This is a genomic window from Lishizhenia tianjinensis (genome assembly GCF_900116425.1).
GTDB classification, from domain to species: Bacteria; Bacteroidota; Bacteroidia; order Flavobacteriales_D; family Crocinitomicaceae; genus Lishizhenia; species Lishizhenia tianjinensis.
Genome location: NZ_FPAS01000001.1, coordinates 1,414,442 through 1,472,112, shown reverse-complemented (window position 1 = coordinate 1,472,112; position 57,671 = coordinate 1,414,442). Strand labels below are relative to the sequence as shown.

Genomic DNA, 57,671 nt, shown 5'->3' with positions numbered 1-57,671 from the left:
GAATAACCAAGGAAAAAACGTACTTCATTGGGTTTTAACTCACCCGTATCCAAAAGGTGAAGAAGCTTGCTGTAAGATCCACCTATGTAGATGTTGGGGATAACTTCGCGACTATCTTCCAATAAATCAGGTCTACTATGGATGAAATAGATGTTATCTGTTTCTACCGGACCACCTATACCAATTTTAGTTTCTATATCTGGGAAGTTTTTGGCCACATCTCTGAGGTCTAAATCGATGAAATTATTCAAAACAAAACCAAAGCTGCCTTCTTCATTGTGTTCACACAATAGGATAACTGAACGACCAAAATAATCATCGTCTAGAAAGGGTTCTGAAATCAGAATTTTACCTTTTGAAGGTTGCGCGGTATTTGTAAAGCTTAAATCCAAAGTCTGCGTTATATGTATTAAATATAAGCATAGTTTTAAAAGAAGTGTAATGCGAGCCGAAGAATTATTTCTCCTTAAAGGAAAGAGGGTGGTCTTGTGAAATTTAACTTCGCGTCTTTGAATAAGTTAGACTTTGCATTGAAGGTTAAGGTAAAACTTTGGCCCGTACCAGAAGGTATCCATCTGAAAGCTAAAATCCAACAGTGCATGTCTCTGTTCAAAGATAAAACGGTACGCTGAAGGGTTTTGTTGCTGATGTCGTAATTGGCATTTACACCAACTTTCCAACGTTTGGTTAAACTAAAATCTGCCGTTAAGTTTATGGTGTGCATTTGTCTAAATCTGTTGGCAACAAATGCAGCTGAGTCAGTATTAATATTACTTTCAAATCTATAGCCCATGTTCAATTTCCAGGGGATGTCATAGTTTAGAATTTCCTCAGGGTGTAAACGGTAGTACTCGTAATCTGCGTTCCAAGAATTGCCCTCTGAGAACTTGGTGTTTTCAATTTTTTCCAAACTTTCTTTACTCGCTAAGGTAAAGGTGAAGCTGGTTTCACTTCGGGTAAGGTTTAATAATCCTTGACCTTCTCTCCAGGCAAGAACACTTTGTCCGTCTCCAAATTCATTTATGGCATAAGGTGAGAAGGTGTTGTTGTTTACAATCGCTAAAAACTTAAAAGGTTTAACCCTCAGGTTTACATTAACGGGACTCCAGTTTAAAGAGTCTTTTAGAAAGTCGTAGTTCCCCGAAACACTGAAGGCTTCAATGATACGGAATTTCACATCTTCATCAATAGTATCATTTGTAACCCTCTTTTTGAATTCAAAAGCATTGTTAAAGCTATAGCTAAGTAAGGCTGTTTCTCTCGAGTATCCTTCTCTGTAAATACTATTTTGATAAGGTGAGTAGTTCAACACAACAGTATCTTGCGTATTGGTGATGTAGGTTCTGGTAACTGTACTACTTAAATCTGGGGTATAAGAAAAGTTGAAGGAAGGGGTAAGAACATGTCTCATTTTCATTTTGTTCTTGCCAATAAATCGGTAATATGAGTAAAGTGAAGTAGTTAAACTAGAGGTGAAACTTAAATCTTGAGAATAACCTCCATACTCATTGCTTTCTCTTTCTATAATGCTATCACCCGTAAAATCATAAACCTGGTCTATACCCTGGAGGTTTATTCTAGAATTGTAATTGATGGATGGCGTTAAGGTGAATCTGCTATTGAGTAAAGGTATGGCAGTGGTTACTTTTAAAGAGTTCTTAACTCCATTTCTCAGGTTGGCCGCCATGTTTGTGTAATCTCTTGTTTGTATTAAAGAATCGGCAAACACTGTATTGTTTCTAGCCTCAAGGTTATAGGTTACACCTATCTTTTCATAAAATCTTTCAGGTCCAATAGGATTTGTTCTCAGAAATTTGAAGGGGAAGAAACGGTTAACATTCAAGGTATAAACCGGTAAGTCCATGTCAATGTTTCTTGAGCTTTTATTTTGTTTCATTGCCAGTTTTAACCCCATAGTAACGGGTTTTGAAGGGAACTTTCTGGTAATGTTAATACTCGAGTTTAAGGTACTTTTTAAGAAGTCTGGATTGTCGGTTTGCGTACTAAGTGTAGGGTCGTTACTCGATTGAAAGTTTACATCTGAACTGAAATTCCAATAGGGGTTAGCGTTGTTTTTTTGGCGGTGCTGCCATTTGATTACGCTGTTGTTTTGTAAGGTGCTGTCGTTAGGAAAAGGTCTATTGATTTGAATGAAACTCAATTCTAAAGATCCATTGTATTTGTACCTGTCGTTATACTGCGTGTAATTTTTAAAGCCAAAGGTTCCACTGGTGTAGGCAGAGGCGTATAAACTCGTTTGAATTTTATCGGAAGCTTTGATAGGGAAGAAGTAACCCAAATCTTGAAAGCCCATTCCCAAGTTCGCGTTTTGAAAGGCCAATTGCGGAAAAATGATTCCTGTTTGTTCTCTTTCTTGTGTGGGAAGAAAAATAAAGGGTAATCCTAAAGGTGTAGGTACACCGGCTATCCAAAGGTTTAAAGGTCCGCTAACGATGCGTTTGTTGGGAACCATAACTGCCTTAGAAAGTTGGAAATGGTAATGGGGTTCGTCTAAATCACAGGTGGTAAACTTTCCTTCTACAAAGTGCAATTCGCCATTGGTTTGACGCTTGGCCCTTTCCATGTGAAGATAGTTCTCTTCTTGTTTAACTTTAAGTTCTTGTATGTATGCTTTTTCTGTTTCGAAATTGTATTTCAGAGTGGCTGCTCTTACTTCTTCACTACCATCACTAAAAACGGGAATTCCCACTCTGTTGCTGTCTTTGTCTAGGGTGTAGGTAGCAAGCACAGTGCGGTGCTCCATGTCCATTTCTATATAGTCGGCCGTGAGTGATATGCCTTCATATTCAACCTTGGCCTCACCGTATAGTGCAGAAATACCTGTTTTAATATCGGTAAGTATACTGTCTCTACAAGAATAAATAATGGGAGCCTCTAAGGTGTTGTCTACTTTAACAATCCTTTCTTGACCAAATGAAAAGCTTGGAGCCGAATAGATTATACCCAGAATTATTAACAATCTAACGACGAAAAACTGAACTATGGTACGTGATTTGAGCAAGTGTTCTTAGTAAATTTGTAATATCCGAGTTATAACGGATACAAAACTAAAAAATTACCTTAGGTGATGCGCAACTTTTTTTCATCCATATTCATATTTTTCACATTATTAACAGCTCTATTCACCTTTGCTCAGGAGGAGGTAGTATTACCAGATGGAGTAAGAACCATCGTTATTGATCCCGGTCACGGAGGTCACGATCCAGGTTGTCATGGAGAGCATTCGAAAGAAAAAGATATTGCATTAGCAATAGGATTGAAACTTGGGGAATATATTGGGGCGAAATATCCTGAAATTAAAATTATCTACACGCGTAAAACAGATGTTTTTGTATCCTTAGATGATAGAGCAAAATTGGCCAACGACAACAATGCAGATCTTTTCATTTGTATACACGCCAATGCAGCAAGTCCGGCAGCTAAAGGAGTAGAAACCTACGTCTTAGGTTTACACAGAACAGAAAGTCAACAGAAAATAGCCGAACGAGAAAATAGTACTATTTACTTGGAGGAGGACAATGGAGAAAAATACAAAGATTTTGATTTGAGTCCGGATGCCATTATAGCCCGTAATTTGCAGTTGAGTGTGTTTTTACAACAGAGTATAAGTTTTGCTGCAAAGATTCAAGCGCAATTTAAAAATCTAGGGAGATACGATAGAGGTGTAAAACAAGCTGGGTTTTTGGTGTTGTACAAAACAACTATGCCGAGTGTGTTGATAGAAACAGGATTTTTAACCCACAAGGAAGAGGAGAAATTTTTGGCCAACCCTATCAATCAACAGAAAATGGCCAATAGTATTTTCAAAGCTTTTCAAGAGTATAAAAGTGAGATTGAGGGAGTGAATACCCTTATCGTTGATGCGAAAGAAATAGCCGATTTACCGGATAGCGTTTTAATACCTGTGGATACTATTCCAGTACAAGAAATGGTAGAGGAAGAGTTGGAACCAACCGCGCAAATTGACCTCAAGGATAAATATGTTTTTAAAGTACAAATCGAAACTTCAACTACGAAGGTTGCCTTAAATGATCCTAGGTTTAAAGGTTTAACTGTGGAGGAGTATTTCCAGAACAAACTATTTAAATACACGGTTGGTAACTATGTGATGGACATAGATGCAGCCCTGGCTTTACGCAAAGAAATGATTTCGAAAGGTTATACTTCAGCTTTTGTGGTAGCCTTTAAAAATGGTAAGCGCGTATCTATTACCGCGGCACGCGCAGCGCTTTAGTATTCAATTAAATATTCTACAGTGTCGAATGGGGGAGTGATTAAACTGTCGAACACAACCAAACTAATTTCTGGTACCCAATAAATGAATTTATAGTATTCATTTCCATCGTTGGCACAATATAAATTAGTGTCTATATTGGTACCATTAAAGTAACGTTGACCTAAACCACAGCAATCTTCGCAATTCGTTTTTGCTTCGTAAATTTCAAGTTTCAACTGATCGGTTTCTTCACTTGCACCTGTATTTTTAATTTTAAACTTGACGTAAGATTTAGCCGAAGTTGAGTAATCGAATACGTTGTCACTTTCTACCGTTAATTCAGGAAAACAGATGGTTTCGTCAATCAGGTAGTAATTGTCTTTTTCAGCGGTAAACTGAAATTCTTGATCGCGTTTTCTTAAAAAGGTAAAACTATAATTTCCAGTTTCATCTAAAGTAGTTTCTCCTATGATGCGTAAGTCTCCTGAATTGGCATCCAGGGCTTTAAAAGTAACTTTAGCTCCTTCTAAACCTTGGTTAAAGCTTTCGTCGTATACAGTTCCTTTTACGGTGAATTCTAAAGGGTCTTTTTTACAGGCAATAAAAATGGGAAGAGCAAGTCCGAGTAGGGCAAAGTAAAGTAACGCTTTTTTCATAGTATTAAAAATACAGAAAAACTTGGTAACGCGATGGTGAATTATTTTACCTGTAGCCTTTTTCGAATGAAAGCTGTCATTTCCTCAATGTTTGTATAAGGTATCCAACTAGCGTCTTTGTATCTTTTAAACCATGTGATTTGTCGTTTGGCATAGCGCCTAGTATTGCGCTTAATCAGTTCAACACATTCTTCTAGGCTTGTTTTTCCATCTAGATAATCAAATACCTCTTTGTATCCAACAGTATTTAAACTTTGAAGGTGTCTAAGGTGGGCAACACTTTTAACTTCTTCCAACAAGCCTTCCTGTAGCATAATATCAACGCGCTGATTTATTCTAGAATAAAGGGCTTCTCTTTCATGGTCCAAAAGGAAGATGTATGGCGTAAAATTTCTTGGCTTTTGAGTGTGCTTTCTTAGTTCTGAAAATTTTTGTCCAGAGCAAGCAATAGCTTCTAAGGCTCTGATTACTCTGTGACTATTTCCCTTGTCAACTTCCTGATAATACTCCGGGTCTTTTGCTGCTAGTTCAGCCAACAAAACATCTAAACCTTGGGCTTCCTGAAGTTGTATGTAGTGTTCCTTTACCTTGTTATCTTTGGGGATGTTATCTATACCGTAAAGGATGGCATCTATAAAAAGTCCAGACCCACCTGTAAGGATGAGTGTATCGTGCTCTTGAAATAACTTTTCAATTAAGGGGATGGCTTCTTCTTCAAAGGCGCCGGATGATAATGGATTTTGTAAAGAATGGCTATCTATAAAATAATGGGGAACGCCTTCTTGCTCTTCAGGAGAGGGTTTAGCAGTACCTATAGCTACTTCTTTGTAGAATTGGCGACTGTCTGCAGAAAGGATAGGACACTTGAGTTGTTTGGCTAATGCAACGGATAAACCTGTTTTACCACTGGCCGTTGGCCCACCAATTACAACTAAGCTTTTCATAACGTATTGAATAAAAATGAGAAAGGAGCAAAACTAGCGTTTTACTCCTTTCAATCTAACCTACCTTTTACAACTAAACCTGAGACAAAATTAATGAAGTTTTTGAGTTGACAAAACAATTGTGTAAAAAAATTCAGAAAACTTTAGTTAGTTGACATTTATTCATGATGAGCGGTAAGTGAGCACTAAAATATTTTGATCGCCTAAAATGATGAATTGATTATATTTGTTGCCTAAACAAAACGAACACTATGTTATTAAAAGATAAGGTTGTCATCATTACTGGTGCGTCAAGAGGAATAGGTAAGGCAATTGCACAGAAATGTGTTGAAGAAGGAGCTAAAGTAGCTTTCACTTACTTGTCTTCTGAAGAAAAAGCAAAAGCGTTAGAGGCTGAATTGACTCAAAATGGAGGAGAAGTAAAAGGATTTAAATCTAATGCTAGTGACTTTGAAGCAGCGCAAAAGTTAGTAGATGATGTAATGGAAGCTTTTGGACAAGTTGATGTGTTGATTAACAATGCAGGTATCACTAGAGATACGTTGTTGATGAGAATGACAGAAGAGCAGTGGGATGAAGTAATGAATACCAACTTGAAATCTGCATTTAACTTAACGAAAGCAGTTCAACGTCCTATGTTAAAAGCGAGAAAAGGATCTATCATTAACATGTCATCTGTAGTAGGTGTTTCAGGTAATGCAGGTCAAGCAAATTACGCAGCTTCTAAAGCAGGTATGATAGGATTTACTAAGAGTGTTGCACAAGAATTAGGTTCTAGAAACATTAGATGTAATGCAATTGCTCCAGGATTTATTGAAACAGAAATGACAGCAGCTTTAGATGAGAAAGTTGTACAAGAATGGAGAAACTCTATTCCTTTGAAAAGAGGTGGATCTCCAGAAGATGTTGCAAATGCAACCGTTTTCTTAGCTTCAGATATGTCAGCATACATTACAGGACAAACACTTCACGTTTGTGGAGGTATGTTAATGTAAGCCCCAATAAGATACAAAAGAAAAGTCCCGACAACTCGTCGGGACTTTTTTATTTTCTATTGATTGATTGCATCAACTTTTGAGGGAGTTGGTAGAGTAGTACCAGTCCAAACAAGAAAGACATTACCCAAAGTACGATCATGTTAATCTGATAGGTACTGTACTTTTTATGGAACATGTATTTGTAGGCCGTATAAAAATGCGCATTAAAAATTCCGTTATCCGGCGTTTGGTATACCAAATTGTGTTTGGGAATTATTTCATGCTCAGCAATAACGTATTGATTCAATTCTTTTTTATTACACATTAAATCTTCCAAAGCTTCATTGGCATAAGTCTTTTCAGCAAGATCAAACAGAGCTGGAGTTAAACTTTGCTTGTATTCCTCAATGGCAGATTTCGTGTGAGATAGCTCCTTGGCGTAATAAGCCTCCAAAGTATTGATGAATTGTCTGATGTTATTAAAAGTAGAGCTCGTTTGAAGAATTTTTGCTTCAAGGTCAGTTATACAATTCTCGCATTTAAAGTTCTCAGGGTTGAACAATGCTTCTTCCTTCGCAATTTCATTGATGAGAATTTTTGTGGCTTCATCAACAAATTCAGTTTTTATGGAAGCATCTTTATACTTCTCTAAAATGTTTAATTGCGATTCCATTTCTGGAAGAAGGAAGTCAATTTTCCAGTTGTAATCTGATTCTAATTTCTTCAGCGGATAAATTTCTCTTTCGAAGAGGTTGTCTTTGTACTGACTCACAGCAAGGGCTTCGTAGGCCCAGCGTGCTGCAATGAAGTTTCCTATCCAAGGCACAGATTTTTGCTCGGCGAAATTAGGGTTGAGTTTGTCGTACTTTACAATAACACCAGAAAACAAAAGTTGAGGTATAATCACTATAGGGATCACGATGTAGATAACCTTGGCACTGTTGAAACTTGCAGAAATAATCAAGCCCAACATACAGGCGAAAAAAGAGGTGGTAAAAAGCACGCCAAAATACTCCCAAAACATGCCGTCTATGTTTAATATCGTATTTCCTACAAGTACAAACAGGGCTGATTGAAGGGTAGAGATAATGCCCATAATAATGATTTTAGAGCAGAGGTAACTTCCCCAACTTAAATTCATGAAGGCTTCTCTTCTCAGAATTTTCTTGTCCTTTATTATTTCTTCCGCCGCGACTGTGAGTCCTAAGAACAGACTAATAATCACAGCTATGAAAATATATTGTGGTATGTTTTGGTTGTAAAAAAAGCTGTATCCACTTGCATTTACTTTATAAAAACGAACAAAGTAAGCAATGATGGCCGCTAGTACAGGCGCTTCCAATAAAGTGATCAAAACATATTGTAGGTTTGACCATTTGGTGCGTATATCCCTTTGGAAATAAACCAAAAGTTGCTTAAACACAGATGGAATGTCAGACTTCGCTTTAATGGGCGGAAGCTTCTTTTCCTTGACCTGTTTGTTTTTGCGTTTTTTATTGAATTTCTCTTCCCATTCTTTCGGACTGGTTTTACGTTGATCGGTAAAATTTCCCAATTCATCTACTACCTTCGCTTCAATAATATTGAAAAGTTGCTCAGGGTTTACATTACCGCAAGTGGGACATTCTCTCTCCTTATGATTAACGTGATTAGTTAAACTCTTAAAGTGAACAATGGCATCCACAGGATCTCCGTAAAAAATAGAATATCCTCCATCGTCTAAAATCAAGAGTCTATCAAACATTCTAAAAATTTCAGAAGAGGGTTGGTGAATGACAGCGAAGATTAATTTCCCTTTCAAAGCCAGTTCCTTCAATAAATCCATGATGCGTTCAGAATCTCTAGAAGAAAGTCCTGAAGTCGGTTCATCTACAAACAAGATTGCCGGTTCTCTAATGAGCTCCATGGCGATGTTTAATCGCTTACGTTGTCCACCAGAAATAGACTTTTTTAAGGGACTTCCTACTTTTAAGTTTTTGGCTTCCAGTAAACCTATGGTTTGAAGAAGGTCAATTACTTTTTCATGGAGTTCTTGAGGAGAGAGTTGTTTAAAGCTGAGTTGTGCACTAAAATATAAGTTATCGTAAACACTAAGTTCTTCAAAAAGTAAATCGTCTTGAGAGATGTTTCCGATTAAACCTACCGTTTCCTCTTTTTGGGTGTGTACGTTAATCCCATTTAATTCAACTCTACCTTCAGTGGGTTTGGTAGAACCATTTAATATATTGAGAAGGGTTGTTTTACCAGACCCAGAACTTCCCATGATGGCAACCAGGTTACCGTTGCTTTCAGAGAAACTCACGTTGTGCAAGCCTATTCTTCCATTGGGGAATACATGATTAATGTGGGTAGCCTTAAAATTAAAGGCGTCATTATCAGTTCCTTTGTTAAAGAAAGAACTTACATCACTGTAATAGAGGTTGGGTGATTTTAATGACTTAAAATTAGATCCTTGAGTAAGTATGTGTACTTTATCATTGGGCACCACTTGGGCATTGATGGTAAATTCATCTTTACCGAAATACCTTAAGAAGTACATTTTTACCGTTTCCAAATACAGAACAGCAATTTCATTTTCAAGGTTTTTAACTATAAATTGCTTGGAGGCTTTAATCTCATCATTGTATTCATTTCTAATGAGTAAGATTTTCTCGTGATCTATAGCTTTGGTAGAGAAGATAAATTTGGTAATGACTTTATACTTCTCTTCTGCAATATTAAAAGATTCGGCAACTGTTTCTAAAAATTCTATTTCTTGTTGACTGATTTCTAGACTAGTATTGATGAATTCTATTATTCTCACCAATACTACAAAACGTTGCTTTTGATTTAATTCTTGATTGATTTCAGAACAAATGCGCAATAATTTTACGGAGTTCCCTGCAGTTCTTTTACGCTTTCCGTTCTTCTTATTTACTCTACCATTGTGAATGTAGAGATGGTTGTCAAATTTTAACAGGTACTCTTGTACAAGTTCACTGTTAAGTTCTTGTTCTAAGAACTGTTTTACAATTTTTCTACCCTTGGATGAGGTAATTAAATTCTCAAGGTCTTCATCTTCCGATTTCGAGATAATCGCGAAGAGCTGCATGAGTGCATTTAATACCTTTTCATTCATGGTCTACTTCTGAAAACCTATATACATAATTGCACAGCCAGAAACTTTTTTATCCAAATCCAATTCAGTTTCTATCCTGACATTAATTGTTGATGCTATTTTAAAATCCCAAAAAGGAGCGTTGCGCTGATCTTTATTGGTGAAGAGAATGTTGTCGTTTTCATCGTAAATAGTGAAAATTACAAAATCATCAACGGTACCTGCCGATGCTGCCACTCTGTATACTGAGTTTCCATAAAACGTCGTTTTAAACTCTGCTTTCTCTCTATCTAGGTAAGCGATATAGGCCTGACCGTCACTGATAAAACTTCTACCGTTTTCATCATTTGTAAGGTAAGATTCTACCACTGTCTGTACTGAATCACAGTCTTGAGCTTTTACAGCGTAAGTCAACAAGACAAGTGAAAATAAGACGAAAATTTTATGCATAATGTTGTGCAATTATTCAATAATGAAAGTACGTAAAGCGTTGAATTCAGACATCAATTCTTCAAAGATATTGTGGTCCATCTCCAACTCCGTTCTACTATTGATTGTTGTTAATTTTTTCTCTTTGTCAGTTGTTGAAGGTATGTAGGTGTAGCTACGTTTTACTTTAGCGTAAGATCTTCGTAACTTTTTAAATTTCTCAATTAAGTCTTTATTAATGTCCTCTTCATTGTATTTATCAAGAAGGGTAATAAAGGTTTCAACTGTTAAACTTTGTTCTGCAATTCTATCAATTAAGTTTTGATTGTTTTGCATGTTGTGTAAGTTGCTGGTAATGTACATAGATTCTACCCAACCACCAACTAAAATTAACGCACTTAAATTTTTATCTTCCGTACGTTTAATTTCATAATCTATTTTACTAAAGGCCTCGCTCAACAAAACAACCATCGTGTCTTCGTTGGTTGCGTTATTTTGGTAACGGTTAAAAAACTGCTCTCCAAAAGAGTGGTTAAGACCTAAATCTTCTGATAAACCTTGAATAGCCGTTAAATACTTTAAGGCATCATTGTTTTTTTTGTACAGGGCCGTAATTCCTAAGTCGGCACCATACACACCAAGGTTGAGGGCCTTCTTTTGATTGGTAACGTATTTTTCAGCCTCTGAATAACTACTTAATAAAGTAAAGTCGTATTTATAATTTAAACTTTTAAGTAAAATTGCTGTTTGAACAGGGGAAGGAATAGAGAACAATTGACCATCAAAGGTTGTATTGAAAGCTCTGTTCGGATCTTTCAAATAGGGGTCTATTTCTTGTATTTCCTGAGGAGGGTTTTCTGTAGTTTCTTCACTACAAGCAACTAAGCTTAACGAAATACCTAATAGCAATAGAAAGTTAAATTTAAAATTCATTATTATTCTTAGAATGAGTTAGGCTAAAATAAGAAAAAATACCATAAAAGGGAGTTGAACCGCAAAAGACTTACTTCTGCATTTTTAATTCTATGCTCCTTGTTTTGCCGCCTTTTTTGTTTCTTTGTGAAAAATAGAATTTTATGTTTTCAAGACCGAGAAGAAATAGAAAATCTGCTGCCATTCGCAACATGATACAAGAAACGCATTTAGGAGTTGAACACCTTATTTACCCTTTGTTTTTAGTAGATGGTAAAAACATAAAAGATGAAGTAGCCTCTATGCCTGGTAACTACAGATGGAGTTTAGATTTACTGCTAAAGGAAATTGAGGAATGTGTAAACCTAGGGGTAGTCAGCTTTGATTTATTTCCGGCAGTAGACGAGGCCTTGAAAGATAAAAAAGCATCTTACAGTTATGCGGATGAGAATTTCTATTTACACGCCATACGCAAAATCAAAGAAACGTTTCCAGAGATTATGTTAATGTCTGACGTAGCAATGGACCCTTATTCTTCTGACGGACACGATGGTGTAGTAAGAGATGGAAAGATTTTGAATGATGTGACTCTTCCCATTTTATCGAGAATGGCCTTGGCACAAGCACAGGCGGGTGTGGATATCATAGGACCATCAGATATGATGGATGGTCGTGTAGCTGAAATTCGCCAAACCTTGGATGAAAATAATTTTGAAGATGTTTCTATTATGTCTTACACGGCAAAATATGCCAGTGCATTTTACGGACCTTTTAGAGATGCGTTAGATTCTGCTCCAAAATCGGGAGATAAAAAGACCTATCAAATGAACCCTGCAAATAAACGTGAGGCTTTGATAGAGGCAGATTTAGATCAAGCAGAAGGGGCCGATATGTTAATGGTAAAACCAGCTTTGGCTTATTTAGATGTAATTCACTTGTTGAATGAAAACTATGATTTGCCCATTACAGCTTACAATGTTTCTGGAGAATGTGCTATGTTGTATGCTGCAGCGCAAAACGGGTGGCTCGATTACAACCAAGCCATGCCCGAAATGTTATTGAGTATGCGAAGAGCAGGTGCAAGTGCTATCTTGACTTACTTCGCGAAAGATTTTGCAAAATTGCTTAAAGCTTAACTTCTTTTTTATTGGCGGGAAGCTGAAACAGAGCTTCACTTCGCTTTAAAAATTGAAGATTAGATAATGAGGCCTCTCCAAGTTTTTGGGTGAGGCCTTTTTCTTTGCGCCATCCGTAAAATTCCCAACGTGTAGAAATAGGTATGCCATCAACCAGTTGGTAGTCTTTATAAACGATAGCATGTGGGTCTTGCTCCGCTGTAGCTTTGTCTTTATTTAAGGTTACAATGTACGCTGCGGCATGAAGCAGACCACTTGTTGTGTCTTGGTAGAGTACGTACCAATCATCGGGAGCATCGCCAACTTCATTGCTAAAACTCAGGTGTTGGGTTGCATAGCTTTTACCTTCCAATTCCTTGTGGGGGAATTCCTTAAAATGTAGACCTTCATCATTTAATTTGTGGGGAAGCGCCATGAAATAAGACCACGTGAAAATATCAAACCTTGCCTTAGGATAACTAGCCGTGTCTGGACTCAACCAAACTGTATCTTGGGTAAATACTAATTTTTTACCGTCAGAGTGGTACAAAGCCGTTTCTTGAGTTTGGGTGTCGTAGAGCATTTTAGCATCTAAGCGCTGCTTTCCACCAAATGTAAGGAGGATGTCTGCAGAGAAAACACCTGCGCTTTGAAAGGCTGCGTATTGGTGATGTTGATTTAATTGCTCAACAAATTCGGGAAGTTCGTGCTGTGTTTTATGCGCCTCTTTTTCAGTGGAAGACTGGCTACAAGCTCCAAATAGAGCTCCAATTCCTAGAATAATTAATTTCTTCATGTTTAATCGAACGTTTAAATGCGGCACATCTTACAATAAATACTAACTTTCTAAGATGTACTTCAACCAAAGATATAAATATGTACTTCTTTTCCTTTTACTATGTGCTTGTGCAGCCTTTGAGGTGAAAGAAAAGTTACCGCCCGCTGAACGGAAATTGAATTTAAGTAGACAAGGCTTGAAAGAAATACCTGACTACGTTTTTAAGATGAAAAACCTGGAGGTGCTGCGCTTGTATGAGAATGAACTTACCCGTTTACCTGAAGAACTTGGTCAATTAAAGAAGCTTAAGAAACTTTATCTCGGTAAAAATAAGTTGACAACTTTGCCGGCTGTACTTGGAGAATTGCCTGCATTGGAAATACTTTCTGTTCAGTACAATGCTATTGATAGTATATCTCCAAAACTGGTAGGAGCACAAGAACTAAAGCAGTTAATTCTCAACAATAATAGATTGAAAGAAGTTCCTGCCTTTATCGGAGATTTTCCTCAACTCCAAAATTTGATGCTCAATTTTAATGAAATAGAAAGTATACACGATAGTGTTTTTAATGCTGGAAGCCTAGAGTTTATTAGCTTAAATAGAAATTTTCTGGATACGATTCCAACGACGATATCACGGGCTAAAAAGTTAAGAGAGTTACACATGATCAATGCTGGAGCTTTGGTGCAATTGCCCGAAAGTCTTTGTGAACTCAGACGGATGGATCTTTTAGAAATCGATAAGCATGTGGTAGTACCTCAGTGTTTATTGGTTCGACAAACAACGCCTTTGCGCATAGTAGTGAAGTAGTTCAATTTGATTCGTGGTGGTGCATTCTGCTAGGGGTAGAAACGGCACCCCGCATGAGAACTTGTGTTTGTGAAAAGGAGGAGGCGAAGTGCCCTTAGAAACTTTGCTACCGACTCTTGAACAACAGAAGTGAACAAAGGCGTAGAGTGGATGACCCGACTCCCCATTTTTTTTGGGGAGAAGCAGCCTCCTTCTAAAGCTTTTTAAACTTTTCTTCTCCTTTTACTTGGAGTCCGTAAGCCCAGAAAATGGCCAAATCAAAGGCAAAATGTGCGCCTATACAAAACCACAGTCCCAATTTATCATAGGCGTAAGCCAAAGTGAGTATAAAGGGAAGAATAAAGAGTCCGTAAATAAAAATGCGCCACTTTTTAGGATTGAGGTACCCGTGGATGGCAATAAAAAGTATACTGGTGATGATAGGTCCTAACCAATGTTGTATACCTGCTCTAAACAATATTTCTTCGCCAAAACCGGCACAAAATGACATCGTAAGAATATCTATCCAATTCAAATTTAATGCATTTAGGTAGCGCTGTTGTTTGGGGTCGTCTTCCATAATACCACTTTCGGAAAAAGCCATAACGAGTAAGGCGTAAAACAAACCGAAAACAATACCTAGAACCCAGTAATACTCGTTGAGTTCATGGAAAGATAGGAGCTCTAAAAGGGAGATGTCTTCAAAATAATACAGTGCCCAAATAGCTGGTAATGGAAAAAGAAGACAAGTGATAAAACCGAAAATGTAAAATTGCGTTTTGGGTTGCATTAATATTATTTTTGTTTAAAAATAAGAAAGCATGCGAGATCAAATCAAAGATTGGATTTTAAGTTTCTATCAAAAGGGTAATATGTCGGCTGAGCAAATATTGGAGAGCGATGCTTTTCAAAATCATCAGCTACTGTGGACTTTGGGCTTGTTTGTAGCCATGATAATTTTGTCTTTGTTTGTTTGGATACTATCGCGCCAAGTTATGTTGCAATTGGTGCACATGATAGCAGATAGATCTAAAACCGAGTGGGATGACATATTGGTGAAAAACAAATTCTTTTACGCCTTGGCCCAATTGGTTCCTTTATTTTTTATGGACTATATGGTGTCTATTGTTTTCGCTTTTTACGAAGACAGCGTGGAGAATTATGCGTTGCGCGTTATAGATGTTGTGCTTGTTTTTGTGATATTGATTTCCATCCTTCGCTTTTTAAACTCCTTAAGGGATATACTACAGCAAAAAGAGTCTTTGGCAGATAAACCCATAAACAGTTATATACAGGTTTCTAAAATTGTACTATCTATCATGATGGTGATGGTTATGTTGTCTGTAATAACCGATAAATCTGCGCTTAAAATTCTAACGGCCTTTGGAGCTATGACGGCCATTATATTGTTGGTATTTAAAGACACTATTTTAGGTTTTGTGAGTTCTATACAACTTTCTGCCAACGATATGGTGCGTATTGGGGATTGGGTAACCATGGAAAAGTTTGGAGCAGATGGAGATGTAATTGAAGTGAACTTGGCTACTGTTAAGGTGCAGAATTTCGATAAAACGATAACTACTATTCCTACTTACTCCATGATTTCGGATTCGTTTAAGAACTGGAGAGGAATGCAAGACAGCGATGGACGTAGAATTAAGCGTGCGGTGTTGATACATATAGACAGTGTAAAGTTTGCTTCTCCCGCTTTAATTGAGAGACTATCGAAGGAGAAGTACTTAACAGAATTCATCGCCAAGCGTCAAGCGGAGATCAAAAAATACAACGATGAACACGGATATAGTGCAGATAGTTTACAGGCACGTAAGCAAACCAATTTAGGCTTGTTTAGAGCGTATATGGAATTTTATTTGGAAAACAATCCGAATATTAACCAAGACATGTCACTCATGGTGCGTCAGTTGGAGCCAAGAGAATTAGGTGTACCTATGGAGGTGTATTGTTTTAGTAAAATAAAGGATTGGGAACCTTATGAAGGAGTTGTAGCCGATATTTTCGACCACATTTTTGCTTCCATCCACGCCTTCGAACTTACTATATTTGAAAGTCCAAGTGGAAGAGATATGCGAAATATGGTTAAGGGGTTAAACGCTTAATGATTTGGGCGTGTTGTGGAAAGCGCGCCATAAGTTCATCTTCCGTATACAATTTAAAATCTTGGAAATCGAAGCCGGGTGCAACGGCACAACTTACTAAAGAGTAGCTGTTTTCATCGGTAACGGTTGAACCGAAAATGAGGCCTTTAGGAACGAGCACTTGAGGTTGTTCTCCTAAGTCTAGTCGATTACCAACTTTTAAGGCTTTGTATTCTCCTTCCTCGGTAAGAGTATGAACAGTTAGCGATGAACCCTCGTGGTAATACCAAAGTTCATCGCTTTCAATTTTATGAAAATTTGAGGCATTGTCAGAAGTCAATAAAAAGTAAATGCTTGTAAGCAAATTTCTTTTTCCCTGTGGAGTTGGGGTTGTTTCTGTAGAACGGTAGAGTTCTTTAAACCATCCTCCTTCAGGATGTGCTTCCAGTTGAAAAGCACTTACAATTTCTTGAATTCTTTCTTGCATGTTTTTATTGTTCTATAGGTCCGCCATTGTATTGCCAGCCCTTGTTTTCCACATTGTGGAAGAAGTATTTAAAGTCTAAAGAGAAGGTTGCTCCACTTAAGATTCCTTGATTACCGAGTACATATCCTTGTTGCGATTGTCTGTAAGCTGTACCTACTTCTAACGTTGGAGAAACGGGAATTTTACTTGCAACCCCCATGTAAAAAGTTCCATCTTTTCGCGTTCTTAATTCAAAACCTACAGCAGCATTAATGGCAAAAGAGAGGTAGCCATTTTTTTCTGGTGCTTTGGTGTATCTACTTCCAGCAAAGATAAATTGATGAGGTCCTGTTCCCAGGTTCACCGTATCCCTTACATCCGAAGGGTTGAAGTTTAATGATCCTCCCAACATAGCATTGGCGTAGATGTTTCTTCCCAATTGAATAAATACCAATGCATTTACTGGAAGGTCGAAATTAATGATGCCAAATTCGCTGTGGGCATAGAGGTTAGAATCAGACAGGGTAATGTCTGCTTGATAATTTCTCTGCGTGTAAAGGAGTCCGGTTTCCAAGGCAATTAGATCTGTAACTCTCGATCGAACAACAGCTCCAAAACTGTAGCCGAGTTTAGAGGAAACGGTGGATCGTAAGTTGCCGTTTTGTAGATCTAGGGGAGCATCTCCCACGATGCCAAAGGGGATGAGCGGTTTGTAATTGATTCCAAAAAAGCTCTCTGATTTAAGTTTACTTACTTGACCCATAGCGATTAGACTAAAGAGCGCAAATGTTAGTGTTATTATAGTTTTCATAATTCTAAAATAGTATGAAGTAAAGTAGTATGTAAGCAAGAAAACTTAAACCGTTTTATTTATTGAGTATTCTGAATTTCAAGCGTTTTTTCTTCCAACACCTTTTGATGTGCACAATAGCCCATGCATGCTAGTGTTATCATAGCCGTTACAAAGAGTAAAACAAAGTAACGAAAGAAATTGTTTTTTATTAGAAAACTTCTGTGTGCCGCCTCAACAGTGAAGTTTAGGTGAGAAACTTTTTTATTATCTCTTTTATGAATACCGTAGAGGTAGAAAGTTTTCGTGCGGGGAGTGTCTTCTGATTTTTCAAACCAAATTTTGTGCTCCTTAAGTGCGCTTTCAAAACTTATCGCTCGTTTCTTGTCTGCAAAGCGGTAAACAATATAGTCCTTGTTACTCGGGTGCTGAACGTAGTTCACCAACCCGAGGTCTGTTAAATGTTCTACTCCTGAATCCATTCTGTAACGTATTCAATTGGTTTTCTTCTTCCTTTTGGCCATTCATTTTCAGGGTATCCTAAGTAGAAAAAGCCTAAACATCTGTCTTTTTCACCGAGTCCTAAAAATTCTTTCATGTCGTCTGTTTTCATGAAACCTGGTGTAGACCAGAAGGCTGCTAAGCCATAAGCTGTACAGGTAAGGTGCATGTTTTGAACTGCCGCGGCAACAGCCATAATTTCATCCAATTCAGAGATACGCTCCTCTTCTTGACGCTTCATACAAATAGCAATTACAGCAGAGGCTGCTTTCGGTCTATTTTGCATGCGCGCTAATTTCAGTGGGTTTTGCTTTTCTGCAGCGACATGTTTCAGGTACATTTCTTCGAAGAAATTCCCTAATTTATCCTTTCCTTCTTCCATGAAAACTTTAAACCTCCAAGGTTGCGTCATACCATGAGAAGGAGCCCAAATGGCATTGTTTAAAACCAATTCAACTTGTTCTCTGTGTACTTTTCGCGTGCTGAAAAATTCAGGGTAGATCGTTCTTCTGTCTTTGATGAGTTCAGTAACCTCACTTAAATTGTGTCTCATGTGCTATGCTTCGTTTTCTACGAAAGTTTTAAAATCGTTCAAATATTTTTGTGATTGCTTTTTAAAGGCTCCAGGCATGAGCAAACCAAAAAGCTTCATGATGCCTTTAAATTGAAATTCGTTCTCGGTAAAATACCTCGTTGTGTTATCATCTACGGCTTCAAAGTGATTGCTTACGATGTTGTAAACACCTTTGGTATCGTAGCTCGCAGTAAAGTTTCTAGGTAAATCCCAAGTAGTAATGGTTTCTATCATTACTATTTCTCGTTTTCCCATTTTATAGGTGAGTCTGGACCTTAACCCTGCTTTGCCGCGTTCTCCTTCTATGATTTCAGCGCTTATAAAGCCTTCTTGCCATTTAGGTAAATTCGCTTCTTCCTCGAACAAGGCTATTACCTTTTTGATGGGCGCGTTTATGATAACTTCATTACTGTATTTCACAAGAGAAAAATTTGCTCAAAGTTAAGTATTTCTTGTTGAAATATTGGAGGGAAAAGGGTAGTGCCGAAAACAAAAAAGACGGTTTACCAAAGTAAACCGTCTTTAACAAGTAAAAATAAAGCCTTAGGCTTTTAATTATTTTTTATCTACCTCTACAGCAGCTAATTCTTCAGCTTTGTATTCTCCTTTGTCAAGTTTTTCTTTCACCTTAACAAAAGTATCGATAGTGTATTGTACATCTTCTAATGTGTGTACTGCAGTTGGGATCAAACGCAACATGATTACGTCTTTAGGAACTACAGGGTAAATTACGATAGAACAGAAAATGTTGTAGTTTTCTCTTAAATCGAAAGTCATGTTTGTAGCTTCTGCCAAGTTTCCTTTTAAGAAAACTGGAGTTACTGCAGAGTTAGTTACACCGATGTCAAACCCAACTTCTTTCAATCCTTCTTGTAATGCTGTAGCAATTTTCCAAAGGTTGTTTTTGTGCTCTGGGTTAGTTCTCAATAATTCTAAACGCTTACGTGCACCTACTACCAATGGCATTGGTAATGACTTCGCAAACATTTGAGAACGCATGTTGTAACGTAAGTACTCAACGATGTGTTCTTTTGCACAAATAAATGCTCCGATAGAAGCCATAGATTTTGCAAATGTTCCGAACAATACATCGATTTCTTGGTGAACACCTTGTTCTTCTCCAGAACCTTGTCCTTTTTCACCAACTGTACCAAATCCGTGAGCGTCATCTACGAATAAACGGAAGTCGTATTTTCCAGATTTTCTGAATTCAACGATTTCTTTCAATTTACCTTGGTCTCCCGCCATTCCGAAAACACCTTCAGTAATTACTAAGATACCTCCGTTTGTTTGGTCAGCCAATTTCGTAGCTCTTTCCATTTGCTTGTCAAAGCTCTCCATGTCGTTGTGTTGGAAAACTAAACGCTTACCAACGTGCAAACGCATTCCGTCTAAGATACAAGCGTGAGATTCACTATCGTATACGATAACATCGTTTCTGTCTACTAATGCATCAATAGCAGATACCATACCTTGGTAACCGAAGTTCAACAAGATTGTATCTTCCATTTCCATGAAGTCAGAGATTTCATTCTCTAAAGCTTCGTGTTCACTCGTTTGACCAGTCATCATACGAGATCCCATTGGGTAAGCCATACCCCAATCTGCAGCCGCTTTAGCATCTGCCTCACGTACTTCTGGGTGATTAGCTAATCCTAAGTAGTTGTTTACAGACCACACCAAGCACTCTTTTCCACGGAAAATCATCTTGTTTCCAATCTCTCCTTCTAACTTAGGGAATGTGAAGTAACCGTGTACTCCTTTCGCGAACTGACCGATAGGTCCTCTGTTCTGTTTTATTTTATCAAATATGTCTTGAGCCATATATGTGTTTTTTGCTGTTTTAAATGTATACCCCTCGGGGTCATACGGTTTGCAAATTTAATTTAATTCTGAAGAGTAGGAAAAATTACGGCAGGTAATTTTCAACAACTCCACCAGAAAATAGTGTACTACAAACCTCGTTAAATGCTAAATGATGTTGACTTCGCGTTCTAATTCTACCCCAAACTTAGCGCGCACGTCTTCAATGATTTGAGCGGATAAATCATAGATGTCTTTTCCTTGCGCACCTCCATAATTTACCAAAACTAGGGCTTGTTTTTTATGCACGCCGAAATTGCCAAAGGTCTTTCCTTTCCATCCACTTTGTTCGATTAGCCAACCGGCCGCAAGCTTAACTTTTTCAGTACCTGCAGGATAGTTGGGCATTTCTGGGTATTTACTCTGCAAAAGTTCAAATTCTCCAGCAGAGATAACAGGGTTTTTGAAAAAACTTCCCGCATTTCCTATTTCTTTAGGATCGGGTAATTTACTCTGACGAATGGCAATGACTGCTTGACTAATATCTTTTATACTCGGAATTTCTACACCTTGTTTTTGAAGCTCATCTTGTATGGCTCCATAACTCATTTTTAGGACATGATTTTTTTTCGTTAATCGATAACAAACGTGTGTAATAACGGCCTTGTTTTTCAATTCGCGTTTAAAAATACTTTCACGATACCCAAAATTGCATTCAGAATTATGGAAGGTTTTCGTTGTCTGTTCGTTTATGAGGTAAGCTTCTAAGTGGTCAAAAATATCTTTGATTTCAACACCGTAGGCACCGATGTTTTGCATGGGACTCGTACCTACATTACCTGGGATAAGAGAAAGATTTTCTACACCACCATAATTGTGATTGATGCAATATTGAACAAACTCATGCCAGTTTTCTCCAGCACCTACTTTAAGGTAGATGTAATCGTCATCTTCTTTAAAGACTTCTATACCCTTGATTTGGTTTTGTATAACCCAACCATCGTAATCTTGTGTAAGTAACATGTTGCTACCTCCACCTAAAATCATAAAAGGCTCAGGCTTTAAGGCGAAGATTTCCTTCAACTCATCCAAGGATGAAAAGCGAACAAATTTGCTGGCTCTACTATCAACTCCAAAAGTAGTATGTGCTTTTAGATTAATATTTTCTTCAATATTTATCATGGGCTAAAGATAATGATAAAGCAGTGTGCTGAGGAGTTAGAGCTCCTTTGTTTCTTTACTTACAACTGTTAATAATTTGAAGCTGGAATTTCCGAAAGTTGCACCTTTCATTAAATTTGTGTCATGTTGAAGAAAGTAGACCTTGCGCAAATAAATGCGTTGAATAAAAACACCCTCATGGAGGTGTTGGGTATAGAGTGTATTGAAATTGGTGAAGATTATGTTGTCAGTACCATGCCTGTAGATCACCGAACGCATCAGCCTATGGGACTTCTACACGGAGGTGCTAGTGCGGCATTGATAGAATCTATCGGAAGTATGGGGAGTGTACTTTTAATTGATCCAAAAAAACAAGCGCCTGTAGGGATAGAAATCAACGCAAACCATGTGGGAAGTGTGAAGTCTGGAAGTGTAAAAGCGATAGGGAAAATTGTTCACGCAGGAAAAAAGACCCATGTTTGGCAGGTAGATATCTACGATATGTCGACAGATAAACTCGTTTGTACAGGAAGGTTAACAACCATGATCATAGATAGAAAATAAGGCTTTGGGTTTATTACAGTATAGAATTCCGGGAGAAGAAACTTTCTTTGCAAAAGGTGAATGGGAGTTAAAGACTTTAGCAAGTTTGGTAGAGGGTGACTTTGTGCTTACCACTTTTAACAAGGAAGAAGTTTATGTCTTTAACGAGGAGGATGGTGAGAAGAATTACAGTTTTCATCCAGAGGAGCCTTATGCTGTAAGTGAACAGGAGTATTATGCTGGATTAAGTGCATTCAAAAGTGAATTCGAAGTGAGGGGGATTGCAAAGGCCATTTATTCGCGTATTCACAAGGTGGAAAAGTCGGAAGATTTTAAACTAGAAGATGCCTTTAATCGCTTGTGCGAAAAATACCCGAATGCTTTTGTTTACCTTATATCAGGAGAAAATACTGGGACATGGATGGGTGCTACACCTGAAACCTTGGTGAGCAGTAAGAAGAATGCTTTTTATACGATGTCTTTAGCGGGAACAAAGAAAACAAAAGAACTTTCTTGGACGCAAAAAGAGATAGAAGAGCAAGCTTTTGTTACTGATTTTATTCTTGAAAAATTACGAAAGGCAGAAGTGAGTAACCTGCAAAGTGATGGTCCTAAAGATATATTTACCGGTGCTGTTTATCATTTAAAAACGGATATCACTTTTAGTACACCTACCGAGAATATAAAACAACTTGTGGAAGTGTTGCATCCTACACCTGCGGTTTGTGGAGTGCCTACCGATAAAGCTTTGGATTTGATCGCTAAACATGAGGAGCACAGCAGAGGCTTTTATGCGGGGGTGATAGGAAGGGTAGGGCAAGAACGATGTGATTTATTTGTAAACCTTCGATGCATGCAAGTTTTTGAAAATAGTTTGGGCTTGTATGTAGGAGGTGGAATTACAAAAGACTCGGTAGTTGAAGCCGAATATCAAGAAACCATTAATAAAGCTCAGACCTTACTTCGTGTCCTTGTTTAGTAGATGAGTTTGGAAACATTTAAATCAACCTTTTCGCCTATACCATTTATGTTTGCACCTTTTGTCCATTGCCAGTGAACAATGGCATCATCTGATAAATATTTGGGAGAGCGCGAGTAAGACGCTATCCAAAACTTTGTATTCGGGAATTTGTTTCTGAATTTCGTGGTATAGAAATGATCAGATGTATAGATGATAGGACGAATTCCTGTGCTTTGTTCAACTGCATCGAGCCAGATTTTCATTTTTGCAATCAAATCTTCATCCGAAAATCCTTCCAATTCTACATCCAACACGGGAGGGAGGTCTCCTACTTTATAGCTGTAGTTTTTTAGAAAGTGTTCCACTTGAGGCCAGGGGTAGCTTTTTGTTGCCATAAAGTGATAAGCTCCATGTTTGATTTTGCGCTTAAGTAGTGCTTTTCTGTTTCTTTTCCACTGTGTATCAACATGCGTTTTTCCTTCGGTTACTTTTAGGTAAACAAAATCTATTGTTACATGGTTGTCGGCAGCAAAAACTTCATCCCAGTTTATTTTACCTTGATGATGAGAAACGTCTAAACCCGTGGAGGCATAACCCGAAGGTTCCTGTAAATTAAATTTTAGATAATGGTAAGACTGTGGTTGTACATAGAAATAACCAGCAACTGCCGTAAGTAGAATGATGAGGATGAGTAGGAATTTTTTCACACACTTAAAGATAGAAAAAGGCATAAAAAAACCCCGATGTAAAATCGGGGTTATAGTATTATCTATAAAGAGAGTTCTCCTAGTTGAAAGATCTTTTTTCCTTGATACGAGCTGATTTACCAGTTCTCTCACGGAAGTAGAATATACGTGCTCTACGTACAGATCCTTTTTTGTTTACTTTGATCTCAGTAATGAATGGAGAAGCGATTGGGAAGATACGCTCAACACCAATGTTTCCAGACATTTTTCTGATTGTGAAAGTTTCGGTTGCTCCAGAACCTCTTCTCTGTAATACAACCCCTTGGAACTGCTGAATTCTTTCTTTACTACCTTCTTTAATACTGTAGCTTACTGTAATTGTATCTCCGGCACCGAATGCTGGAAATTCTTTCATTTCAACTAATTCGCTCTGAAGTTCTCTTATAATATCCATTACTCTTCTTTTTTCGTATTCCCAATTTTGGGGGTGCAATATTAATTAAAAAAGATGAAATATACTCCATTTCATCTCGGATTTTTTAATGTCGTGCAAAGATAGGTAATCTTTCCAGTTTATTCCAAGTATTTACACGATTTCTTTTAATTTATTTTTGAAATAAGTGCTTGGTAGCCACTCTTCAATTGCTAAATCCAGCAGATATCCTGAAAATATCTCTAATGAGATGCTTTAAAAGTCTATGTCTAACTTAAAGAGTTTTTTCAAGGTCTCTAAGTTAGGGTTACGTTTGGCCATTTCTTCGAACCTGTCTTTACCGGTATACATTTTCTTTTTGCTATCCTCACTTTGGTTAACAGCACACTTTAATTGTATGTCAAAGTTTTTTAGTGAAGCTCTTAAGAATTGAACCAAATCCGCCTCGTGAGAACGCATGAATTCTAACTGTACTAAGTTATCTACATGGTGCGTGATGAGCATATCGTCCTCATTAAAATAAGGTTCGTTTACAGTAAGGGCAGAGAATAAGGTCTCAAGTCCGGCACTTTTTTGCTTAAAGGCAAACTGACGCCAGTACATTTTTAGGTCATCTAAGCTAAATTGTTCAGTTGGTTTATTCGCGCTACCACTTTGAATCGCCTTTTGTTTTTCTTCTTTTTGTTTACGCAGTAATTCTTGAATAGAAAGATTTCCATTTTTTAAATTTCCGGTAGGAGCAGAAAGTACTTTGGCTTCTTTTTTCTCTGCAAAGGATGCAAAGTTGGGGGCATTGCTCGCTTTTTTAGGAGCGGGAGCTTTATCTTTTGGATCTTGCCCTTTAAAAGGAATGATCTTTACGGGATCAGTTAATCTTTTTTTTTTTCGAATTCGTTTTTGATAGAGCACAGTTGCATCAAGGCAAGCTCTACTAATAAACGTTGATTCTTCGCAGCCTTAAACTGAACATCAGCTTGAGAAAGAACACCTAAGCTTCTCAATACCATTTGTGCGTCCCACTGATTGGCTTGGTCTCTGTATTTTTCCTTTACGCTTTCTCCAACTTCTAAAAGTTCTAAAGTGTTCAGGTCTTTACAAACCAAAAGATTACGCATGTGTTCTGATAAACCAACGATGAATTGGTGACCATCGAAACCTTTGTTTAAGATATCATTGTACAACATCAATGCTGAAGCAATATCTTCATTCATGGCTGAATCTGCTATTCTAAAGTAATAGTCATAATCCAGTACATTTAAGTTTTCAGTAACCGCCTTGTAGGTTAAATTGTTTCCTACAAATGTTACGATTTGGTCAAAAATAGATAAGGCATCACGTAAAGCTCCATCTGCTTTCTGTGCAATTAAATGCAAAGCTTCAGGATCGGCAGTGATGTTTTCTTTTACAGCAATTCCCGCCAAGTGATCAGCTATGTCTTTTACTTGAATTCTATTGAAATCAAAAATCTGACAACGCGATAAAATGGTTGGGATAATTTTGTGTTTCTCCGTAGTTGCTAAAATGAAAATAGCATGCTTTGGAGGCTCTTCTAAGGTTTTAAGGAAGGCATTGAATGCTGAAGTCGTTAACATGTGGACCTCATCAATGATGTATACCTTGTGTGTTCCTAATTGAGGAGCCACCCTTACTTGGTCTATCAAATTACGAATGTCTTCCACAGAGTTGTTAGAAGCAGCATCTAATTCGTAAACGTTTAAAGATTGACCTTCATTAAAAGAGTTACATGAGTCACAATTGTCACAAGCTTCAACTTCTGAAGAACGGTTGAAACAATTGATGGTTTTAGCCAGAATACGCGCTGTTGTAGTTTTTCCTACTCCACGTGAACCACAAAACAAGAAAGCCTGAGCCAGGTGCTCATTTTTAATTGCATTCTTTAAAGTAGTAGTAATGGACTTCTGTCCAACTACCGAGTCAAAAGTCTGCGGTCTGTATTTTCTAGCTGAAACTATGTAATCGCTCATGGAGCCACAAAAATAAAAATAAAATTCATCTGAGTAAGCACTGTTGATAAAGGCTGAAAAGAAAATTTATTTACGGCGTCTTTTTTTCTTTTTCTTCCCCAAGTTACCATATTGAACTCCACCGAATTCCTCTTCTTTTCTGGTTTTTTCTTTTTCTACCTTTTGCTCCTTCGCTGACGTTTTACTTTCGCCATTTCCTTCGTATTCTTCCTTAGGAACTGTCTTTGCTTCATGTGTTCCATTCTGAACGGGTGTGTTTCCTCCGTCAGGTGAATTCCATTTTTTGCGAATTTCAACCTCAACTACTGTATCTTTCTCAGGATCATAACGAGAAATTTTCATCTTTTTAGATTCTTCGGAGTTGGTTGCAATTACATCAGATTCTAAAACCCATGTGTCTTCAATGAATTTATAGGCGTCGTATGACATGTCTGGAACATAATATTCTCTAAAATCTTTCATGCTTGGAGATTCTGGAGATAAATGATCGAATACAATTTTTGCTCTCCTGTCGTCATAGCGCAAAGTCATCGTAGCTTTTTTAGAATGCTCCAAGAATACACGCTTGGCAATGCTCCCGTCTTCGGTTTCAAACATAGGGTAACCCAAGTTTAATTTTCTACCGTTGAAATAGAGTACATCCAAAAGTTTCATGTGAGAAAAGGAGTTGTTTAGGTCGTAACCCAAAAGCGTGTAGTAGGTTTTTCTTCCTTTCGTTACTTCAACTATGTCATAATACAATGCTCCGTACCAGTTGTTTTCATCCAGTGTTTCTTCCGGAAACATGGGCAGCATCATCGAGTTGTCTTTTAAATCATAGATGTCGTGTTCACCCTTCCTTTTTTTCTTTTTTAGGATGATACAGTTGTAGATGTTTTCATCTGGATTTAACTGAACGTTCCAACTAAAGATTCTAATTTGACCATCCGATGAAGTTATTTTCCCCACTGTGGTAAGCGAGTTAAAGGGATAATCAAAGGCTACTTTATTGTCTAAAAAGTTCAAAAACTCCGCCTTGAATGAGTCGTTATAAATAGGTAATAATGCCTCATCCTTTGTAGCGCGTAATTGATCTAGTCTTCTTTTTAGTATGCGCTCATCCAAAAGATTATTTGCCTGTTGAGCAAATAGCTGTGAACTAAAACTTAAGAAAAGTATTCCAAAAACAAATAAAGATTTTAGCATGTTTCTCATATTCATATCAACGCAAAATTAATAGAAATGTTTTGTGTGCCCCTTTAAGATGCAGACAGATCCGCAGAATGTTAAGAAAGTTACCGACTTCCCAGGAAAGGTTTTCATATAGTTTCATTAAATTAGCCAACGTGAGAGACAAGAAGAAACCAGCTACAAGTGATTGGCGTGCCAAGGTGCATGAGGTGATTTATGAGGCAGACACACGTGCCGGTAAAAATTTCGATATTATACTCCTTGTTGCTATTTTATTGAGTGTATTGGTGGTGATGTTGGAGAGTGTTACCTGGATCAATGAAGAGCTGAGTTGGTTTTTTCAACCCTTAGAGTGGGTACTCACCGTATTGTTTACCCTTGAATATATTTTAAGAATAGTGTGTATCCGCAAGCCGTGGTCTTACATATTTTCCTTTTACGGGATTATAGATTTATTGTCATTACTACCTACCTATATTAGTTTGTTCTTTACAGGTACACATTCCTTGGCGGTTATCAGATCCATTCGTTTATTGCGTGTTTTTAGAATTTTTAAATTGGCCCAATTCCTCTCAGAAGCAACAACCATCATGAAGGCTTTGCGCAATAGCAGGTACAAAATTTCCGTTTTCATGTTGGGGGTATTAATGATCGTGATCATAATGGGAACGGTTATGTACTTAGTGGAGGGAGGTCCAGATTCTAATTTTGACTCTATACCCAGAAGTATTTATTGGGCAATTATTACGCTTACAACCGTTGGTTATGGAGATATTTCTCCGGTAACGGCTTTGGGGCAGGCCATCTCGTCTATAGTGATGATTTTTGGTTATGCCATTTTGGCCGTACCTACAGGTATAGTTACCAATGAGTTTATAAAATCTGCAGGCGATAAATCCAACAATACGCAAGCGTGTCCGAATTGTTCTTTGGAAGGACATGATGATGACGCTAAGTTTTGCAAATTCTGTGGATCGGAACTCTAACCAACCAAACATGGCCACACACGTTACTTTACAAACTATGATGAACAAGAAAATTCTATATCTACTGTCTTTTGTTTTTTTTCTTTTAGCATGTAAGAAGGAAAAAACAACATGGGATACAAACTGGAGAGCTCCATTATTTAGGGATACCTTGAGTTTTCAACGAATGATAGATTCTAATCAAATAGGGGTGGAAAATGATCATTCTTTGCAATTGGTCCTCAATCAGAGGGTTTTGGATGCAGACTTATTTGAGTATTTAAATATTCCAGACACCTCTGTTGTGCAGGAGTTTAGTTTGAACTTCTTGAATTTTTTTGTGGGACCAGGGGGGAATATTCCTACGGATGTTACTGAATTTGAATTCGTACTTGATGATGTTGAACTGAACACCGTAATAATCAAGGAGGGTGTAGCCAGCGTGCAAATAGAAAACCCATTGGTTGAGCCCGCTATTTTTACCATTACTTTTCCTGGAGTCTCTAAAAATGGAGTTGTTTTTTCACAGTCTAAAGAAATACCCGCGGCTGTGAACGGCGTAGCAGGTAAGGATGTTCTTTCTTTTGATTTTTCTGATTATCAATTGGATTTAACAGGAGAGGATGGAACAGCATTTAATAAACTAGAATCCCAATTGGTGGTATCTTTGAGTCCGGATGGAAATGGAGTTAATGTGACCAATAATGATGTCTTTAGGTTTACCTTAAATATGACAGAATTAAAGTTGAAGTATGCCCGAGGTTATTTTGGGAATATACACATCGCCGATACGGAAACATTTACCCTAGACGAAATGAATAATATAGTTTCTGGAGCCATAGATGTAGCGAACGTAAATCTAGGGATGTATGTAGAAAATGGAGTTAACGTAAACGGTGAATTAACCTTAGAGCTTTTACAGAGTACGAATAAAGATGGGGTAGTGGTGAATATTCAAAGTCCACAACTTAATGTACCCCAAAGTTTGGATGCCGCACAAAATAGTAATGGAACATCCGTTCCAGGGGATGCCTTTTTTAATTTCACCTCCACCAATTCTAATGTTGAAGACTTTATTGAAAATCTAGGAAGCAGCTATAAGGTGGCTTATGACTTAGAAATAAATCCATGGGGAAATACAAGTGGAGGCTACGATGAAATTTATGAAAACAGTAGGTTTAGCCTTGATTTAAGGTCAAACATGCCTCTAGCACTTGGTGTGCAAGATTTGCTTTATAGAGATACCTTTGACTTTGAGTTAACCCAAGATTTAAAAGGGAACCATATTAACGCGGGCAGTTTAATACTAAAGGCCAAAAACTCTTTTCCTTTTTCTGGTAGTGTTGAGTTAAAATTGTTAAACGATTCCAAACAAGTTTTAACAACGTTAAGCTCTGCGAATATGGTTACTGCCGCTTATGGTGCACAGGTTACGAATTTGGCCGACTTCCCCAGTACAGAAAATGAACTTATCTATACCTTAAGTGAAGAACAAGTTGCCCTTATCAATCAGGCCAAATACGTAGGTGTGGAATTTAAAGTTGACGCAAACAATGCCAACGTTCAGCAGATATATTTAGAAAGCAAACTTGTGTTAGAATTATTCACCGATTTTGAATTGAGCCATGCCCTATAGAGTAATATTAATTAGTTTTTTCACCCTCTTATTACTTGCTCCAAATGCAAGTGCACAGTCTTATTTTGGTACAGCATTGAACATAGACACAACGCGTAAAGTGGAGTTGGACATACAGGGTTTAGGCTTTTATCATAGTTCAGCCTTAACTAAAGGTTATATACAAAACTTTACCAAGGGAGGTCACATTTCAAGTTCAGAAATTGACGAAGCCTACGGCGATCAAAAAGAGGTGAACGGATTAGGATTTAGTTTGTTTGCTCAAGTAGATTTGAAGCTGCACGAGGTAAATGTTGGTAAAAACAATCAGTTTGGATTAATGCTCTCAGCAGGAACAAAAACCATGGGAAGTTTAACCTATACCCAAGATTTGTTCGGACTAGTTTTTCAAGGTAATAGTCAACGTCTAGGTGATAGTTTAATGTTTAACTCTTCATCCTTGCAATTCGAGAGTTTCCAAAAATTAGGGGTTGGACTTTTTAATCGAAATACAAACAGTTTTTTACGTTTAAATTTTGTGGGAAGCAACAATACTTTGAACAGTTATTTACAGCAATCGCATTTTTACACTTCTTCGCAAGGAGATAGTATGGCTTTGGAGTTGGATGGTATATTAAAGTACAATGCAACTTCAAATTTTTATGCAGCTTATGGAGCAAGTGTAGATTTTGAGTATAACATGCCCTTTGGAGAAGAAAGTGATAAGTTTAAAGGTGTTTTATCTTTTAGTGTTAGAGATTTGGGGTTGATCTATGCCAAGGACATGACCTATTATAATGTAGACACCACTTTGAGTTTTAAAGGGGCCAACTTTGATAATATACAATCTATCTTTTCTCTAAATGGAGATGAGGTTTTGGACTCTCTTGGAATAAAGAGTGAAAAAGTGAGTACAATGAGGTTTTTGCCAGCAACCCTTGAGGTAGCTAAGCGCGTAGATATGAATAGAACCGATAGATGGCAATCAATTTTTGGGGTAAGAATGTATCCAACTTTGGTGAGTGTACCTCAAGTATATGCAGGAGCTCATTATCGCATCAACGAGAGTTTATCGGCGGGTGCAAGAGCCAGTTATGGAGGTTTTGGTGGATTCAGAGCAGGTGCTTATTTCAGATTGCATACTTCTGTGGTTGACGCCTTTGTAGCTACACAAGACCTTTATGGTTTGGTGAGTAAAAGAGGATTTGGTAATTCATTACAATTTGGATTAGGATGGTATTTATAAAATATAGTTTCGTATTACTTTCAGTTTTTCTGGGATTCACGCTTTCAGCTCAAATCTCATTTCATAGAATCTATGCAGGAGATGATTATGATTACGGTTATGATCTCTTCCAAATGGAAGATACTTCGTATTACCTCTGTGGAGCAAGTAGTAGTTTTCAAGACGGACCATCTCAGGCTATATTATTAAAAGTAGATAGTTTAGGAAATAGCATTTGGTCGAGAAATTATGGTGGAAGTGGACAAGAAGCTTTCTTGGCTATGGATAGAGCTGGAGATTACGGAATCTATGCGGGTGGTTACAGCAGCAGCAGCAATACTTCAGGAGGATTTGATGGATATTTAGCACGTTTAGATTTTGATGGAAATGTAGCATGGGATACCTTAATTGGTGGATCTGATTGGGACAGAATAGTGAGTCTAAAAGCAACGGCAGATTCAGGTGTGGTTGTATTAGCAAGTACCAAGAGTTTTGGAGTTGGTGGAGAGGATTGGTGGATACAACGTTATTCCAAAACAGGTTCGCTTTTGTGGGAACAGTTGTTTGGAGGTAGTTTTGATGATACGCCAACTGATTGTGAGGTAGCTAATGATCTCGTTTATTTAGTGGGGAATCACTACATAGCAGATTCGGCAATGCACAAGGGAGTAGTTTATTTTTTAGACCTTGCCACAGGTGCTCAAATTAGTTCAGACACGCTAGAGCTTGTAGGTAACTCTATTGTTCATGATATAAATATCTTTCCGAATTCAATCAATTTTAGTGGAGGTAATTATGTTGGAATAAGGGATAGTTCAGACATGATGATGGGGACAATAACGCCAGCAGGGCAGTTTGATTATATCGTAATAGAAGATAGGCAAGGTTTTGAAGAAGCGAACTGTTTTACTCCCTCTCTTGATTCTAGTTTTTTATACTTAAACAAGCAAGCCGCATTCTCACCGCACATTCCAACCTATCCAGACGGAGAAGAAGATTCTAAAGTCTATTCTTTTTACACAAACTATGTTTTCATTCCGAGTGGTTCTTTCTACTGTGATTACGGGGAAGACAAAACAGAGAATATTATCGCAACCAATGATGGTGGTTTTGCTTACATAGGTTATCAAGAGAAGTACACGGACTTTAAAGCAGGTTTATTTTTGGTGAAAATTGGTCCAAACGGAGAAGCGCCGCCTATTCAGAATCCAAATATTACCAATATTATGGGGGCCTCGTTAGGGACTTCTTCAGAAATAGCTGGAGATACAGACCTAAGCGTTTATCCAAATCCTTTTTCAACGCAGTTATCTGTAAACCTTAAAAGTGATAAGAAGATCGTTGGAGTCTATTTATATGATGCCATGGGTGGTTTTGAACACAAGCTTGAATACGATGGCGGAAAGCTAGAAGGTGATTTTCAAGATTTAGCACCGGGTGTATATTATTTGCACTTAGTATTAGAGGAGGGTGAAAAGATCGTGAAGGTGGTTAAGGATTGATTTAAATTATAAGGAATTAAAAAAGGACTTACGTTGCGTACATAAGTCCTTTTTTGTTTCATATCCTTTCTGTCTAAGAGGTCTACCAGTGCAGTGCTTCTTCTTTGAACCACTTATCTTGTACTCTTAAGGTTTGCTCTATGATGTCACGAACCGCGTGTCTACCTCCGTTAAATGGACTTTGGTAATCGGCAATTGCCTTAATTTCTACAGCAGCATCTTGTGGACATGCAGAAACTCCTACTTTTTGCATCACAGCATGATCTGGCAAATCGTCTCCCATGTACATTACCTCTCCATCCTCAAAGCCATATTTTGCTTTTAAGTCTTCGTAAACGCTTAGTTTGTTCGAGCTTTTCAAACATACTTCAGTAGCTCCAAGGTTTAATAGTCTTTTCTTAACAGCTTCAGAATTCCCGCCTGTAATAATCAAAACACGCATGTTCATTTTTACGGCATATTGAATGGCATATGCGTCACGAGAATTTAGTGTTCGTACTACCTCGTCTTTATATAAGGTAACATCTCCATTGGTTAGCACGCCATCTACATCAAAAATTAAAGTTGTGATGTGAGGCAGGTTTTCTTTATAACTTCTCATGATATTTCTTTTGAATAGAGCTACTTATTATTTTATAAATTTCTTTCTTATCGCCCTCTAATTTATCCAAATGCTGAGCAATAATTTGTTCATCATTTCTGCGGGCCGGACCAGTTTGTATGTCTTCTGGTGCTGAATTTTTTAATTTGTCAACCGCATTAAAAATAAGCGGTAGTAAATGTTCAAACTTACCTTTACTATTCTCTAAAAGTTCTTTGGATAAGCTGTACATATGGTTGGTGAAATTATTCGCGAAGACGGCAGCTAGATGCAATTCACTTCTAGTGTTGCTGTCTGCATATTCCACTTTTCTACTCAATTTCCAAGCAAGGTCGAAAAGTTGCTCACCGAGCTCCATGTTTTTAGCTTCAATGAAAAATGGAACTTCAAACAGGTTTACTTTTTTGCCTTTGGTAAAACTTTGTAGTGGATAAAAAACACCAACTTGTGGGTGATCTATATCTTTTAAGTTTACACTTCCACTGGTATAGGCTACCTTATGATGAGCTGCAATTTGCTCAATTAAACGAGCTGTTTGATCATCATTTACAGCTACCAAAACCAAATCAACTTCGGCTTTGTTGAGCATTTCTAAATCTTGATAAACTTCAAGTCCAAATTCTCGTGCAAAGGCTTGACTGTTTGCAAATGTTTTTGAATAAACACCAGAGATCTCTATGTGTTCATTTTGTAGTCCTTTACATAAATGCCAAGCTACATTTCCACTTCCTATGATTGCGATTTTCTCCATTTCTGTCGATGTGGAGTCAAAAGTAGTAGTGTAGGGGAGAACTACCTAAAAAAAACTGCAATTTCTACGACTTACCCAACTGCTTTCAGTATTTTTGGCGCGGAAATGACAGATAATTTAGTAGTATGGAAAAAGTAATAAGAGGTATATTTTCGATGGGAGCGATGACGCTCGGATTGATAGCCTTTGCTGTGGCAATTGGTTATGCTACATTTATAGAGTCGAGCTACGGAACGCCGGCATCTAAAATAGCAGTATTCAACGCTACATGGTTTGAAATCTTACTCACTTACCTTTGTTTTGCACTTATTGCAAACATCTTCCGCTACAAAATGTACAAGGCAGAAAAAATTGCCATGTTTACTTTCCACCTTTCTTTCATAGTAATTATCATAGGTTCTGGTGTAACGCGTTTCTTCGGTTATGAAGGAATGATGCCTATAGCAGAAGGAGAATCTACCAATATCATTTTTACGGCAACACCTAATGTTCAGGTAAAAGTAGATGATGGTACTTCTGGGGTTCAATACAGAGAGGCTCGTTTTTTATCGGAAGCTTACGACAACCCTTTTGAGCAAGAAATTCAATTTGGAAACCATGCTCCTATCAACGTTTCTTATGTTTCGTACGAAGAAAATTTAGTGCGTGAGTTGATCAGTAATGATACGACAACAGGAACGGTATTGGAATTTGTAGTTAGAGGTCAATCTAAATTTTTAAACGAAGGCGAAAGCATGTTGATAGGATCTGAGATTTTAGCATTCGAAGATCATACAGAAGGTTTTGTTCCGGATGTAAAGTTGTTTTTTGAAGGAAATACCCTTAAAGCACAAGCCATCAAATCTTTTAATAGAGTAAATATGGCCATGTTAAGCGTGGAAGACAGGCAAACTGGAAACATAGATTCAAGCGCAATACTTGTGGTTCCTTCAGATTCTGCAGTTGAGTTTGCGCCGAGGTATTTATACCAATTCACAGGTGATCAAATCATGTTTAAAGCTAAGCATAGAAATTCGGCTTATGCAGAAGTAAGATCAAATAAAAAAGATGAGGGCACGAATTATTTGACCATCAAAGTTGAACAAGACGGTAAGTCAGAATTGATGAGGTTACCTTACCAAAATGGTTCTGCAATCAAAGAAATTCCTTTCCAATTTAACGGTTTAAATTACTTAGCGGGATACGGTCCTGTACCTGTTGAGCTTCCTTTCTATGTGGCTTGTAGAGATTTCCAATTGGATAGATATGCGGGTTCTGATATGGCAAGTTCTTATGCCAGCGAAGTTAGTGTTATCGATAGTGTAAATGGAGTGTACAAAGATCAACGTATTTTCATGAATAACGTGATGGATTACGGAGGTTTCCGTTTCTTCCAATCGAACTATTTCCCAGATGAAACAGGAACTATTTTAAGTGTGAACCACGATTGGTGGGGAACCAATATTACGTATTTAGGATATTTATTAATGAGTATAGGTATGGTACTTTCATTAACTGCACCGATTAGTAGATTTAGAGAATTGAACAAAATGATTCAAAAATCGAGAGAGAAGCGCAGTCAATTATTATCTGTTGTTGTGGCTGTTTTACTTTCAACAGCAGCTTTTACTCAGGATGCAAAAATTGAAACGCACTCTACCAATGGGGATAATGAAAAAGTAGAATTAGAGGATGCGCATCAAGGTCATGATCATGATATGCACGATGGACACGATCATTCGGGGCACGACCATGGAGATCATGATGGACATGACCATGCATCACATGAAGGTCATAACCACGCTCCAGTTTCTGCTTCACAACAAGAAGTTCCTTCAGACTTTAACTTTGAATACATTAGTAAAGCACACGCAGAAGAGTTAGCCTCTTTATTGGTGCAAGATTTACAAGGTAGAACAGTTCCTTTCCATACATTGGCAGACAAAATGTTACGTAAAATTCATAGGGGACAAACCTTTGAAGGCTACAATGCTGTACAAGTTGCGATGAGTTGGTTAATGGCCGGACCAAAATGGGTGGATAGACCTGTGGTTTACGTTTCTTCAAAAATTAGAGATTCTGTTCATACAGGAAAGTATGCATCTTTAAAAGAACTGTCAACACCAGGAGCCATTGGAAACTTCAGATGGTTGGATGCTTACAACACAGCGCACAATAAACCAGATTCTCGTAAAAATGAATTTGACAAAGAAATCATAAGATTAGGAGAGCGTTTTAACTACCTCTACAATTTCACCAACTATTCCTTTAAGTATTTAAAAGCCGTTCCTGTGAAAGGAGATGTTATGGCAACGTGGATGATTCCTCATTTAGATTGGGAAGCGAAGGATGAACAGGGGATGAGTTTATTGATGGATTACTTGTCTTTAACAATCCGTTCGAATGACAGTGCTGAAAATGAAGCGCAAGCCATAGAAACCTTAACGGCATTGAAAAAATACCAACGCGCAGAAGGTACAAGCGTAGATACACCATCAGAATCTGAAGTGAAGATTGAAATCATGTACAACAACATGAATATCTTCAAAAACACACAGAATGCCTATTTAGTAATAGGACTAATGTTGTTGATTATTTTCTTCATCCGTACTTTAACCGTTCCTTCACAACGTTCAGAAAAACTCTTTAAAAGAATCAGTTTGCCCTTTATCATTTTAGGAGCTGTTGTATTTATTTATCACTTGGTAGGATTGTTCTTTAGATCTTACATTACAGGAGAAGTTCCATGGACGAATGGATACGAGGCCATCATCTACATTGCTTGGATTTTGGTAATGGCAGGATTTATTTTCATTAAAAAGAACCCAGTAATTTTAGGAGCTTCTATCATCTTATCGGCCTTGTTACTTTTTGTAACGGAGTTGAACTTGTTAGACCCAGAAATTGGAAACATGCAACCTGTATTGAAATCATACTGGTTAATGATACACGTTGCTATTATTACTGCTTCTTATGGTTTCTTAGGACTATCAGCAATTTTAGGATTGGTGAATATGGCCTTATACTTAGCAAGAACCAAGAACAATGGTAAGCGTTTAAACATGAACATTAATGAAATTACTTATGTTTCAGAAATGACCATGACCGTTGGTTTGTTCATGTTAACGATAGGTACTTTCCTTGGTGGTGTTTGGGCCAATGAATCTTGGGGACGTTACTGGGGATGGGATCCAAAAGAAACTTGGGCTCTTGTTTCTGTATTGACGTATGCCATCATTTTACACTTGAGATACATACCAGGATTAAAGGATAAGTTTATCTTTAACTTGGTAAGTTTATGGGGCTATGGTTCCATCATTTTTACCTTCTTTGGGGTGAACTTTAAATTGACAGGATTGCACTCTTATGCCCAAGGAGATGGAGTTGCAGAAACACCACAATGGGTGTATACAACCGTGTACATTTTCTTAGCCTTCTCTATATTGAGTGGAATAAGATACTACATGTTTAAGAAACAAAAATAATATGGGAAAAGTAGATATACTAGCTATTGGAGCACATCCAGATGATGTGGAATTATCGTGTGCAGGGACTTTGTTGAAAGAGAAAGCTGCAGGAAAGAAAATAGCAATTGTAGATCTTACAGAAGGTGAATTGGGTTCTCGCGGAACAGTGCAAACGCGCTATCAAGAGGCAGAGAATGCAGGGAAGATATTGGGAATTGAAGCCCGTCATAATCTTCGTTTAGCCGATGGCTTTTTTGAACATACAAAAGAGAATTTGTTGTTGCTGGTAGAGCAAATCAGAAGGTTTAGACCTGAAATTGTTTTGGCCAATGCTGTAAGCGACAGACATCCGGATCATGGTAAAGGTGCCAAGTTCATTTCTGACGCTTGTTTCCTCGCTGGTTTGTTGAAGATAGAAACAGATTTTGAAGGTGAGTCTCAAGAAAAATGGCGACCAAAAGCTGTTTACCATTACATTCAAGATAGACATCTTAAACCTGATTTTGTAGTTGATGTTACCCCTTATGTAGAAGATAAATTCAAGTCAATTTTTGCCTACGAAACTCAATTTTACAAAGAAGGTTCAGAAGGACCGAATACGCCCATATCAGGAAAAGAATTTGTGGAGTTCTTGAAAGGGAGAATGCGTGAATTTGGTAGACCTATAGGAGCAGAATTTGCAGAAGGTTATACAGTAGAGCGCATCGCAGGCGTTAATTCCTTGTTCGATTTAATTTAATTTTTGAAAAGTCCTCGCAAGCATATCTTATTTCTATGCAGTTGGTTTCCGAATAGAGAGAAAGCACTAGAGGGAAATTTTATTTTAAAACACGCCACCTATATTCAAACTTTTGTCAATGTTCACCTTTGCTTTGCACGGTCATCAAAAGATAATGTAGAGAAGTTTGAACTTGAAGAAGAAATCATTGAAGGAGTTCGGGTAACCAAGGTATATTACAAGAGTTCTACTCTACCCGTATTGAAAACTTTCATCAACCTGCAACGCTATGTGAAAGCCATGAAAATGGCCTATGCGAAAGGTGGAGTAGCGTATGATTTGGCGCATGTGAATGTGGCATTCCCAGCCGGACTTTTTGCTTTACATTTGAAGCGTAAGCACAATTTACCTTATATCATTACAGAACACTGGTCGGGGTATTTATCGGCTACTAAAATCTTTGAAAAGAGTTCTTCTTTTATAAAAAAGATACACCAACGTATCTTTAAGGAAGCTCAGCATATTTTTACAGTTTCAAATACACTCGGCGAGGCTTTAAAGCAACATCAGTTGATAAACGACTTTGAAGTATTGCCCAATTATATAGATGTAAATTTATTCTCGCCATCAGCGCAAAAAGCATCCATTTTTACTTTTGTTCATGTTTCTACTGTAGATGAAATGACGAAGAATTTTAATGGGATCTTAACAGCTTTGCGTGGACTGAAAGAGCAAGGGTTTGACTTTAATTTTAACCTTGTCGTCGAGGCTGATGAAAAAGAAGTTGCCGAGAAGTTGAGAAAGTTTGGTTTAGATGAGCTGACAAACCTATACAGTTATTTACCTTCTAAGGAAGTAGCACGTGTAATAGGAGAAAGTCATTGCTTGATTCAATTTAGCAACTTCGAAACCTTCTCAATAGTTTTGGCAGAGGCTTGGTTGTCGGGTATTCCGTGTGTCTATAGCAAATGTGGTGGTTTAACCGATTTAGCCGATACTGTGCTTGGAATTCAGGTAAATAAAAAGGATGTTAATCAACTTCAAAGTGCATTGCGTCAGATGATTAGCGAAGGTGATACCTATTCTCCTAATGACATTCATGAAAGGGCAAAAAGCTTTTTAAGTCCAGCACTAATTCGCGAAAAGTATGAACGTTTGCTAGTTTAAAACTGCCGTTTAGAAACTCGTAACGAAAAATTTAAGTTTTTTTAAGGATACGATAATTTGTTTTATTAGATTTAGATTGCTAAAACAAATTATAGATTATGAAGAAAAAATTACTTTTAATGTGCAGTATGCTGATTACGACCTTGTCTTTCGGGCAAGTTATCTTTTCAGTTGAAAGTCCGGCCTCAATTGGAGGAAGTAAGGATATGACTTACGCACCAACGACAACTTGGACGAATACTCCAGATTTAACAGACCCAGCAAATGCCGTATTAGGAACATTAGCTTTTGCTAAAGATGCCTCAACAGGTGATTCTTTAAACTGTATGCAAACGGTAACGAATGTTACTGGAAAAGTAGCTGTATTGTACAGAGGTTCTTGTGAATTCGGAACGAAAGCATTGAACGCAGAACAAGCAGGTGCAATCGCAGTAGTTATCATTAACAACCAAGCAGGTGGACCTGTAGGTATGGGAGCTGGTGCTGATGGACCATCAGTTACTATCCCTGTAGTTATGATAGGTGACCTTGATGGTGCTATCATTGTGAACGAGATGGCAAACGGACCAGTAGATGTTTTTATTGGGAACAAGTCAGGTTTCTACGCAAACGATTTAGGATTAAAAGCAGGAAACGTTGTTAGAGCTCAGCACTATGCTACGCCACAGTTGTTAGCACAGAACGATACAGAGTTTGACATTCAAACAGGTGCTTACGTGTACAACTTTGGATTTAACAACCAAACAAACGTTACCTTAAATGCAACAGTTACTTTAAACGGTACTACTTTGTACGACGAGACATCTTCAGCTTTTAGTTTATTGGCACAAGATTCAGTTTTCGTTAGTTTACCAGTATTCAATGAGCCAACGTACGCTCAAGGAAACTACGAAATGGTTTACACGATTTCTTCTGATTCTACAGATAACTACGCTGGTGATAATTCAGTAAATGCTGATTTCCAAATTACGGATAGAATTATTTCTTACGCTTCTTTAGATGCGAACGGATTACCAAACAATAGTGGAGGTTTCCGTCCTAGTACAGGAGCTGACTTCACAGCATGTATGGCTTACAGAAATGATAACGCTTCTAGAATGGGAGTTGAAGGAATGTACTTTACAGCAATTACAGGAGCATCTTCTGGAGCTGTTTTAACAGGTGAGCCTTTCATCGTATCAGCATTCCAGTGGGATGATCAATTCACAGATTTAAATGATGCAAACGCAGGAGTTAACTCTTACTCTCAAGTTGCATTTACAGAGTACATTTTTGAAGGAGATTACCAAGATTCTAGTGTGTTCGCTAAGTTTGATGATGCTTTCGTTATGTTAGACAACCAAAGGTACTTGTTCTGTGTTTACACAGGTAATTCAGATGTTTTCATCGGGTACGATCCTAATGTAGATTACACAACGAATATTGAAGACGTATACTTACAGCCACAAGCTCCAAACTTAAGTAGCCAGTGGTTCTTAGCAGGATTTGGTTTCGAAGAAACTCCAGCTTTCGCATTAAAAACGTTCCCTGCTGATGAATTAGGTTTAGATTTAATTGAAGAGGATATCAATGTTACTGCTTTCCCTTCTCCAGCAAATACGAACTTAACGGTTTCATTTAACGATAATGAAGTAAGTACAATTACTATGGTTGACATGACAGGTAAAACAGTTAAAGATATCGCAGTAAGTGCACAAGCAGAAAATACAGTAATCAACGTTCAAGATTTAGAGAACGGTGTTTACATGTTAAACGTAAGTTTAGCAAATGGAGCGAAGAAAGTAATCAATGTAGTGGTGAACCACTAAGCTTCAATAAAAAATTCCAAAGAAGGGATGCCTTAGGGTGTCCCTTTTTTTTGTCTATGTATATTTTCAACATCCAAAAGCGTGAAATTTTGTGAAGAAGAAACATTAGGGCTTAAGGAACTGCCATTTAACTTCTTCCTTTAAAACAAACTCCTATCTTTGCGCTAAAATTATATTACATGTCACAAGAAATAGAAGCAGTAAGTTACTGTGTAGGAATGAGTATTGCAGGAAGTTTAATGCAACAAAGTTTAGAAGGAGTACAACCAGATGCTTTATTAGAAGGAATTACAGATGCATTAAGTGGAAAAGCTCCTAAATACAACCCAGAGGAAGCAAACGCAATCATCCAGAAATATTTAACAGCAGCAAACGAAGCTAAGTTTGCAAAGAACAAAGAAGTAGGTGAGGCATTCTTGGCAGAAAATGCGAAGAAAGACGGTGTTATTACTACAGCTTCAGGATTACAGTACGAAGTAATCGCAGAAGGAGAAGGAAACATGCCAGCTGTAACAGATACAGTTAAAGTACACTACCACGGAACATTAATCGATGGTAACGTATTCGATAGCTCAGTACAAAGAGGTGAACCAGCTCAGTTCGGATTGAACCAAGTAATCAAAGGATGGACAGAAGCTTTACAATTAATGAAAGTTGGTGCAAAGCACAGATTGTACGTTCCTCAAGAATTGGCTTACGGTGCAAACCCACACCCAGGTGGACCAATCCAACCGTACATGACCTTAATCTTTGATGTAGAATTATTAGAGATTCTTTAAGAAGAACCTTTCTGAAGTGGGGTGTAGTGCCCCACTTTTTTAAACCCCAAATATAAAATTCATGAAAAAAATATTCTTTGGAGCATTAACTTTAGCTCTTGTTGCTTGTGGTGAGAAATCATCAACTGGTAATTATGATGATCTTACTTTGAATTCTATCGAAGAAAAGATCTCTTTTTCTATTGGAGCTGATATGGCTTCTAATTTTAAGAATTTCCCCGATACAATTTTTAAGCAATTAGATTTTGAACAGTTGGAAGCAAGCTATGTTGCCGGATACGCTAATTTTTCAGATGAACAAAAGAGCGAATGTGAGCAGATTATGCAACAGGTAGTAAAGCAAGATTTGTCTATCGATACTTCTGCTTTTTCTATGGGTGATTTATCGGCATGTTACGGAAACTACCTTGGTGAAGCAACAAGATTAATGTTAGAGACAAAAGATGCAGAGAATGTTTTTGATATTGAAATCGCAAGAAAAGGATTTGCAAGAAGTCTTGTAAATACTGATACTTCTTTAATTAGCGAAGAAGAAAGAATTCAAATTGTAGAGAATTTTTACAACGACCTAACTAAAAAATCAGCAGCGAAATTAATGCAAGACGCAAAGGCAAAAGCTGGAGTGACTGTAATTTCTGAGGATGTTATTTTAGAAGAGGTAAGCAAGGGTAATGGTGAAACATTAGTACCTAATTACGAATACAAAATGGTGTTGGTAATGCAAAATACCTTTGGTGATACTATGCTTGCTACCATCAAAGATTATGGAATGAACGACGACATTAACAGTCAGGTTTTACAATTCCAGGATAGAAGATTAGTAGAAGGATGGAGAGATGCCATGGCGCAAATGGAAGTAGGTGGAGAGTACAAAGTGTACTGTTCAACAGACAAAGCATTTGGTGAAGAAGGATTAAGAAACCCGAGAAATGGTAGCTTTATTTTCCAACCATACGAAGCCTTAACGATCACAACAAAAGTAGTTGCACAGAATGAAATTGGAGCAGTAGCCAAACAAAAAGGTGAAGACTTAATTGCAGCTACTTTAAAGCGTCCAAATACGAAAAAATACCCAGAAGGATATGTAATCGAGACTTTGAAAAAAGGTACAGGTAAAACGGTTCCTGCTGGAGCAGACGTAAAAGCGCATTACATTTTATATGATGCGGATATGAATGAGTTGCAAAACTCTTACAAAATGTCATTAAGTACTGGAGGAGAGCCTTTAGCATTCAACTTGAATGGTGTGGTTAAAGGTTGGACTTTAGGATTACAAAATATGCAAATTGGAGGAAAGTATAGATTATACATTCCTTACGATTTAGGATACGGAACACAAGGGAATGACTTAGTTCCACCTTACGAAACGTTGGTTTTCGAAATGGAGATCTTGGAAATTGGAGAAGCTGGAGAGTTTGTTCAACCAAGAAGTCCTATGATGGGAGGAATGTAAATCATTCAGTTTTGTAGAAATTGAAATCCGTAGTCTGTAGGCTACGGATTTTTTTTGTTACTTGGCATAGACTTTGCTTTTATTGAAGACAGAACATTCAACTTCTATTCAATTGATCGCGAAATATATGAGGTTGACAAAAATTAACACTATGAAAACATTTTACACTCATTGCATTTCTATCCTGCTGACTTGTACCGTGGTTACCACAGGTTTTGCTTTTCAGGATACTACCCAACAAGTCACACCTACCGAAACTCAATTTAAAGAAGAATTGAAAGCCGTCAATACCGTATTAATCGATTGGGATATGATACGCGGAGAATGGATGGCCAACAATCTTTCCAATATTGCTTTTAACCGACCTTTAAGTGAAAGAACTTTTACAGAAGATTTTACAGTAGCCGAGTTTGTTGATTTCATGCCAGAGGATAAGCGTGAAAGTATACAGAAGATAATCGCAGAAAACCTCGAAGACCAAGATACCGGGAGAGTTTCTACCCAAAATCAATGGCGCGTTATGGAGAGAACTTTTGGTAAAGTGAAATGTTCTACAACTTCTGGGAGAACCTATGGAGACCCACACATCTCAACTTTCGACGGTAAAAGTTATTCTTTTCAAACAGTAGGAGAGTTTGTACTTTCTAAATCTACTCGAACTTCTTTTGAAGTACAATCAAGACAAAAAGCATCTACAAGTGATGTTTCATTAAATATTGCAGCTGCTATGAACGTTAATGGCGATAGAGTAGCGTTTTATACCAATCAATTTCCAGACAATTTTCACTACGAACCTGTAAGAGTAAATGGAAGAGTAGCCTACGTGAATGCGAGTTCTTTACGTCTTTCCAATGGTGGTGTTATCCGAAGAAAAAGTAACAAAAGTTATGTGGTTACTTGGCCAACTGGAGAACAAGTAATGATAGACTTTAGAAGAACTGGATCATTTGATTTTATGAACATCAACGTAGAAGTTCCTACATGTAATTCTGGTGAATACACAGGACTCTTGGGGAATGCGAATGGTAGAAGAAATGATGATTTAGATTTGAGTTCAGGTCGTTTAAACGATATAGGTTTCACAGCAAGTGATAGGGATGTTTTTGGAGGACTTGGCGGAGCTCAAAGAGAGAAGGAAAGAGAATATTTAAGATACATTGCCAGTGATTATGCAGCGGTTTATAGAGTGAATTCAGTAACCACTTTGTTCGATTATGGCTTTGGTCAAAACACAGCTACCTTTACAGATTTATTTTTCCCACGTCAGCATAGATCTATAAGTGATATTCCAGACGGAAGAAGAAATAGAGCGAGAAGAAGATGTTTGGATCAGGGGATAGCGCCAGAAAATATGAATGCTTGTATATTCGATGTTGCCTTTGTTGATTTAGATCCAGAACCTAACAGAAGAATTCCAAGAGCTACGGAGGGAGTAACTTTCAAACCAACTCCAGGGTCTGGTAGAAGACCAGCAGGAACAAATACAAATAATACACCTGGTTCAAGTACAGGTCGTATACCAGGAACAAATCCGAACGGGAATGTAGATGGTCAAGTGAATGGAGGTACAGTTTTATCTGGTGAAGATGCTATTAAAGGTCCTGTACGTATAGATTCAACTTTTGGTGCAGCTAAGCCTCAAACCATAGCTAATCCAGAAACTGTTTCTCCATCGAGAAATGAGTCACCAATTCTTACAACGCAAGAAAAGAAACCTGCAAATGTGATAACAACAGAAAAACCAGTTGAAGAAAGCGAAAGGAAACCGATTCAAACCATAGAAAAAGAACCTGTTCGCACGCCAACACCTGTGGTGAAACCAACAAAAACAACAGAGCGTACACCGCCAAAAACGGTGATAACTCCTCGAGAAAATTCACCAAAACCTCGACCAGCGCCGCGTGTTATTACACCGAATAAGCCGAAGGCAACTCCGCGTCCAGTTCCAACTACTAGACCTGCTCCAAAGCCGGTTCCTAGAGCGAAACCAACACCGCGACCGGCACCGAAACCTAGGCTGGCCCCTAGACCGGCGCCAAAGCCAAAAGCTACGCCGCGTCCAACACCACGCCCAGCGCCTCGCGTAACACCGAAGGCTACACCCAAGCCAACTCCAAGGGTTAAACCTTCTACACCATCGGTTGTAAAGCCAAGAAGAGGTTAAAGAAAGAAGATTATAATTTGAAGGAAGAGTTGTCTAATTGTAGGCAACTCTTTTTTTTGTTACATTCGTAACAACTGTACTACTAATAGAAGCATATGTCAAAAAAAATAACCGAGAAAAAACCAAGTCCTATCACTGCTATTCTCAAAAAAGCAACCCTTTATTTATACCTTTTAGTAATTAGTGTAAGTTACTTTTCCACCTACCCAGAAACCTATGATGAAAAAGTGTTTTTAGGGGGAGATAATGCCGCATATTATTTGTTGGGTAAAGCGATTGCAGATGGAGAGGGCTATGTGAATTCGCACTTATTGAATAGTCCGGCAGCCAATCATTTTCCACCTGGGTATAGCTTTGTTATTGGACAAGTACTAAAAGTAACAGATGGAGACATACAAACCATTAAGCATTTGAATGGCTTCTTCTTTTTGTGTGTATTGTTGTTGATCTTTTTCATTGCTAGAAAACTAAGTAAGAATGATCATTTGGCATTTGTGACTTCCATGTTCCTGTTGTTTAACATGCACTACCTTATGTATTCAAGTATCGTGATGTCTGAAATGATATTCGCATTTTTCTCCTTGCTTACCATTTTTGCATTTATTCAACGTAGGGAGGATATTCCCTTTTATAAGTCGCCATGGTTCTTTGTAGGAATTATTGCAATGATTTTTGCCATCTATATTCGAACGCAAGGTGTGGTATTTCTTGGGGTGTGGATATTGTGGGGCATCGTTAGAAAAAATTGGTTGCCTATGATAGTAGGTGTTTCTATAGTAGTTCTAGCTCTTGTTCCTTGGCAAATTAGAACGTCTAATTTGGGAGGTTCCGGTTACCAAAAACAATTAAAAATGGTAAACCCTTACAACAAAAGTTTGGGTGAGGTAGATTTTGATGGTTTTTTAACCCGAATGGGCAATAATGCAACCCGTTATTTAGGTAAAGAAATTCCGAATGCTATAACACCAAGATTTTATGTTAACTATAAAAAAGATGCCTCTGGGGTAGTTCCAGGACCAACGGTTGGTGGTTATTTGTTAGGATCACTATATATAGTTCTCCTTGTATTTGGTGCTTGGCGACTCAAAAAATGGCGTTGGTTTATGCTCTTTTATTTGGGAGGAAATTTAGCCGTATTCTTATGTTGGCCAGACGTTTGGTTTGGGGTCAGATTTATGTTCCCCGTTATTCCATTAGTTACCTTTTTAATTTTCTTTGGATTGTTTGAATTGGTGAACATTGTGCTTAAAATGGTTTCCAAAAATAAAAGGGAATTGGCACCTGCGCTGGCCCTTCTGTTTTTAGTGTTCTGTACATTGCACTTAAAACCTTATGATCAATACAAAAGAAAGGCAAATAGTCCTTACCCTTTAAACTGGAGAAACTACATGGATTTATCAAAATGGGCAAAAGAAGGAATTCCTGAAGGCAGCGTAGTGGCGTGTAGAAAGCCTCACTTATTTGCCATAGAATCGGATAAAAAAGTTTCCTCTTTTAGATACACTGCAGAGCTAGATACTGTTTTAGCAGATTTAATTGATAATGGTGTTACCCATGTGGTTGTTGAATCTATAGGATTTACTGCAACATTTAAGTATTTGTATCCAACCGTTCAGAAGTATAGAGATAAGTTTAGAATGATACACAGAGTGGATCCTGAAGAAATACTACGTCAAAAAAATCCAGCAGCCTTTAAAGGGAAGAATTCTACGGGTGCTTTTATTTTTGAATTTAATCCTAATGTAGGATACTTTGGAGAGTTTGATGAAAACAATAAACGATCTGGTCAAGGTAAGTTTATCCGCACAGATGGAACCGTGTTTGAAGGACAATGGAAAGATGGGACTTTACATGGACAAGCTGCTTTTGTAACACCTCAAGGGGAGAAATACGAAGGGAATTTTGACAAGGGCAAAAGGCAAGGTTTATTCAAATACACCGATACTACCCAAGCTGTATATAACATGGTCTTTCAACAAGATACTTTAATCTCTAAGACCAAAATTTAATAAGGTGTTTTTTGTTGTAACTCACTTTCGAAGTACCAGCGATAAATTAATTTTAATAGCTCTAAACGTATAAATGGATGTTCAAATTCTTGGGCATCCAAATGCTTTAGATATCGATCAAACACGCCTGAGATGTGTATGTTTTCTGAAGAACTGTAATAGTTCTGTAAATCTACTTGTAATTGATAATAGGCCGTTTGTGCCAGAGTCAGAGAGTCTACATCAAAGGAATTGAAAACACAAGCCTGAAGGTTTTGAGGATTTAAGGTTAATAAGGGCGCTTGTGCAGAAATGCGTATAGGGTATTTGTCAAAATAGATTTCTTTAGAGAGTTCATCCAATAAATCTTGGTAAGCCGCATAACTGCTGTTGGCCAGGAGTCCTGCTTGAATAAGGTCTTGCTCAAAGCTCAGCAAAGTGTCTGTAGCATTAATGCCATAACTTTCGTAGTATTTGTTTTGACACACCTCTACAAAGTCGTACACCTCTTCTTTTTCACCTGTACAACCAACTCCCAATAGGAATATCCCGAAAAACAAACGCGCTTTTTTCATGCCTTAATCTTTAGCTTCTTCTTTTAACGAAAAAGTCCCGGTAAAATTACCAGGACCATTCTTTAATTCAATATTCCGAAATCAAAATTCAAAAAAAGTAGATCAATTTTGAACTTTGAATTTTAATTTTTGAATTTCCTATAGGTGAATCACCTCGTCGTATGCAGCTGCAGCAGCTTCCATTACGGCTTCACTCATTGTTGGGTGAGGGTGAACTGTTTTGATCAATTCTTCACCTGTAACTTCTAATTTACGGATAGCAACGATTTCAGCGATCATTTCAGTAACGTTAGCACCTATCATGTGACCACCTAATAACTCACCGTATTTCGCATCAAAGATCAATTTAACAAATCCATCTTTTGCACCAGCAGCACTTGCTTTACCTGAAGCAGAGAATGGGAATTTACCAATCTTTAATTCGTAACCTGCATCTTTTGCTTGTTGTTCTGTCATACCTACAGATGCAACCTCTGGAGAACAGTACGTACATCCTGGGATGTTTCCGTAATCCAATGCTTCTGGGTGGTGACCCGCAATTTTCTCCACACAGATAATTCCTTCAGCAGATGCAACGTGTGCCAATGCTGGACCAGGAATTACGTCTCCGATTGCGTAGTAACCAGGCATGTTTGTTTGGTAGAAATCGTTTACAAGGATTCTTCCTTTATCTGTAACGATACCTAAATCTTCTAATCCTATGTTTTGGATGTTTGCTTCGATACCAACTGCAGAAAGAACTACATCACATTCGATCGTTTCTTCTCCTTTTTTCGTTTTAACCAATACTTTACATCCATCTCCAGAAGTATCAACAGACTCTACAGAAGATCCAGTTTTAACTTTGATACCTTGTTTCTTTAAAGATTTCTCTAATTGCTTAGAAACTTCTTTGTCTTCAACTGGTACGATGTTATCTAAGTACTCAACAACTGTTACTTCAGTTCCGATAGCATTGTAGAAGTAAGCGAACTCAACTCCGATAGCTCCTGAACCTACAACTACTAATTTCTTAGGTTGGTTTTTCAAGGTCATTGCCTCACGGTAACCGATGATTTTTTCACCGTCTTGTTGCAAGTTAGGCAATTGTCTAGAACGTGCTCCAGTAGCGATGATTACTCCTTTATCTGCAGAGTAAACTTCTTTAGAACCATCTTCTGCTGTAACTTCAACTTTTTTACCAGCTAAGATTTTACCGTTTCCTTTAAGAACATCGATTTTGTTCTTCTTCATCAAAAACTGTATACCATTACTCATACCGTTCGCAACACCTCTAGATCTTTCAATCATTCCGTCGAAGTTTACGCTGCTGTCTTGTACGTTGATACCGTAATCACTAGCATGACTAATGTATTCGAATACGTTGGCACTTTTTAATAAAGCTTTGGTAGGAATACATCCCCAGTTTAAACAGATACCTCCAAGAGATTCACGTTCTACAACTGCTGTTTTTAATCCTAACTGAGAAGCACGGATGGCAGTAACATATCCACCAGGTCCACTTCCTACAACTATAATATCATAATTCATAACCGAATATTCTTAAATTATTTAACGTGTGCGAATTTAAGCATTAATTGGGAAAAGTGAAATGAATAGCAGGGAAAAGGCAGGCAGTTTTCCACAGCTTAAGCTCAAAGAGTTGATAAGTGTTTATGCCTGAGTACCACTTTTAGGTTTGCTGCAGTTAATATTGATTTAACAAGAATTTAAATTTCATAATCTGTCAACAATAAATTGATAATCTCAACTTAAAGGTAAGGGAAAGTAGTACCTCTACTTTTGTGGCACAGCTTGCTTAGCACGATGATTTTTTTGCGAGCTGTATCAAATTAACAGATTATGAAATTGAATAAGGTGAGCGCTTTTTTGGGCGGAATGTTGGTGCTTTTTACAGCGTGTCAGAAAAACGAGGTGGTGAATTACCACTACAAGAACACAACATCTTCTTCTATAGAAATTGTGGAATACAGAGATAGTATAGGTGCAAGGTCGTATGACTTGGAAGCTGATTATAACCATTTAGAAACTTCTGGAGAGGTAACCAGAGGATGTGCGGTGTTTAGAATGAATAACGTGGACTCTTTAAAGATGATTTTTGACGGAAACAAAACTTTGACCTTTTATAAAACATCTTTAGCAGCTGTTGATAGTATTGGTGAGCCTTTGCCAGCGCAAGGTAATGATGACTACTATAACAGTGGAGTACAAGGCATTTCCACTGGAGATTTGAAAAATATTTTATTCGAGGAAAACTGGAGCTTAGAAACGAAAATGGATGAGCTTAGAACACGTGATTATTCTTTTGAAATTACGAAGGCTTATATAGAACATGCGCGCTAGGATTTGACACATCAGTAAGGGGCAAACTGAAAAGCTTGTTGCCGCAGAAAATTAGGAAGCTATACTTACCAGAGCGACTTTAGAAGCTACTTGTAAGTAAATAGCTTCCTTTTTTTGTGCCAAACAACTTGTAGGGGCGACCTGGTTTTTGGAGCTTCGCGGAGAAAATGATGCCTAATGATGCTCCAAAAACTCACCTTCTTTATGTACATCCTTACTAAAGAAACGTTTCAATTGCACCACAATGATAATGCTTACAATCACCAACAAACTCCACGAGCTTAGTTTGCCCAAATCTACCATTTGCCAGCCCTTGTGTTGATAGGTATATTGCCATGCCCCGAGGTAGGTAGCGATGTTTTCTGCCAACCACAAAAAGAAACCGATGAGCACAAAAGAAAGCAGTAAGGGCATGTAGCGCTGCCGACCATTGGTAGTGAAATGAACTTTAGTTTTTCTGAAAACGATCAAGAGCAAAAGCACGATGTACCACCTTAAATCTTGTATAAAAGCATTGGTGAAAAAATTAAGGTAGATGGCAAAACCAACCGGAATAGCGTATCTGTTTTTAGGCCAATCTGTAATTTTTAGCGAGAAATTATCCCAGGCTCTACACACGTAACTTCCCACGCTAGAATACATAAAACCGCTGTACAAAGGGACGCCCCAAAATTTGAATAGGGCATCTTCGGGATAGCTCCAAGAGCCCACATTTACTTTGTGTACTTCCATGATGATACCCAAGAAGTGAAAGCCCATGATGACCAATACTTCTCGTTTGCTTTCTATGCCCGTGAGTAATAGTGCGACTTGCGCTAAAACGCAGGCGACAAAAAGAAAATCGTACCTGTGCATGAAGTTTAACCCGAGCATATTGGAGAGTGCCAAGACCAGAAATATATAGGCTGGGAATATGCAACTCAACATGTTTTTATAAGTGAAAACGGTGAGTTCGCTTAAGAAGGCCTTTGTTTTAGAATGACCTTCTTGCAAATAAAGTGCAGAGAGGATGTGTTGATGTAGTCTTTTCATGTCGTGGAATTGCAGGTTAAACTACATAATTCTTCAAAGTATTGTTGTTGAAGTGTTAAGAAAACTGAATTTTTAAGCTGAAAAGAAGGAGGAGCTCTTGCGTTGAAAAAGGGTGCTGACAACTTGCTGAGCCTATAAAATTTCTATTTTTGAGCTTCAAACAAAAGCGAAGACAATGCATTATCATTTTTCTATTCCAGAAGCACAAACGCAATACATAAATATAGCTGTTGAAATGACGACAGCCGAAGCGCAAACTACTTTGCAATTTCCTACTTGGCGTCCTGGACGTTATGAATTGGGGAATTTTGCCAAAAACGTGCGCTACTTTAAAGTAACGGATGCGGAAGGAAAAGAAATTGTTGCAAAGAAAACGAGTCATAGCGTTTGGACAGTAGATACGGCAAATACAGACAAGATTACCGTAAAATACCAATACTACGCAGCTGAATTGAATGCAGGTTCTACTTTCTTAGACAAGACGCAATTGTATGTAAACCCAGTGAACTGCTGTGTGTACAATCCAAGCTTGATGGAGGAGAAGTGCACAGTAACTTTTGAGGTTCCTGAAACGTGGCAATTGGCGAGCTCTTTTGACAAAGAGGGCGATGTTTACAGTGCCAAGGATGTACACGAATTGATGGATACACCTTTTATCTGGTCGCCTAATTTACAGATGCAGACCTATGAAATGGGGGGAACCTTGTTTTACGTTTGGTTCAATGGAGAGGTGAAGCCACAATGGGATAAAATCATCAAAGATTTTAAAGCCTTTACGGAGAAGCAAATCGAGAAGTTTACAGAGTTTCCGGTGAAGGAATACCACTTTATTTTTCAAATTACTCCTTATAAATTATACCATGGGGTGGAGCATCAAAAATCTACGGTAATTGCTTTAGGTCCGTCTTACGCGGTATTTGAAGAATTGTACACAGAGTTCTTAGGGGTGAGCTCGCATGAGTTGTATCACACGTGGAATGTAAAAGCCATTCGTCCGATAGAGATGATGCCTTACGATTATACCAAAGAGAATTATTCACCTATGGGCTACCTCTGTGAAGGAGTAACGACTTACATGGGAGATTTGTTCTTGATGAAGAGTGGGGTGTTTGACATGGAACAGTACTTCAAAGAAATGAGAACGCAGTTGCAACGTCATTTTGATAATCCGGGTCGTTTTAACCATTCTGTAGCTGAATCTAGTTTTGATACGTGGTTGGATGGATATGTACCGGGTGCGCCAGGTAGAAAAGTGTCTATCTATGTAGAAGGATGTTTAATGGCTTTTGTGACGGATGTAATGATACGTCGACACACCGATAACAAACGTGGACTAGACGAAGTGATGCGCCAATTGTACTTTAATTACGGTGCCAAAGGAATAGGTGTGAGCGAAGCAGATTACAAAGCCATGATAGAAAATGTGGCAGGTGTAAGCTTTGATTGGTTGTTTGAAGAATATTTGCACGGAACCAAAGGTTATGAAGCCATTTTATACGATTGCTTCGAGTACTTGGGAATAGAGATGTTGCATGAGCCTTCTAAAAAATACAGCGAAGGCCGTTTAGGGTTTAAAGTTTTGGAAAGCGCCACTTCTTGCGTACTAAAAGCCATTTACCCAGGCGGTCCAGCAGACATGGCTGGAGCAATGTTAGAAGACAATGTGGTTGCCGTAAACAACTGCAAAGTTAATGGCGATTTGGACAAATGGCTAAACTACTTCGACGATGATATTAAAGTATTGACGGTAGAAAGAAAAGGTCAACTCGTAGAACTAACCATGCCAGAGGTGCAGCGCTATTTCTACTCAACTTACGATTTAAAATTAACAGAGAACCCCGATAAAAACCAGAGGTTTGCTTTGGATGCGTGGTCCAAATAATTCAAAATTTAAGGTTCAAAATTCAAAAAAATAGGATAGTGAGAAAAACCGGTGTTTGTGCATCGGTTTTTTTGTTATTCAACAATTCAATAATTCAAAGATTCAAGGATTCAACAATTCAAACATGGAATAAAACATCATTGAACTTTGTGTTCTCCGTGTAAAATCTCCGTTCCCTTTGTGGTTAACACCACGGCCTACTTACTAAAGTTCTCGCGTTCTATCTTTCTAAAAGTCTAACCATCTAAAAATCTAAACGTCTAACTGTCTCCAATTTGATTTTGGTTCGAATATGGTGTATCTTTACATCAAACAATTAATTATGTCAAGACAAAGTATTTCGTTTACAAAACCAAATGATGAATGGTTAAAAGCACAAGTGGAGAGTCAGGAATACTCCAGCAAGAGTGAGTTGGTGAATGATTTGATAAGACAAGCCAGAAAGCAACAAGTTCAGGTAGATTGGTTAAAAGCAAAATTGGAAAAAGCCGAAAAAAGTGGTTTTACGGAAGAAACGAAGGAAAGTATTTTAGCGCAATCAAAGTCCATGTTGAATGGCTAATTACAAACTATCTAACCAAGCTAAAAAAGACCTAATTCGCATTCATCATTATGAAGTAGAGCGGTTTGGAATGAAACAAGCTGACAAGTACTTTCACACCTTTTTTGAATATTTCGATCTTATTGCAGAAAGTCCTTATTCCTTCGAAGCTGTAGATTTTATAAAAACAGGTTACAGACGTTGTATTTGTGGCGTAGATAGTATTTATTATAGGATTAATGCAAATACAGTTGAGATTATGGCTATTGTGGGGAGGCAAGATTTGAATGAAATAATTTAAGACCGGTTTGAATGCATTGGTTTTTTTGATTCAAGGATTCAAAGATTCAACAATTCAAAAATTGAATGAAACATCTTTGATCTATGTGTTCTCTGTGTAAAATCTCCGTGCCCTTTGTGGTTAACACCACGCCCTGCTTTCTAAAATTCTCGGGCTCTATTCTTCTAAAAGTCTAACCGTCTAAAAATCTAAAAATCTAAATTTCTGTCTAGCTATCTAAGAAAGATTTCTTCCTTTCTTTGAAATACAAGGAGTTAGTTTGCGTTTGAACAGGTAATATTCTTTAATTTTAAGACTATGAAAACCATCTTATCACTACTGCTCATTGTCTGTATACACGTACTTGGTAGAGGGCAAACTTATTTTAATAATTTGTATGATTATAACAATCAAAATCAACAAGTTTTTAATTTTCATCAGCTAAATGATGGTTCGTTTCAATTAAATTTTAACTCTTTCTTACTGTCGCCCCTAAATGTTAATATTAGTTTGATGTCTTTCGATCAATTTGGAAACGAATTATTTGTCAATCACTTTAATAAAGGATCATTAATTTCTCCTTTGGCTTATGCTGATGGTAGCGCAGTACTTTATAATGGTATTACCAATTTTATTACTACAACACCATATAGTTCAGGAGCCAATTCAAGTCTTCAAGCCGAGCTGATAAAAGTTTCTGATTTGGATACAGTAACAACTTATTTAATGGGAGGAGCTATTGATACAGTTAGTGTTATATTGGCAATGAAACATGTATATAACAATTTAATTTTAGCGGGTGTTCAAAGTACAAGTAATAACAATGATGGAGAAGATTTTTGGCTAACAAAATGTGATACCAACGGCCAAGTAATTTGGCAAAATTGGTACGGAGGAAGCGGTCAAGATAGGCTTTTGTCTATGGATACTACTGGGGATGGAGGGTATGTGTTATGTGGTAGAACTTCAAGTATTGAGTATAGCGCAAGTTATCAAAATACTAACTTCTTAGTTGTTTTTGTTGATAGTATGGGAAATACTATAATTTCAAGGACATTAGGTGGGCCAAACAATGAAGGGGGGTATCTTCGAACTCTTTCAGATACTAGTTACTTGCTCTATGGAATGCAGGAAAATAACAACGGTCAAAATGAAATTTTTGTATCAAAACTGAATTATTTAGGATCAATAATTTGGCAAAATACATATACTTTTGGGCCTTATGATAACAGTGTTGATGATGTAGAATTAGTTGATGATGGATTTGTTTTTTGTGGTTATTCTATGGACAATTATGGTGACCCTAATGGATTAATTATGAAAACTGATTTTGATGGTAATTTACAGTGGGGAAGGAAGTATAAACCTAGGGCGAACGATAATTATTTAAGAGATTTACAAGTAATGCCTGACGGTGGTTTTATTGTTGCTGGATTTGTTTATGGTGATTCTATAAATGTCACCAGTGACGCTTGGATAATGCGCACCAATTGTTTGGGCTTTGATGGTCCACCAGAAGCCAATGCTACTTTTCAATCTTTACAAGGGTATAATTTAATGATAGAAGATTTAAGTAAACGTTACGGAACTTTATATGTAGATTTTGGAGATGGTGTTCAAGACACTTTTCCAGAGCAAGTATCACCACTATTTATTAATCATACCTATGCACAAGACAGTGTATACACCATTCAAATAATTGCAGAAGCATGTAATGGAGAAAGTGATACGCTGTATTATGATTTTCATGCAACAAATACCATAGGAGTAGAGGATTATAGTCCAGATATTAAGTTTAAAATTTATCCTAATCCATCCGATGGAAAATACACCTTAGAATATGAGCTAACAGATTCCAATGCACAAATTACAATACACGATATCATGGGGAGAGTAATTCAAACACATACCCTAGAAGGAAAAAAAGGGAAATTCAAATTAGATCTGCAAGCGGAGCAAAATGGAGTTTACATACTTCAACTAAGTAATGAAAAGGGACAAAAGACGTATAAATTAATGAAGCAATGAGGTTTAGAATATTACTTTTGATTCTTCTGTTCATACTCGGTGAAGGCTGCTTTGCTCAACCCACTTTTCAACGTATATATAAAGATACTAACGTATCCTTAATGTTCCGATCTGCGATAGAGATTGATTCTGGCTTTGTAGTTCTTGGTATGGGGCAATTACCAGGTACTTTACAAAATGAGAATGATGCTTTTTATGTCTATTTAGACGAGCAGGGTAATTGTACTCCAATTTATACAGACCATGAAGATAACACCAGAAAAAGACCCGGTTTTTCAGGCTCTAACTTATACAAAAATACAGATTCAACTTGCTTTACTTTTTATACCTGTTATGACTATAATCAAGATATAAGCCAAGTAAGATTTCAAGAATTTGGTTTTGATGGTCAAATTTATCAAGACCAATACATCAATTGGATATATGATAGTTTACAATACTCTATTTTTGACAGAACTAGTTCTATCAAATTAAACGATGACTCTTATGTATTTGCAACGAATTCACCATCATTCCATCCGGATTCTTCTCAGTTCAATCAAAGCATTGCAATTTTTAGAACCAATCAAAATCATGAAACGGAATTTGTTTTAAATGTTAGGGATTTCGAAAATAACATTGATTTATATATGGTAGTAGACATTGATACTACAAATAATGGAAATGTAATACTAACAACAACCTCAAATAATGGTTTGAACGGTAATAATCAAAAAGTTGACATTTTATTCATTGAATTAGATCAAAACTTAAATTTTTTAAGAAAAAAAAATACGCTAAAAGTAATACACATCAATTTGCTTGGTCAGGAGTCTACCCAACACTAGATACAGGGCTTATTTTACCACATTGGGAAGGCTATTGGGTGCCAAATGATCCTAATTTTCCCAATGTTGGTACGTGGGATTACTTAAACAAAGTATCAAAATTTGATAAGGACTTCAACTTAGAATGGAGTTTTTTCATCAATGCCAATGATAGTATTAATGGTGAATCTGCAGCTATAAGAGAGGTGAAAAGAACCAATGATTCTAATTATATAGCAATTTCGGGTTCACTAGTAAACTTATCTGTGGAAACATACGACAGTACTACAAACCAATATATCGGTAGAATTCCTGCAAGCGTTTTTACGAAGTTTGATGAGGGTGGTAATATTATATGGCAAAGGGAACATACATTGTTCAATAAAGTATTTGATGAACCATATTACTGTTCAAACTTTTTATGGGATATTATCCCCACAGCGGATAACGGCTTTTTAGGTGTGGGTCAATATTGTTTTCATGCGTATGCCATTAAGTTAAATTGTTTGGGCTTTTTAGAAGATCCAATTGCAAGTGCACAATTTTCATCTGAAAATAATTACCTGGTCAACTTTACAAATACCAGTGCAATGGCTGGAAGCTATACTTGGTACTTTGGGGATGGAGATAGTTTGCATACAGATGAATACACCACTCATGTATCACATACTTATCCTGATTATGGAAATTATACCGTTACATTAATTGCTCACGGATGTGGGGATATTGCAGATACAATTCATTACCAAGTTATAGCGCAACAAAACAAAAACGGTGATAATATCATAGAGGGAGACAACGGTGTTTTCACTATCTTTCCAAACCCTTCAAATAGTGGAAGTTTTATTAACATTTACCTTCACCAAGATATTTCAATTGAAAATCCTGTCATTAAAAT

52 protein-coding genes (2 of these 52 running past the window's edge) are annotated in these 57,671 nt (G+C 37.5%); 26 read left to right on the top strand and 26 right to left on the bottom strand.

What is annotated here, in order from left to right:
* Both BM327_RS06735 and BM327_RS06730 read right to left on the bottom strand, forming a co-directional pair.
* Positions 1-392, bottom strand: partial view of a YqgE/AlgH family protein gene (locus BM327_RS06735; RefSeq protein WP_170853695.1) — the 5' portion only. It extends 184 nt beyond the left edge of the window; 392 of the gene's 576 nt are visible here — the first part of the coding sequence; the start codon lies at positions 390-392; its stop codon lies beyond the left edge, outside the window.
* Between the two features lie 74 nt (positions 393-466).
* The gene (locus BM327_RS06730) at positions 467-3,022 is read right to left on the bottom strand and encodes a putative LPS assembly protein LptD (protein ID WP_139230284.1); all 2,556 of its coding nucleotides are present in this window, start codon (positions 3,020-3,022) and stop codon (positions 467-469) included.
* A gap of 66 nt (positions 3,023-3,088) precedes the next feature.
* Here BM327_RS06730 and BM327_RS06725 point away from each other — a divergent pair, with 66 nt between their 5' ends.
* The gene (locus BM327_RS06725) at positions 3,089-4,255 is read left to right on the top strand and encodes an N-acetylmuramoyl-L-alanine amidase family protein (protein WP_090247550.1); all 1,167 of its coding nucleotides are present in this window, start codon (positions 3,089-3,091) and stop codon (positions 4,253-4,255) included.
* On the opposite strand, the gene BM327_RS06720 is transcribed toward BM327_RS06725, so the two are convergent.
* On the bottom strand, positions 4,252-4,893 hold the full coding sequence (locus tag BM327_RS06720) for a carboxypeptidase-like regulatory domain-containing protein (protein ID WP_090247549.1): 642 nt from the start codon (positions 4,891-4,893) through the stop codon (positions 4,252-4,254). The genes BM327_RS06725 and BM327_RS06720 overlap by 4 nt on opposite strands.
* Before the next feature lie 41 nt (positions 4,894-4,934).
* On the bottom strand, positions 4,935-5,837 hold the full coding sequence (gene miaA, locus BM327_RS06715; protein WP_090247548.1) for a tRNA (adenosine(37)-N6)-dimethylallyltransferase MiaA: 903 nt from the start codon (positions 5,835-5,837) through the stop codon (positions 4,935-4,937).
* 251 nt (positions 5,838-6,088) lie between these two features.
* On the opposite strand from miaA, the gene fabG reads away from it, so the two are divergent.
* Positions 6,089-6,832, top strand: a complete 744-nt coding sequence (gene fabG, locus BM327_RS06710) for a 3-oxoacyl-[acyl-carrier-protein] reductase (protein WP_090247547.1) — start codon at positions 6,089-6,091, stop codon at positions 6,830-6,832.
* 49 nt (positions 6,833-6,881) lie between these two features.
* Here the strand turns inward: fabG and BM327_RS06705 are convergent, their stop codons facing one another.
* From BM327_RS06705 to BM327_RS06695, 3 genes are read right to left on the bottom strand one after another with little or no spacing between them, the layout of a single operon-like run.
* Positions 6,882-9,932 carry an ATP-binding cassette domain-containing protein gene (locus BM327_RS06705; protein WP_090247546.1) on the bottom strand — a complete coding sequence of 1,017 codons (3,051 nt, stop codon included), beginning with the start codon at positions 9,930-9,932 and terminating at the stop codon, positions 6,882-6,884.
* A 3-nt stretch (positions 9,933-9,935) separates the two neighbouring features.
* Positions 9,936-10,361, bottom strand: a complete 426-nt coding sequence (locus BM327_RS06700; protein ID WP_139230283.1) for a hypothetical protein — start codon at positions 10,359-10,361, stop codon at positions 9,936-9,938.
* A 12-nt stretch (positions 10,362-10,373) separates the two neighbouring features.
* Positions 10,374-11,273, bottom strand: coding sequence for a hypothetical protein (locus BM327_RS06695; protein WP_090247544.1), 900 nt, complete (start codon positions 11,271-11,273; stop codon positions 10,374-10,376).
* 143 nt (positions 11,274-11,416) lie between these two features.
* On the opposite strand from BM327_RS06695, the gene hemB reads away from it, so the two are divergent.
* A complete protein-coding gene (gene hemB / locus BM327_RS06690; RefSeq protein ID WP_090247543.1) occupies positions 11,417-12,388 on the top strand; it encodes a porphobilinogen synthase in 972 nt (323 codons plus the stop codon).
* Here hemB and BM327_RS06685 read toward each other — a convergent pair.
* Complete coding sequence (locus BM327_RS06685) at positions 12,378-13,163, bottom strand: hypothetical protein (RefSeq protein WP_090247542.1); 786 nt, start codon at positions 13,161-13,163, stop codon at positions 12,378-12,380. The genes hemB and BM327_RS06685 overlap by 11 nt on opposite strands.
* Positions 13,164-13,218: 55 nt before the next feature.
* Between BM327_RS06685 and BM327_RS06680 the strand changes: the two genes are divergently transcribed.
* Entirely contained in the window at positions 13,219-13,956 is a 738-nt protein-coding gene (locus BM327_RS06680; protein WP_090247541.1) for a leucine-rich repeat domain-containing protein, read from the top strand.
* Positions 13,957-14,149: 193 nt separating this feature from the next.
* On the opposite strand, the gene BM327_RS06675 is transcribed toward BM327_RS06680, so the two are convergent.
* Positions 14,150-14,725: a CPBP family intramembrane glutamic endopeptidase gene (locus BM327_RS06675; protein ID WP_090247540.1), complete on the bottom strand. Its 576-nt coding sequence runs from the start codon at positions 14,723-14,725 to the stop codon at positions 14,150-14,152.
* 31 nt (positions 14,726-14,756) lie between these two features.
* Here BM327_RS06675 and BM327_RS06670 point away from each other — a divergent pair, with 31 nt between their 5' ends.
* The gene (locus BM327_RS06670; RefSeq protein ID WP_090247539.1) at positions 14,757-16,052 is read left to right on the top strand and encodes a mechanosensitive ion channel family protein; all 1,296 of its coding nucleotides are present in this window, start codon (positions 14,757-14,759) and stop codon (positions 16,050-16,052) included.
* Here BM327_RS06670 and BM327_RS06665 read toward each other — a convergent pair.
* The 7 genes from BM327_RS06665 to murB form a co-directional block, all read right to left on the bottom strand.
* Positions 16,033-16,518 (bottom strand): cupin domain-containing protein, encoded by a 486-nt coding sequence (locus BM327_RS06665; protein ID WP_090247538.1) that lies wholly within the window; start codon positions 16,516-16,518, stop codon positions 16,033-16,035. The two genes, BM327_RS06670 and BM327_RS06665, sit on opposite strands and share 20 nt — an antisense overlap.
* A gap of 4 nt (positions 16,519-16,522) precedes the next feature.
* Positions 16,523-17,308 (bottom strand): outer membrane beta-barrel protein, encoded by a 786-nt coding sequence (locus tag BM327_RS06660; protein ID WP_139230282.1) that lies wholly within the window; start codon positions 17,306-17,308, stop codon positions 16,523-16,525.
* Positions 17,309-17,367: 59 nt separating this feature from the next.
* The gene (locus BM327_RS06655; RefSeq protein WP_090247536.1) at positions 17,368-17,769 is read right to left on the bottom strand and encodes a hypothetical protein; all 402 of its coding nucleotides are present in this window, start codon (positions 17,767-17,769) and stop codon (positions 17,368-17,370) included.
* Positions 17,754-18,341: a nitroreductase family protein gene (locus BM327_RS06650; RefSeq protein ID WP_090247535.1), complete on the bottom strand. Its 588-nt coding sequence runs from the start codon at positions 18,339-18,341 to the stop codon at positions 17,754-17,756. The genes BM327_RS06655 and BM327_RS06650 overlap by 16 nt, the downstream gene beginning before the upstream one ends.
* A 3-nt stretch (positions 18,342-18,344) precedes the next feature.
* Complete coding sequence (locus BM327_RS06645) at positions 18,345-18,782, bottom strand: SRPBCC family protein (protein ID WP_090247534.1); 438 nt, start codon at positions 18,780-18,782, stop codon at positions 18,345-18,347.
* Between the two features lie 135 nt (positions 18,783-18,917).
* Entirely contained in the window at positions 18,918-20,186 is a 1,269-nt protein-coding gene (locus BM327_RS06640; protein ID WP_090247533.1) for an aminotransferase class I/II-fold pyridoxal phosphate-dependent enzyme, read from the bottom strand.
* Between the two features lie 147 nt (positions 20,187-20,333).
* Positions 20,334-21,344 (bottom strand): UDP-N-acetylmuramate dehydrogenase, encoded by a 1,011-nt coding sequence (gene murB, locus BM327_RS06635; protein ID WP_090247625.1) that lies wholly within the window; start codon positions 21,342-21,344, stop codon positions 20,334-20,336.
* A gap of 126 nt (positions 21,345-21,470) precedes the next feature.
* Between murB and BM327_RS06630 the strand changes: the two genes are divergently transcribed.
* Together BM327_RS06630 and BM327_RS06625 are read left to right on the top strand one after the other, a co-directional pair.
* Positions 21,471-21,890: a hotdog fold thioesterase gene (locus BM327_RS06630; RefSeq protein WP_090247532.1), complete on the top strand. Its 420-nt coding sequence runs from the start codon at positions 21,471-21,473 to the stop codon at positions 21,888-21,890.
* 4 nt (positions 21,891-21,894) lie between these two features.
* Positions 21,895-22,848 (top strand): chorismate-binding protein, encoded by a 954-nt coding sequence (locus BM327_RS06625; protein ID WP_170853694.1) that lies wholly within the window; start codon positions 21,895-21,897, stop codon positions 22,846-22,848.
* On the opposite strand, the gene BM327_RS06620 is transcribed toward BM327_RS06625, so the two are convergent.
* The 5 genes from BM327_RS06620 to BM327_RS06600 all read right to left on the bottom strand — a co-directional run bounded on the left by BM327_RS06620 (position 22,845) and on the right by BM327_RS06600 (position 27,119).
* The gene (locus BM327_RS06620) at positions 22,845-23,537 is read right to left on the bottom strand and encodes a glycoside hydrolase family 25 protein (RefSeq protein ID WP_170853693.1); all 693 of its coding nucleotides are present in this window, start codon (positions 23,535-23,537) and stop codon (positions 22,845-22,847) included. The two genes, BM327_RS06625 and BM327_RS06620, sit on opposite strands and share 4 nt — an antisense overlap.
* A 79-nt stretch (positions 23,538-23,616) precedes the next feature.
* A complete protein-coding gene (gene rplS, locus BM327_RS06615) occupies positions 23,617-23,970 on the bottom strand; it encodes a 50S ribosomal protein L19 (RefSeq protein ID WP_090247624.1) in 354 nt (117 codons plus the stop codon).
* Between the two features lie 234 nt (positions 23,971-24,204).
* Complete coding sequence (locus BM327_RS06610) at positions 24,205-24,858, bottom strand: hypothetical protein (RefSeq protein ID WP_090247529.1); 654 nt, start codon at positions 24,856-24,858, stop codon at positions 24,205-24,207.
* Positions 24,819-25,934 carry a DNA polymerase III subunit gamma/tau gene (locus BM327_RS06605; protein ID WP_090247528.1) on the bottom strand — a complete coding sequence of 372 codons (1,116 nt, stop codon included), beginning with the start codon at positions 25,932-25,934 and terminating at the stop codon, positions 24,819-24,821. Before BM327_RS06605 ends, BM327_RS06610 begins: the two co-directional genes overlap by 40 nt.
* A gap of 66 nt (positions 25,935-26,000) precedes the next feature.
* Positions 26,001-27,119 carry a hypothetical protein gene (locus tag BM327_RS06600; protein WP_139230281.1) on the bottom strand — a complete coding sequence of 373 codons (1,119 nt, stop codon included), beginning with the start codon at positions 27,117-27,119 and terminating at the stop codon, positions 26,001-26,003.
* 140 nt (positions 27,120-27,259) lie between these two features.
* On the opposite strand from BM327_RS06600, the gene BM327_RS06595 reads away from it, so the two are divergent.
* Genes BM327_RS06595 through BM327_RS06580 form a run of 4 tightly spaced genes read left to right on the top strand, consistent with a single transcriptional unit; the run spans position 27,260 to position 32,411 of the window.
* Positions 27,260-28,090 (top strand): ion transporter, encoded by an 831-nt coding sequence (locus BM327_RS06595; RefSeq protein ID WP_244526197.1) that lies wholly within the window; start codon positions 27,260-27,262, stop codon positions 28,088-28,090.
* A gap of 10 nt (positions 28,091-28,100) precedes the next feature.
* Positions 28,101-29,705, top strand: coding sequence for a hypothetical protein (locus BM327_RS06590; RefSeq protein WP_090247525.1), 1,605 nt, complete (start codon positions 28,101-28,103; stop codon positions 29,703-29,705).
* The gene (locus BM327_RS06585) at positions 29,695-30,930 is read left to right on the top strand and encodes a hypothetical protein (RefSeq protein WP_090247524.1); all 1,236 of its coding nucleotides are present in this window, start codon (positions 29,695-29,697) and stop codon (positions 30,928-30,930) included. The genes BM327_RS06590 and BM327_RS06585 overlap by 11 nt, the downstream gene beginning before the upstream one ends.
* Positions 30,918-32,411: a T9SS type A sorting domain-containing protein gene (locus tag BM327_RS06580; protein ID WP_090247523.1), complete on the top strand. Its 1,494-nt coding sequence runs from the start codon at positions 30,918-30,920 to the stop codon at positions 32,409-32,411. The genes BM327_RS06585 and BM327_RS06580 overlap by 13 nt, the downstream gene beginning before the upstream one ends.
* Positions 32,412-32,493: 82 nt before the next feature.
* On the opposite strand, the gene BM327_RS06575 is transcribed toward BM327_RS06580, so the two are convergent.
* On the bottom strand, positions 32,494-33,012 hold the full coding sequence (locus BM327_RS06575; RefSeq protein WP_170853692.1) for a KdsC family phosphatase: 519 nt from the start codon (positions 33,010-33,012) through the stop codon (positions 32,494-32,496).
* Complete coding sequence (locus BM327_RS06570) at positions 32,999-33,763, bottom strand: Rossmann-like and DUF2520 domain-containing protein (protein WP_090247521.1); 765 nt, start codon at positions 33,761-33,763, stop codon at positions 32,999-33,001. The genes BM327_RS06575 and BM327_RS06570 overlap by 14 nt, the downstream gene beginning before the upstream one ends.
* Before the next feature lie 125 nt (positions 33,764-33,888).
* Here BM327_RS06570 and ccsA point away from each other — a divergent pair, with 125 nt between their 5' ends.
* The 8 genes from ccsA (at position 33,889) to BM327_RS06530 (ending at position 47,307) form a co-directional block, all read left to right on the top strand.
* Positions 33,889-37,227, top strand: coding sequence for a cytochrome c biogenesis protein (gene ccsA / locus BM327_RS06565; RefSeq protein ID WP_090247520.1), 3,339 nt, complete (start codon positions 33,889-33,891; stop codon positions 37,225-37,227).
* A 1-nt stretch (position 37,228) separates the two neighbouring features.
* Positions 37,229-37,948 carry a bacillithiol biosynthesis deacetylase BshB1 gene (bshB1, locus tag BM327_RS06560; protein ID WP_090247519.1) on the top strand — a complete coding sequence of 240 codons (720 nt, stop codon included), beginning with the start codon at positions 37,229-37,231 and terminating at the stop codon, positions 37,946-37,948.
* 3 nt (positions 37,949-37,951) lie between these two features.
* Positions 37,952-39,094, top strand: coding sequence for a glycosyltransferase family 4 protein (locus BM327_RS06555; protein ID WP_090247518.1), 1,143 nt, complete (start codon positions 37,952-37,954; stop codon positions 39,092-39,094).
* A gap of 98 nt (positions 39,095-39,192) precedes the next feature.
* Positions 39,193-40,902, top strand: coding sequence for a T9SS type A sorting domain-containing protein (locus tag BM327_RS06550; RefSeq protein ID WP_090247517.1), 1,710 nt, complete (start codon positions 39,193-39,195; stop codon positions 40,900-40,902).
* 179 nt (positions 40,903-41,081) lie between these two features.
* A complete protein-coding gene (locus tag BM327_RS06545) occupies positions 41,082-41,681 on the top strand; it encodes a BamJ family beta-barrel-assembly machinery protein (protein WP_090247516.1) in 600 nt (199 codons plus the stop codon).
* Between the two features lie 61 nt (positions 41,682-41,742).
* The gene (locus BM327_RS06540) at positions 41,743-43,134 is read left to right on the top strand and encodes an FKBP-type peptidyl-prolyl cis-trans isomerase (protein ID WP_090247515.1); all 1,392 of its coding nucleotides are present in this window, start codon (positions 41,743-41,745) and stop codon (positions 43,132-43,134) included.
* A gap of 151 nt (positions 43,135-43,285) precedes the next feature.
* Positions 43,286-45,298: a VWD domain-containing protein gene (locus BM327_RS06535; RefSeq protein ID WP_170853691.1), complete on the top strand. Its 2,013-nt coding sequence runs from the start codon at positions 43,286-43,288 to the stop codon at positions 45,296-45,298.
* Between the two features lie 95 nt (positions 45,299-45,393).
* Entirely contained in the window at positions 45,394-47,307 is a 1,914-nt protein-coding gene (locus BM327_RS06530) for a phospholipid carrier-dependent glycosyltransferase (protein WP_090247513.1), read from the top strand.
* Here the strand turns inward: BM327_RS06530 and BM327_RS06525 are convergent.
* Both BM327_RS06525 and lpdA read right to left on the bottom strand, forming a co-directional pair.
* Positions 47,304-47,861 (bottom strand): hypothetical protein, encoded by a 558-nt coding sequence (locus tag BM327_RS06525; RefSeq protein ID WP_090247512.1) that lies wholly within the window; start codon positions 47,859-47,861, stop codon positions 47,304-47,306. The two genes, BM327_RS06530 and BM327_RS06525, sit on opposite strands and share 4 nt — an antisense overlap.
* 138 nt (positions 47,862-47,999) lie before the next feature.
* Positions 48,000-49,391, bottom strand: a complete 1,392-nt coding sequence (lpdA, locus tag BM327_RS06520; RefSeq protein ID WP_090247511.1) for a dihydrolipoyl dehydrogenase — start codon at positions 49,389-49,391, stop codon at positions 48,000-48,002.
* A gap of 312 nt (positions 49,392-49,703) precedes the next feature.
* Here lpdA and BM327_RS06515 point away from each other — a divergent pair, with 312 nt between their 5' ends.
* On the top strand, positions 49,704-50,204 hold the full coding sequence (locus tag BM327_RS06515; RefSeq protein ID WP_090247510.1) for a hypothetical protein: 501 nt from the start codon (positions 49,704-49,706) through the stop codon (positions 50,202-50,204).
* 174 nt (positions 50,205-50,378) lie between these two features.
* Here BM327_RS06515 and BM327_RS06510 read toward each other — a convergent pair whose 3' ends face one another.
* Positions 50,379-51,236 (bottom strand): DUF817 domain-containing protein, encoded by an 858-nt coding sequence (locus tag BM327_RS06510; RefSeq protein ID WP_090247509.1) that lies wholly within the window; start codon positions 51,234-51,236, stop codon positions 50,379-50,381.
* Positions 51,237-51,411: 175 nt separating this feature from the next.
* Between BM327_RS06510 and BM327_RS06505 the strand changes: the two genes are divergently transcribed.
* The 6 genes from BM327_RS06505 to BM327_RS06480 all read left to right on the top strand — a co-directional run.
* The gene (locus BM327_RS06505; RefSeq protein ID WP_090247508.1) at positions 51,412-53,118 is read left to right on the top strand and encodes a M61 family metallopeptidase; all 1,707 of its coding nucleotides are present in this window, start codon (positions 51,412-51,414) and stop codon (positions 53,116-53,118) included.
* A 322-nt stretch (positions 53,119-53,440) separates the two neighbouring features.
* Positions 53,441-53,680: a ribbon-helix-helix domain-containing protein gene (locus BM327_RS06500; RefSeq protein WP_090247623.1), complete on the top strand. Its 240-nt coding sequence runs from the start codon at positions 53,441-53,443 to the stop codon at positions 53,678-53,680.
* Entirely contained in the window at positions 53,673-53,960 is a 288-nt protein-coding gene (locus BM327_RS06495) for a type II toxin-antitoxin system RelE/ParE family toxin (protein WP_090247507.1), read from the top strand. Before BM327_RS06500 ends, BM327_RS06495 begins: the two co-directional genes overlap by 8 nt.
* Positions 53,961-54,257: 297 nt before the next feature.
* The gene (locus tag BM327_RS06490; protein ID WP_090247506.1) at positions 54,258-55,967 is read left to right on the top strand and encodes a T9SS type A sorting domain-containing protein; all 1,710 of its coding nucleotides are present in this window, start codon (positions 54,258-54,260) and stop codon (positions 55,965-55,967) included.
* Positions 55,968-56,068: 101 nt separating this feature from the next.
* A complete protein-coding gene (locus tag BM327_RS06485; RefSeq protein WP_090247505.1) occupies positions 56,069-56,794 on the top strand; it encodes a hypothetical protein in 726 nt (241 codons plus the stop codon).
* Positions 56,795-56,832: 38 nt separating this feature from the next.
* A protein-coding gene (locus BM327_RS06480; protein ID WP_090247504.1) for a PKD domain-containing protein crosses the window boundary here: on the top strand, positions 56,833-57,671 show its 5' portion. It continues 151 nt past the right edge of the window; only the first 839 of its 990 coding nucleotides appear in the window; the start codon lies at positions 56,833-56,835; its stop codon lies beyond the right edge, outside the window.

Excerpts from the sequence above, each read along its gene's own strand:
- BM327_RS06700 (WP_139230283.1), bottom strand. The coding sequence starts at position 10,361 with ATGCATAAAATTTTCGTCTTATTTTCACTTGTCTTGTTGACTTACGCT.
- BM327_RS06500 (WP_090247623.1), top strand. The coding sequence starts at position 53,441 with ATGTCAAGACAAAGTATTTCGTTTACAAAACCAAATGATGAATGGTTA.
- BM327_RS06525 (WP_090247512.1), bottom strand. The coding sequence starts at position 47,861 with ATGAAAAAAGCGCGTTTGTTTTTCGGGATATTCCTATTGGGAGTTGGT.
- BM327_RS06575 (WP_170853692.1), bottom strand. The coding sequence starts at position 33,012 with ATGAGAAGTTATAAAGAAAACCTGCCTCACATCACAACTTTAATTTTT.
- BM327_RS06640 (WP_090247533.1), bottom strand. The coding sequence starts at position 20,186 with ATGGCTCAAGACATATTTGATAAAATAAAACAGAACAGAGGACCTATC.
- fabG (WP_090247547.1), top strand. The coding sequence starts at position 6,089 with ATGTTATTAAAAGATAAGGTTGTCATCATTACTGGTGCGTCAAGAGGA.
- BM327_RS06630 (WP_090247532.1), top strand. The coding sequence starts at position 21,471 with ATGTTGAAGAAAGTAGACCTTGCGCAAATAAATGCGTTGAATAAAAAC.
- BM327_RS06490 (WP_090247506.1), top strand. The coding sequence starts at position 54,258 with ATGAAAACCATCTTATCACTACTGCTCATTGTCTGTATACACGTACTT.
- BM327_RS06660 (WP_139230282.1), bottom strand. The coding sequence starts at position 17,308 with ATGAAAACTATAATAACACTAACATTTGCGCTCTTTAGTCTAATCGCT.
- BM327_RS06505 (WP_090247508.1), top strand. The coding sequence starts at position 51,412 with ATGCATTATCATTTTTCTATTCCAGAAGCACAAACGCAATACATAAAT.
- BM327_RS06695 (WP_090247544.1), bottom strand. The coding sequence starts at position 11,273 with ATGAATTTTAAATTTAACTTTCTATTGCTATTAGGTATTTCGTTAAGC.
- BM327_RS06580 (WP_090247523.1), top strand. The coding sequence starts at position 30,918 with ATGGTATTTATAAAATATAGTTTCGTATTACTTTCAGTTTTTCTGGGA.
- BM327_RS06485 (WP_090247505.1), top strand. The coding sequence starts at position 56,069 with ATGTTCCGATCTGCGATAGAGATTGATTCTGGCTTTGTAGTTCTTGGT.
- lpdA (WP_090247511.1), bottom strand. The coding sequence starts at position 49,391 with ATGAATTATGATATTATAGTTGTAGGAAGTGGACCTGGTGGATATGTT.
- BM327_RS06655 (WP_090247536.1), bottom strand. The coding sequence starts at position 17,769 with ATGGATTCAGGAGTAGAACATTTAACAGACCTCGGGTTGGTGAACTAC.
- BM327_RS06545 (WP_090247516.1), top strand. The coding sequence starts at position 41,082 with ATGTCACAAGAAATAGAAGCAGTAAGTTACTGTGTAGGAATGAGTATT.
- BM327_RS06590 (WP_090247525.1), top strand. The coding sequence starts at position 28,101 with ATGGCCACACACGTTACTTTACAAACTATGATGAACAAGAAAATTCTA.
- BM327_RS06685 (WP_090247542.1), bottom strand. The coding sequence starts at position 13,163 with ATGAAGAAATTAATTATTCTAGGAATTGGAGCTCTATTTGGAGCTTGT.
- miaA (WP_090247548.1), bottom strand. The coding sequence starts at position 5,837 with ATGAAAAGCTTAGTTGTAATTGGTGGGCCAACGGCCAGTGGTAAAACA.
- BM327_RS06605 (WP_090247528.1), bottom strand. The coding sequence starts at position 25,934 with ATGAGCGATTACATAGTTTCAGCTAGAAAATACAGACCGCAGACTTTT.
- BM327_RS06665 (WP_090247538.1), bottom strand. The coding sequence starts at position 16,518 with ATGCAAGAAAGAATTCAAGAAATTGTAAGTGCTTTTCAACTGGAAGCA.
- ccsA (WP_090247520.1), top strand. The coding sequence starts at position 33,889 with ATGGAAAAAGTAATAAGAGGTATATTTTCGATGGGAGCGATGACGCTC.
- BM327_RS06530 (WP_090247513.1), top strand. The coding sequence starts at position 45,394 with ATGTCAAAAAAAATAACCGAGAAAAAACCAAGTCCTATCACTGCTATT.
- BM327_RS06495 (WP_090247507.1), top strand. The coding sequence starts at position 53,673 with ATGGCTAATTACAAACTATCTAACCAAGCTAAAAAAGACCTAATTCGC.
- BM327_RS06600 (WP_139230281.1), bottom strand. The coding sequence starts at position 27,119 with ATGCTAAAATCTTTATTTGTTTTTGGAATACTTTTCTTAAGTTTTAGT.
- BM327_RS06675 (WP_090247540.1), bottom strand. The coding sequence starts at position 14,725 with ATGCAACCCAAAACGCAATTTTACATTTTCGGTTTTATCACTTGTCTT.
- BM327_RS06550 (WP_090247517.1), top strand. The coding sequence starts at position 39,193 with ATGAAGAAAAAATTACTTTTAATGTGCAGTATGCTGATTACGACCTTG.
- BM327_RS06720 (WP_090247549.1), bottom strand. The coding sequence starts at position 4,893 with ATGAAAAAAGCGTTACTTTACTTTGCCCTACTCGGACTTGCTCTTCCC.
- BM327_RS06585 (WP_090247524.1), top strand. The coding sequence starts at position 29,695 with ATGCCCTATAGAGTAATATTAATTAGTTTTTTCACCCTCTTATTACTT.
- BM327_RS06650 (WP_090247535.1), bottom strand. The coding sequence starts at position 18,341 with ATGAGACACAATTTAAGTGAGGTTACTGAACTCATCAAAGACAGAAGA.
- hemB (WP_090247543.1), top strand. The coding sequence starts at position 11,417 with ATGTTTTCAAGACCGAGAAGAAATAGAAAATCTGCTGCCATTCGCAAC.
- BM327_RS06725 (WP_090247550.1), top strand. The coding sequence starts at position 3,089 with ATGCGCAACTTTTTTTCATCCATATTCATATTTTTCACATTATTAACA.
- BM327_RS06705 (WP_090247546.1), bottom strand. The coding sequence starts at position 9,932 with ATGAATGAAAAGGTATTAAATGCACTCATGCAGCTCTTCGCGATTATC.
- BM327_RS06535 (WP_170853691.1), top strand. The coding sequence starts at position 43,286 with ATGAAAACATTTTACACTCATTGCATTTCTATCCTGCTGACTTGTACC.
- BM327_RS06515 (WP_090247510.1), top strand. The coding sequence starts at position 49,704 with ATGAAATTGAATAAGGTGAGCGCTTTTTTGGGCGGAATGTTGGTGCTT.
- BM327_RS06570 (WP_090247521.1), bottom strand. The coding sequence starts at position 33,763 with ATGGAGAAAATCGCAATCATAGGAAGTGGAAATGTAGCTTGGCATTTA.
- BM327_RS06670 (WP_090247539.1), top strand. The coding sequence starts at position 14,757 with ATGCGAGATCAAATCAAAGATTGGATTTTAAGTTTCTATCAAAAGGGT.
- BM327_RS06680 (WP_090247541.1), top strand. The coding sequence starts at position 13,219 with ATGTACTTCAACCAAAGATATAAATATGTACTTCTTTTCCTTTTACTA.
- BM327_RS06510 (WP_090247509.1), bottom strand. The coding sequence starts at position 51,236 with ATGAAAAGACTACATCAACACATCCTCTCTGCACTTTATTTGCAAGAA.
- bshB1 (WP_090247519.1), top strand. The coding sequence starts at position 37,229 with ATGGGAAAAGTAGATATACTAGCTATTGGAGCACATCCAGATGATGTG.
- BM327_RS06540 (WP_090247515.1), top strand. The coding sequence starts at position 41,743 with ATGAAAAAAATATTCTTTGGAGCATTAACTTTAGCTCTTGTTGCTTGT.
- rplS (WP_090247624.1), bottom strand. The coding sequence starts at position 23,970 with ATGGATATTATAAGAGAACTTCAGAGCGAATTAGTTGAAATGAAAGAA.